Raw genomic sequence first — 57302 nt, forward strand, 5'->3', positions numbered from 1 at the left:
CAGCACCCAGTGCCAGTCAGGCCGCATGCGGGCCGCATCGTGCAGCAGCGCAAAGTCGACCTTGAAGTCCGACAGCACGCCATGATAGACGATGCGCGGTGACGGAATCGCAGCAAGCTCGGCCGGCAGCGGCCCATCGTCCTGCAATGCGGCACCGAAGTGGCTTGCATCGACGACATTGCCAAAGAAATGCGTGTTCGCGTTGTACGGCCGACATTTGTCGAGCAGCGCCGTCGCGGTCGTAAACACCGCGTCGCACCCGGCAAGCAGCTCACGCTGCGCCGATTCGAATGCGTCGACATCGACGCCCGGAATCGCACCGATGTCGTCGACGCAGTGATAGACGAGCGGCCCGTGCGGGAGTCGCGAAATCGCATGGAGCATGTACGGATGGTAAGTCCAGACAACCGGCGCGACGAAGCTGCGGCCGCGCGCGAAACGCGTGACGGTCCAGCGCAGCAGTGTCTGGTTCAGCGCACGCACGAGCGGCCAGTGATGTTTGGCGGGCACCATCAACGGCGACAGCACCCACACGTTTGGTGCGCGGCGCGGCGGTCCGAGCACGAGCGACTGCACGCCCCGCCAGAGCCGCCGCCACAAGCGGGCCCAGTCACGGCCGCTGCCGACCTTCGGCGCACGAAAGCCTACGCTTTCGACGTACAACACGCGCCACCCCCGGCTCGCCAGTATGCTTGCCGTGTGCTGCTTGTTGGTCCAGTACGGTTCGTCCCAATCGGCAGTCGAGAACAGTACGCAGTCGGCGACAACGTCATGTGCGCGATCAGTCACCGAACGCCTCGAATGGCCGGCCGAGCAGACTGTCGACGATGCGACGCGATGCGAAGCCGTCGCCATACGGATTCGGGCGATCGCGCAGCGCGTCGCGTCGCGAGCGGTCGTCGAGCCAGCCGACCACCGCCTGTTCGATACGCTCGGGCGCCTGCCCGGCAAGCGTCGCATAGCCAGCGTCGACACCTTCCCTGCGTTCGGTATGGTTGCGCATGACGACGACCGGCACGCCGAAGGTCGGTGCCTCTTCCTGAATGCCGCCGGAATCGCTAACGACGAGCGCACTGCGGCTGATCAGGTAAAGGCTCGTGGGATAGTCGACGGGCTCGATCAGCGACAGGTTCGGAATGTCGGCCAGCTCGCGCATCACCGGTTCTCGCACCGCCGGATTCAGATGCACCGGGAACACCCAGCGGTAGTCGGCATAGCGCGCGCACAGGTCCCGCAGTACGCGGCAGATGCTGTCGAGCACGTCACCGAAGTTCTCGCGCCGGTGACACGTGACGAGAATATGCTGCTGCTCGGCGCCGTGCCACGGCGGCAACGGATCCGCCGGCAACGTGCTCGACCAGTCGGCGCGCACGCGCGCGATCGCATCGACCACGGTGTTGCCGGTAACGACGATCGATTCGGCCGGCACGCCCTCGTCGAGCAGATGCTGGCGAGCGAGCGACGTCGGGGCGAAATGGCGCGACGCGATTCGTCCGATCAGGGCGCGGTTCGCCTCCTCCGGGAACGGGCTCGTCAGATCGCGCGTGCGCAAGCCGGCTTCGACGTGGCCGACACGCACGCCGCGATGAAAAGCCGCGAGCGCCGCACACATCGCGGTCGTCGTATCGCCCTGCACCAGCACCCAGTCGGGCCGCGCACTCGCAATCGCCTCGTCGAGCTGGGCCAGCAGCCGCGCCGCGAGCGCGTTCAGCGACTGCCCGGGCTGCATCACGTCGAGATTGATGTCAGGCACGATATCGAACGCACCCAACGCCTGCGCGAGCATCTCGCGATGTTGACCCGTCGCGCACACGATCGTCTGCGTGTCAGTGCGCAGTGCGTCGATGAGCGGCGCGAGCTTGATGACCTCGGGACGCGTCCCGACGACAACCATGACTTTCATTGAAACAGCACTCCGCTTTCTATGGCCCGCCGCTCGCCGCGATATTCCGCGACGACCCCATGTGGCGTCGAGCACCAATCCGGCAACTCGATCCGGAATTTGCCGCGCGCGCCCATCACCCGGACGGATGCCTTGAAGCGCAGAAAATCGAGCGCGGCCGCTTCGTGCAGAAACAGCGGACTGGCCGCTTTCGCCCGGATATACGCGACGAACCGTTCGTGCGCGTCGATCCTGGTCGCCTCGTCGGGCCAGCCGTATCGATAACGCGGCGAGAACGGATGATCGAGATAGCCGAACAGCGTGCGTGTCGCGTAAGCGAGATCGAAAGCCTGCTTGAACACCGCGAGCGGATCGCCCTGGCCCAGCATGCATTCGCCGTGCAGCATGCACTGCTGACTATGACCGACGAATCCCTCCGGCAGGCCCGTCAGCATGCCGCCGCGTGCCAGCACGAACTCGGGGTCGTTGCGAATGATCCCGCCGACACAACCGTCGTAGCCCGCATCCGCCAGCGCGCGCAACGCGTACGGCGGCGATTGGTGAAACGGCGACACCGCGTATCGGACCTGCAGCCCCGTCGCTCGCTCGATCATCGCCGCGGAATGCCCGCCTTCGGCGAGCGCTCCCTCGTAGCTGCCTCCCCAGTTCGGCGCATGCGTCGCCGTATGCGACAGCACGGCGCCACCGTCGGCGAGCAGCTCGCGCAGGATTTCATGATGCGCGGGATCGTCGAGATTGCTGGTGTTCACCGCAAGCGAAAACGGAACCCCGAGGCGGCGATAGGCGTCCCATAACGGGCGCGCCGACTCGACGTCCTCGTCACAGTCGAGCCGCGACGTGATCACCGCGTCGCAGCCTGCGGGAATTTCGCTCAATACCGGGCAGCACGGCAGTGCATCGTGCCGATGGTCCGCCACGAATGTCTCGATGAGCCGCCATTCAAACGAATCGAGCGGGCCGACTGCGCGGTTGAACCACAACACGCTCGCATCGCCGAACTCCGTCAGCGAGGCATACGTCCCGACTCTCTCGCCGTCCACAGTCAGCGCGGCCAACTCGGTATCGGCGGGCGCATCGACCGGCTGCTTAAGCGCCCAGATCGATCCGTCGCCGCGAATCGCGCCGTACCCGAGGTTGTTCCATTCGTCGGTGAAATCGAAGCGCTCCAGCGGGCGCCGCCATGCGTCGCCGCCAAGCACCTGTGCACGAGCGCCGTAGCGAATCGCGGCACGGCTTTCACGCGCTTCGTGCGAAGGCGCGGGCTCGCAGCGGCTCGCCGCGGGCCAGCCTACGGGCCACGTACCGTCACGGTGGCCCAGATGGGCGGCGAAGGCGGATGGCAGCCGGCCGAATACGATAAGCTTGCGCGGCCCCGCATGCAGCCATTCGAGCAGCGCGGCGCCCCAGATATCGGGCAAGTCGACCGCAACGGCAATGTCCACCGCGCCGTCGCGCAACGCGTTGCGCGATACCGCCTGCGCCTGCGTGATGCTGACCGAGCGTCGCAGCGCGGCGAGGACGTGCCGCCCGGCTTCGGATGATGCGTCGGTAAAAAGCACGCCGATCATGCGGTCACCACGTGCCGGAACTTGGCGCGATGGCCGACCCGCACGAAATCGTCATGGCCGACGTACGCGATCGTGAAAGCATCCTGCCAGTAATGGCGCAGCTTGTTCGTCGTTTCTTCCGCGTTCGCCCACGGCTCGAGGACGATACGCAACGTCGGCGGTGTCGTGCGCAGGTCGATCTGAAATTCCTGGATCCCGCCGACGCGATGATCGAGCATGTCCTGGATATGATGGGTCGGATGTGCAACGCCGTTGATTGGGACGACGTCGTGGATCCGCCCGACGATGTCGGTCAGGAAGAACCGGTCGCCCTTCTCCTCTACCCGCGCGAGGTCGCCGGTCGCATAACGGATCAACGGCATCAACCGGTTGCGAAAGCCGGTCAGCACCAGCTCATGCGCGCTGTCCACGACCCTGCTTTCGGGCCAGCCTTCCGATTCGAGCACCTGGAACCCGCCTTCGTGCCCGTCGAGCTCGTACGCCATCACGCCAAGCTCGGCAAGACCGTAGCGATCGACGACCCGGCACCTCAACGCCGACGCGATCATCTCGCGAGCATGCGGTTCGAGCAGTTCGCCGCTCGACTCGAACACCTTGAAAGCGTTGCCCCCGCCGTACTTGCGCTGGATGTAGCACGCGAGCGCATACATCGTCGACGGATGCGAATGGGCAAGATAAGGCCGCCGGCGTTTCAGCGTCCGCCACATCTCCTCGAGCCCGTCGTCGTCGATTCGATCGAAGAAAATGTTGCTCCGGTTCATCGCGAAGCACTTGAAATCCTCGCGCGACGGCCATTCCGGAACTGCCTGGTCCGGGAAGCGACACGCGAAATGCAACTCGCTGCGATGACGCAGCTTGCCGATCCGCTCGCGTGCATAGAACGTGACGGCAGACGAATGATCGGCTGCCTCCTGGTCGTAATAGATCGTGCACGACAGTCCGGTCGACCCGCCCGTCTTGCAGGCGTGGTGGCGAATCTGCTCGAGCGGCTTCGACAAAAGCCGTGCGCCCTGCTCGCGAATGATGTCCTTCGTCAGATACGGCAACGCTTCAAGGTAACGCGGATCGCGCCGCACCTTTTCCGCATCGAATTGCCGCTCCGCGAACAGGTCGCGATAGTACGGCACGTGCGTGCCGGCGAACTGCAGGATATCGACGAGCTGATCGAGCGCGATCCGGCGCCGCTCGGCGGCCGGCAAACGGTAATGCCTGCGCAGCGCGTCAATTTTCGGCCGCACGATACGCTGCTCGCGGCTTTCCGCAATCGGGTAAGCAATATAGCCTGCCGCGAGGCCCTTGAGCGTACGCAAGGGCTGGTGCACGAACAGGCTTTCGGAATACCGGAGGAATGGATGATCTGCTTTCATCGGTTTTAATCGTATTGGCCTGGCATCACCGCAGTGGCGTCGCACATCGCGCCGTGCGCCGGTTGCATCGAGGCCGCTATCGGGAGATACCGACGGCCGACGAACGTCATTGCGGAACGTGCTTCGGACGATCGTCCGGCACCAGATCCGCCACGGGCAAGCCCTCGAGCACCGTGTCGCCGGTCGGCTCGGGGCGAATCACCGGCTCGTCGGCGACCATCTGTCCGTGCTCCATCGAAATCTTGCGGGTACACACGCGCGCGACGAGTTCCGGATCGTGCGACGCCAGCACAAGGATCGACGCCTGGCCGACAAGACTTTCGAGCCGCTGCGCGGCCTTCCGGCTGAATTCGGCATCGCCGACGCTCAGCCATTCGTCCATGATCAGGATGTCCGCCTCGATGCTCGTCGAAATCGCGAACGCGAGACGCAGCATCATCCCGCTCGAGTACGTGCGGACCGGCAGGTTCAGATAATCGCCAAGCTCGCTGAAATCGGCAATCTCGTCGATCTTGCCGCGAATCCGCTCCGGCTTCAGGCCGTCGAGGATGCCGCGCAGATAGATGTTCTCGAAGCCGGTGGCATCGGGATCCAGCCCCATCGAGACGTCGAGCAACGAGGCGATCTTGCCCTGGACCTTGAGTTCACCACGCACGGGCGCATAGACGCCCGACAGCGTGCGCAGCAGCGTCGTCTTGCCGGAACCGTTGTGACCGACAAGCCCGATGCGCTCGCCGTGCTCGAAGTTGAAGTTCAGATTGGACAGCGCCTGCACGATCGCGTGGCGCCCGCTGTCCTGGCCGATGCGCCCGCCGGTGGTCAGGTTCAGGACGGTCTTCTTGAGCGACCGGTGCGAATTCTCGTAGATCGGAAATTCGACCGAAATGTCGCGCGCGGTAATCGAGGAACTCACGGTATCAAAGCCAGTAAGGGACACGGTTGCGGAAACGCTTCATCAGGAAATGCGCGAACGCAAAACCGAACACCAGCAGGCCGACGGACCAGGCCCATGACTCCCAATGCGTCGGTCGGCCGGTCAACGGCGCGCGCACGGTCTCGATCAGGTGATAAAGCGGGTTGTATTCGGCGACCCATGCGCGGTCCTTCAGGATTTCCGGCGACCACATCACGGGCGTGAAAAAGAACACGACCTGGATCAGGTTCGTGATGATCGGCGGAATGTCGCGAAAGCGCGCGCAGAGAATCCCGAGCGCGGCCGACAGCCACACGCCGTGCAGGAACAGGATCACCAGCGCGAACGGCACCAGCAGGAACTCCCAGGTCGGCCAGTGCCCAAAGGCCAGCAGCAACACGACGACGACAGGCAGGCTGTGCAACAGGATCACAAAATTGCGCCACGCGATCCGGCACACGTGAACGGTCAGCGGCAGACGGATCTGCTTGATCAGATAGGCCGCGCCGATGAATGCGAGACACCCTTCGTTCGCGACCGCCGCGAGGTACGCCCAGACGACGAGCCCGACCGCGAGATACGGCAGGTAGTCGGCAATCTCCTGGTGCAAGAGCGTCGAGTACAGCGCGCCGAGCACGCCAACCATGATGATCGTGCTAAGCGTAAACCAGAACGGGCCGAGGATGGAGCGGCGATAGCGTTGGCGGATATCGTGCCAGCCGAGCGTGCCCCACACACGCGTCGCACGCATCCCGACCATCAGGTCGTTCTCGCCAGTGTGATTACCGAGATCATCGGTATCGTTCAAGAAAGTCGTTTCCACGTTTTAAGTACGTCCGTAATTGTCCTCGAAGCGAACGATATCGTCTTCGCCGAGGTATTCGCCGCTCTGCACTTCGATCATCACGAGATCGACGATGCCGGGATTCTCCAGCCGATGTTTGTGACCGGCGGGAATATAGGTCGATTCGTCAATGGCGACCAGGAATTCCCGATCGCCATTGACCACCTTGGCCATCCCGCTCACGACCACCCAGTGCTCGCTGCGATGATGATGCATCTGCAGGCTCAGGCTCGCCCCCGGCTTGACGACGATGCGCTTGATCTTGAAGCGCGGGCCTTCCTCGAGCACGGTGTAGGTGCCCCACGGACGATGGACCGTGCGATGCACCTTGTATGCCTCGTGGCCGCGCGCCTTGAGTTCCGCGTAGACATGCTTGACGTGTCCTGCGCGCGGTCGCGATCGGCCACGAGCAATGCGTCCGGCGTATCGATCACGAGCAGGTTGCGTACACCCACGGCGCCGATCAACCGGCTATCGCTGTGCACGAACGTATTGTCGACGTCGACGAGCAGCGCCTCCCCTTCGATCCGGTTGCCGCGTTCGTCCGCCTCCGACAACTCGCTCAGCGACGCCCACGATCCGACATCACTCCAGCCGATGTCGCACGGCACGACGGCAGCGTGGTGACACTTCTCCATCACCGCGTAATCCAGGGAGATATCCGGCACCGCGCCGAAAGTGCCCGGATCAAGGCGAATCTGCACGCCGTGCGGGCTGGCCGACGACGGCGACTGTTCGAGGCTCGCCCTCACCTGCTCCAGCACGTCGGGACAATGCTGTGCCATTTCCTTCAGCATAGTGCCTGCGGTGAAGCAGAACATCCCCGAATTCCACAGGAACCGGCCAGATTCCAGATAGGCCCGCGCGTCGTCAACCTTCGGCTTCTCGACGAATCGCACAACGCTCTCGCCATTCGTCTCGATGTAGCCGTAAGCGGTCTCGGGCGCATCCGGATGCACGCCGAACGTTACGATCTTGCCCTGAAGCGCAAGCGCCTGCGCACGCCGGACGGCATCCGCAAACGCGTCGAATTGCGTGATCACGTGATCGGCGGCCAGCACCAGCATCACGGTTTGCTCACCATGCGCGCTCGCGACATGCAGCGCCGCCGCCGCGACCGCGGGCGCAGTGTTGCGTCCGAATGGTTCGAGGATGAACGACATCGCCAACTGCCGCTGGTTGACTTCGCGAAACTCGTCTTCGGACTTGAAGAACAGCTCGCGATTCGTCACGGTCAGGATTTCGTCGACGCCGTCCAGCGCTGCGGCGCGCACGAATGCCTTCTGAAGCAGGCTCTCGCCGTCGGACAGCCGAATGAACGGCTTCGGATGGGCTTCCCGGGAAACAGGCCAGAGCCTCGACCCGGCACCGCCGCACATGATTACCGGTAGCAAACGCACATGTTCCTCACTTGCGCCAACATTGTCCGTACGACCCGCCGCTGGTATGGCCGAGGCGGCCTCGCGACCGTGCCGTTCCAGATTCATGCGGCGCCACCCGGAGTCGTCAGCATGCCACCCGCCAGACACAACCGCAACGCTTCGCGCCAGTCCGGCGCGGCGACCCCAAATACTTCGTACAGCTTGTCGTTCGACATGCGAGAGTTCGTGGGTCGCTTTGCCGGCGTCGGATAATCGCTCGCCGGAATCGGCAGCACGCGCGGCGCATTCGGCTGACCGGCCAATTCGAAGATCGCCGACGCGAAACCATGCCAGGACGTCGAGCCCGCGGCATTCAGATGATAGACGCCCGCGCGCTTCGCCCACCACTCAGCCGGATCGGCTGCGCCGCGCGATTGGGCGACGACGTGGGCGGTCAGCGTGGCGATGGTGTTGCTCCAGGTCGGCGCTCCGATCTGGTCCGACACCACTTTCAATTCGTCCCGATCCCGGCCGAGACGCAACATCGTCAGCAGGAAGTTGCGGCCGCGTGCGCCGTATACCCAGCTCGTGCGAAAGATCAGATGCGCGGCGCCCGAAGCGGCGATCGCCGCCTCGCCTGCCAGCTTCGATTCTCCATACACGTTTTGCGGACACGTCGGATCGGTTTCCACATATTCACCGTTCTTCGTGCCGTCGAACACGTAGTCGGTCGAATAGTGAATCAGCGGCGCACCCAATTTCCCGGCCTCCTCGGCAAGCACGCCGGGCGCGACGCCGTTGATCGCCATCGCGAGGTCGCGCTCCTGCTCGGCCTTGTCGACTGCGGTGTAGGCGGCCGGATTGACGATCAGCGTCGGCCGGATCTCGCGCACGACCGAGCGGATACGATCCGGATTCGACAGGTCAAGCGCGCCGCGATCGAGCGCGACGACCGTGCCGAGCCCCTGCAGCGTGCGTGCGAGTTCGAACCCGACCTGGCCGTTGACGCCGGTTACCAGAATGCGATGTGCGCTGCGGTTCAAGCTCATGTCGCCCCCTGCACTCACGCGTAGACTTCGGCGTCGCTCAAACGCTTGCCGGCCGCATCCTTCGCCGCCAGCAGCGGTTCGAAATCGATCGGCCACTCGATCCCGATCTCCGGGTCGTTCCACACGATGCTGCGCTCGTGTTCCGGAAACCAGTAGTCGGTCGTCTTGTAAAGGAACTGCGCGGCCTCCGACAGCACGACGAACCCATGCGCGAAACCGGGCGGCACCCACAGTTGCCGGTGGTTGTCGTTCGACAGCACCACACCGACCCACTTGCCAAAATTCGGTGAATTCTTACGAATATCGACAGCGACGTCGAACACCTCGCCCTCGACCACGCGCACGAGCTTGCCCTGCGCATGCTGGATCTGATAATGCAACCCGCGCAGCACGCCTTTCGACGAGCGCGAATGGTTGTCCTGCACGAATTCGATGCCCGGTGCGACCTGCTCGGCGAATTCCTTCCCGTTGAAGCTTTCGTAGAAGAACCCGCGCGCGTCGCCAAACACCTTCGGCTCGATGATCTTGACTTCCGGCAGCGCCGTCGCCGTTACTTGGATGGCCATGCGACTTGATCCGTGAGAATGTTCTTGAGGTACTGCCCGTACGCGTTCTTCGCGAGCGGCTGGGCCAGCTTCAGGACCTGTTCCGCGTCGATCCAGCTCCGGCGGTAGGCGATCTCTTCCGGGCACGCAACCACAAGCCCCTGCCGCTTCTGCAGCGTCGCGATGAAACTGGCCGCCTCGATCAGCGAATCGTGCGTGCCGGTATCGAGCCACGCATAGCCGCGCCCCATGATCTCGACGTTCAGCGCACCGCTTTCGAGATAGCGCGAATTGACATCGGTGATTTCGAGCTCGCCGCGCGGCGACGGCTTGATGTCGGCCGCGATGTCGCATACGCGGTTGTCGTAGAAGTACAGGCCCGTCACCGCGTAGTTCGAACGCGGCTTCGCGGGCTTCTCCTCGATCGACAGCGCGCGGAACGACTTGTCGAATTCGACGACGCCGTAACGTTCCGGATCGTGCACGTGATACGCGAACACGGTCGCGCCCGTTTCCTGCGCATGCGCCCGTTCCAGCTGCTTCGCCAGGTCGTGCCCGTAGAAGATGTTGTCGCCCAGGATCAGCGCCGACGGATCGTTGCCGACGAACTCCTTGCCGATGATGAACGCCTGCGCGAGCCCATCAGGCGACGGCTGCACCGCGTACTGGATGTTCATCCCCCACTGGCTGCCGTCGCCGAGCATCGACTCGAAGCGCGGCGTGTCCTGCGGCGTCGAGATGATCAGTACATCACGAATGCCCGCGACCATCAGCGTCGACAGCGGGTAGTAGATCATCGGCTTGTCGTACACCGGCAGGAGCTGCTTCGATACGACGTGCGTGATCGGATACAGCCGTGTGCCGGAACCGCCGGCGAGAATGATGCCTTTACGTGCCATCGCTTCTCTCCTCAAGTGCGTTTCGCGTAGTTCGTTTCGACCCACTTGCGGTACTCGCCCGATGCGACCTCATCGACCCAGACCTGGTTGTCGAGGTACCAGTCGACGGTCTTCGCCAGACCGGTCTCGAAGGTTTCCGCAGGCTTCCAGCCGAGCTCGCGTTCGAGCTTGCGCGCATCGATCGCGTAGCGGCGATCGTGGCCGGGCCGGTCGGTCACATAGGTGATCTGGTCACGGTACGAACCCGCTGCCTTCGGGCGCGCCTTGTCGAGCAGGTCGCACAGCGTATGCACGACTTCGAGGTTCTTCTTCTCGTTCCAGCCGCCGACGTTGTACGTCTCGCCCGGTACGCCGCGCGCGAGCACTTCGCGGATCGCACTGCAGTGGTCGCCGACGTACAGCCAGTCGCGCACGTTCTGGCCGTCGCCATACACCGGCAGCGGCTTGCCCGCGAGCGCGTTCGCGATCATCAGCGGGATCAGCTTTTCCGGGAACTGGTACGGGCCGTAGTTGTTCGAACAGTTTGTCGTCAGCACCGGCAGGCCATACGTATGATGGTACGCACGCACCAGGTGGTCGGAGCCCGCCTTCGTCGCGGAATACGGGCTGTTCGGCGCGTACGGCGTCGTCTCCGAGAATTGCGGGTCGGTAGCCGACAGCGAACCGAACACCTCGTCGGTCGACACGTGCAGGAAGCGGAACGCGGCCTTGTCGGCGTCGTTCAGGCCGTTCCAGTACTGACGGGTGGCCTCGAGCAGCGTGAACGTGCCGACGACGTTGGTCTGCACGAAGTCCGCGGGACCGTGGATCGAGCGATCGACGTGGCTTTCCGCGGCGAAGTGCAGCACCGCGCGGGGCTTGTGCTCAGCCAGGAGCGCGTCAAGTGCGTCGCGGTCGCAGATGTCCACGCGCGCAAACACGTGCTTCGGGTTTCCGTCCAGCGACTGCAGCGTGCGCAGGTTCCCTGCGTACGTCAGCTTGTCGACGTTGAGCACGGCTTCGTCGGATGCGCGCAGCCAGTCGAGTACAAAATTGGCACCGATAAAACCCGCGCCGCCCGTAACCAGGATCATGAGGCTTCCTCAAATAGTGTGCGGCGGACGCCATCAGGCGCCGGCCACCTCAGATTCGCAAATGCTAGTAGCTTGTGATCGCCACGTCAGACCGGGAATTTTAACCGGTCGACATGGGCTCCAAAGTCATGAAATGCTAATTTTGTTGGGGAAAGCGACAATTATAGGGAGCCGCCCCCTGCAAAAGCCATGCCGCTAACAACTTGATACAGCGCTTCCAACCCTTTCCGAGGGTGAAATTTCTTGCCAAATCAACCCACTATTGCGGAACATAAATTGCGCAACCCTGCATTGATCGGATAATTTTTCCCACCTTCTCGATACCCGCAAAATCCTCCGCCCCATGACCCTCCCCCCCATCGCCATCGGCGACATCCAAGGCTGTCATTCCGCTTTCCAGTCGCTGCTCGACAAGCTTTCAGCCCCCGCCGACACGCCGCTCTGGATCGCCGGCGACGTCGTCAACCGTGGTCCCGGCTCCCTCGCCGCGCTGCGTGCGGTCGTCGACCTCGGCCCGCGCGCGACGGTCGTACTCGGCAACCACGACCTCCACCTGCTCGCAGTCTCGGCCGGCCTGCGCACCGGGCGCCCGGGCGACACCATCGGCGAGATCCTCGACGCGCCGGACGCCGACGCGCTGCTCGACTGGGTTCGCCATCGCCCGTTCGTGCATGTCGAGGATGGAAAGCTGCTCGTCCACGCCGGCGTGCTGCCGCAATGGGACGCCACGCTCGCGCTCGAACTCGCGGACGAACTGCAGCGCGCGCTGCGTGCCCCCGACTGGCACGGCACGCTGCAAGGCTTGTACGGCAACGAGCCGAATCAATGGAACCCGAACCTGAAAAAACGCGACCGGATGCGCGTCGCGTTCAACGCGTTCACGCGCCTGCGCTTCTGCACGCCCGACGGCGCGATGGAATTCAAGGCGAACGGCGGCCCCGACAGCGCGCCGCCCGGTTACCTGCCGTGGTTCGACGTGCCGGGGCGCCGCACCGAGGACGTGACGGTCGTGTTCGGGCACTGGGCCGCACTCGGCCTGATGTTGCGCGAGAACGTGGTCGCGCTCGATTCGGGATGCGTATGGGGGAATCAGCTATCGGCCGTGCGGCTCACGGCCGATCCGGCGCGGCGCACGGTCACGCAGGTACAGTGCGAAGCGTGCCGCTCACCGGGCGGCGAGTGACGGCACGCCGATTCCCGCAACCAGGCGGCGCGTCAGCCTTCGCGCCCCGGCACGGGCGTATCGGTCGTTGCTTCGCCCGCCGCGTCGGCACCGAGCTCGGTCGCCGGATACGCGTGCTTCTGCAACTCCGCGAGCGACTCGGCCGTCGGCTTGCCGACCTTGGCCTGCAGCGTCGCCAGTGCGGCGGCAATCGCGTCGCGCGCCGCCGCGGACGTCGCCCGACGGTCGCCGCCCGGCGCGATCGGCTCGCACACGTACAGATGCGCGACGAGCGGGCCGCCGCGCAGCACCATGTCGAGCGACGTGCCGAGCGACAGGTCGCCCGTATAGGCCGGCGCGACCGACTGGCGCCCGTGCGCGTCCTCGTACATCAGGCATATCGGCTGCACCGCGGCGCCGGCCGATACCGCGGCCTGGAACAGGTTCGCATGGAACGGCAGCAGGTCCAGGCCGTCGGACGTCGTCCCTTCCGGAAACACGCACATCACCCCGCCGTTGCGCAGCCGCTCGGCCATCTCGTGCATGACCCGCATGGCCTCGGTGCGCTTCTCGCGCTGCAGAAACACGGTGTCGAGCTTCTCGGCGAGCCAGCCGACCACCGGCCACTGCCGTACCTCGGCCTTCGACACGAACGGCGTCGGCCGCCACGCGTTGACGGTGTAGATGTCGAGCCACGACACATGGTTGCCGACGACGAGCGCGCCCGCGTCGAGGCGCGCCGCGTCGTTGTGGACGACGACGCGCATCCCGCAGATCCGCAGCATCTTGAGCGACCAGCGTCGTATCAGCTCGGCGCGGCGCGCGGGCGTGACGTGCGAAAAACGCAACGCGACGATCACCATGCCGCGCAGCAGGTGAAAGACGAGACGCAGCTTGCGAATGGCGATCATGGCGAAGGTTCCGCGTGGTTCAGTGGCGCTCGAACGCGACCTGCCCGCCCACGAGCGTCGCGCGCACGGTGGCCGGCAGTTCGTAGCCGAGGAACGGCGAGTTGTGGCCCTGGCTCTTCAGCGCACGCGGCTCGACGCGCCAGTGCGCGCGCGGGTCGAACACGCACAGGTCGGCCGCGCCGCCTTCGGCGAGGCGGCCCGCCGGCAGCTGCAGCACGTCGGCCGGCGCGGAGGTGATGCGGCGCAGCGCCTGCGCGAGCGGCGTGCGCGTCTCGTCCGCCCACTTCAGCGTCAGCGACAGCAGCAGCTCGAGCCCCGTCGCGCCGGGTGTCGCTTCGGCGAACGGCAACAGCTTCTCGTCGTCGTCGACCGGCGTGTGGTCGGAGCAGATCGCGTCGATCGTGCCGTCGGCGAGCGCCGCGCGGATCGCTTCACGGTCGCGCTCGCCGCGCAGCGGCGGGTCGAGCCGGAACTGCGAATCGAAGTAGCCGATGTCGACGTCGATCAGGTGGACGTGGTTCACGCCGACGTCGCAGGTCACGGGCAGCCCTTCCGCCTTCGCCGCGCGCACGAGCGCGAGGCCGGCCGCCGACGACAGCCGCGCGAGGTGCACGCGCGCGCCCGTCACGCGCATCAGTTCGAAAATGGTGTGCAGCGCGATCGTCTCGGCCGCGACCGGCACGCCGGACAACCCGAGCCGCGACGCGAGCGCGCCGCTCGCGGCCACGCCGCCGCGGCCGATGAACGCGTCGAGCGGGCGCAGCCACGTCGTGTAGCCGTACGTGCTCGCGTACTGCAGCGCGCGCAGCAGCACCTGCGTGTCGCGCACCGGCACGTTGGCGTGCGTGAAGCCGACGCAGCCGGATTCCGTCAGCGCGACCATCTCGGTGATGACTTCGCCCTTGAGGCCGACCGTCAGCGCGCCGAGCGGATGCACGTTCGCCTGCCGCAGGTTGCGCGCGCGGAACTTGAGCATTTCGACGAGGCCCGGCTCGTCGAGCACGGGATCGGTATCCGGCGGGCACACGAGCGTCGTGACGCCGCCCGCGACGGCCGCGGCCATCTCGGACGCGAGCGTCGCCTTGTGTTCGTAGCCCGGCTCGCGCAGCCGCGCGCACAGGTCGACGAGGCCGGGCGCGACGATCAGGCCCGACGCGTCGATCGTCTTGTCCGCGTTGAAACCGGCCGGTGCACCGCCAAGCGCGGCGATCTTGCCGTCCGCGACGAATACGTCGGCCTGCCGCTCGGTGCCGGCGACCGGGTCGATCAGCGTGCCGCCTTTGATATGAATCTTCATGCGCTGTCTGTGAATGCGTTGATTGCGTTGAATGCCTGAACGGAAATGCGCGAAAGCGGGCTCAGTCGCTGTTGCCGGCGACGATGCCCATCACCGCCATCCGCACGGCGATGCCGAACGTGACCTGGTTGAGGATCACCGACTGCGGGCCGTCGGCGACCTGCGAATCGATCTCGACGCCGCGGTTCATCGGCCCCGGGTGCATCACGATCGCGTCGGGTGCGGCGAGCGCGAGGCGCTCGGGCGTCAGGCCCCACGTCTTGAAATACTCCTGCGCGGACGGCAGCAGCGCGCCGCTCATCCGTTCGTTCTGCAGGCGCAGCATGATGATCACGTCGACGCCCTTGAGCCCCTCGTCGAGGTTGTGGAACACCTTCACGCCCATCTGCTCGAGGCCGCCCGGCAGCAACGTGCGCGGGCCGATCGCCCGCACTTCCGGCACGCCGAGCGTGGTGAGCGCGTGGATGTCGGAGCGCGCGACGCGCGAGTGCAGGATGTCGCCGACGATCGCCACGCGCAGCTTCGTGAAGTCGCGCTTGTAGTGGCGGATCGTGTACATGTCGAGCAGGCCCTGCGTCGGGTGCGCGTGGCGGCCGTCGCCGGCGTTGATCACGTGCACGTGCGGCGCGCAGTGCTCGGCGATCAGGTACGGCGCGCCGCTCGATGCGTGGCGCACGACGAACAGATCGGCATGCATCGCCGACAGGTTGTTGATCGTGTCGAGCAGCGATTCGCCCTTGCTCGTCGACGACGCATTGATGTTCAGGTTCAGCACGTCGGCCGACAGGCGCGTCGCGGCGATCTCGAAGGTCGTGCGCGTGCGCGTCGAGTTCTCGAAGAACAGGTTGAACACGGACTTGCCGCGCAGCAGCGGCACCTTCTTCACTTCACGGTCCGTCACGCTGACGAACTGCTCGGCCGTATCGAGGATGTGATTGACGATCGAGCGCGGCAGGCCCTCGATCGACAGCAGGTGCTTCAGCTCGCCGTTTTTCGTGAGCTGCGGGTTGCCCTTCAGGAAGCCGTAGCGAAACCGGTCGGGGCTCGCGGCCGCCGCGGGATTGCCGGTGCGGCCAGTGGTGTCGGTGGTCATGGTGTGCGTGATTCCAACTATGCAAACGGGCCGCGGTGCGAACCAGCGGCCCGGGATACGGTTCGCGTGTCGTTCAGGCGCCGTGCGACTCGCCGTGGGCCTCGATACGCAGCGTGAACTGCGCGTCGTCGCGCGCGAGCACGAGCGTCGCGCCGGCCGGCACGTCGAGCGTGCCGCCCGCGAAGCGTGCGGCGACCGGCAATTCGCGACCGCCGCGATCGGCCAGCACCGCGAGCTCGACCGCGGCCGGGCGGCCGTAGTCGTACAGCTCGTTGAGCGCCGCGCGCACGGTGCGCCCGGTGTACAGCACGTCGTCGACGAGCACGATGCGCGCGCCGTCGATCTCGAACGGCAGCGACGTCGGGCTGGCCTGGCTGTGCAGCCCCTTCTTCGCGTAGTCGTCGCGGTGCAGCGCGACGTTGACGACGCCGAACGCCGGTGCGCCGAGATCGCGCGCGAGACGCTCGGCGAGCCACGCGCCGCCGCTGTGAATGCCGGCGAGCCGCGGGCCGCCCGGTTCGGCGAACGCCGTGCCGTACGCGGCGCGGATCTGGTCGAGCAGGACGCGGTAAAGCGCCTCGGCGTCAATGGTGCTCATGGTCGGACAATTGATCGAGATACTGTTGAAGGATGACGCGCGCGGCTTCGGCGTCGAGCATGTCGGCGCGGGCGCGGCCGCGCACGTTGCGCTCGCGCAGCCCGGCCTCGGCCTCGACCGACGAATAGCGCTCGTCGACCCACGTGACGGGCAGCCCGAAGCGGCCGTTCAGCTGGTTGCCGAAACGCTTCGCCTGCTGCGTCATGTCGTGCGGCGTGCCGTCCGGATGCATCGGCAGGCCCACGACGAGCGCGTCCGGCCGCCATTCGGCCAGCAGCTCGCCGACCGCCTTGAAGCGGTGTTCGCGGTTCAAATTCTGGATCACGACGAGCGCACGGGCCGAGCGCGTCAGCGCGTTGCCGATCGCGACGCCGATCCGTTTCTCGCCGTAGTCGAACGCCAGGAGCGTCGCATCGCGCGCGCTCGCGCCACTCATGCGTGCCCTGCTTCGCCGGACAGCATCGACGAGCTGACGCCGAGCAGGCCGAGTGCGGCTTCGAAGCGCTCTTCGGCCGGCGTGTCGAACACGATGCGTGGATCGGCGGCGACCGTCAGCCAGCCGTTGCGGGCGATTTCTTCCTCGAGCTGGCCTGCGCCCCAGCCTGCATGGCCGAGCGTCAGCAGGAAGCGCTTCGGGCCGGTGCCCGTTGCGACCGCCTCGAGCACGTCCTTCGACGTCGTCATCTCGAGCCCGCCGTCGACGGACATCGACGAGTTGTAGCTCGCGCCCTCGACCGGCTCGTGCAGCACGAAGCCGCGCTCGGTCTGGACGGGGCCGCCGAAGTACACGGGAATGTGCAGCAACGGCTCGATGTCGAGCTTCAGGTCGATGCGGTTGAACAGCGATTCGAGGTCGATGTCGGTCGGACGATTGATGACGAGGCCGAGCGCACCGCGCTCGCTGTGATCGCAAAGATAGACCACCGTTCCCGAGAACGTCGGATCGGCCATGTTGGGCATGGCGATCAGGAACTGGTTGGTGAGATTGATGCGATCGGAAGGCTTTGACATGGTTTGAATTTTAGCAAAGACGCCGCGACCTGACCGGGCCGCGATCAACAAGCAACGCCGCGCCACGCTGGCAACGGCGTGCGCGAATCACACGGCACTCTAACACGCGCGCGGGCGCTGTCGGCAGCGTGTTGCAGGCCCGCGCGGCAAGGGCCGCCGTCGCGTGTCCGTCCCCTGGTTCGTCAGGCCCGGCCGAGCGCCGCGCCGAGCGCTTCGGACGCCGCGGTGAGATCCGGCGGCGCGACGCCGGCCGCGATCTTCAGGAGCGCCGCGCGCAGCATGTCGGACGCGTGGCGGTGCGCATCAAGGCCGCCGTCGGCGAGCGGCACGCCGTGCGCCGCACGGCGCCACGCGAGGCCCAGCGTGTCGGCCAGCAGCGCCGCGTGGCCGAGCCCGAGCGCGCAGGCGGCCGTGCCGACCCGGTAGGCGGCGGCGGAGGCACGCCACGCGGCGCCCGGGTCGGCCGCGGCCGGGTTGGCCGCCAGGTCGGCCATCGACGCGTCGGCGGTCTGCAGGAAATCCTCGTAGGCATGCGCGTTGACGGTCACGACGCCGAGCGCGCGGGTCGGTGCGGCGGCGACCGCCTCGTGCTCCGCCCGCGCGGCATCGGCCTCCCACAACGCTTCGGATGCGGGCGTGCCGGCCACGTGCCAGTCGACCGTCAGCCCGTAGTCGTGCAGCACGTCGACGAGCGCGACGTCCTCTGCCGCGGCGCCGAACAGCGCGAAATCGCGCCACAGCAGCGCCACCGTCTCGCGCACCAGTTCGGGCGGCGCGCTGCGCCGGCCCTGCGCGTGTTCGCCGAGCAGCAGATTGGTCCGCGCGAGAAAGCGCTTCAGCTCGGGCGCGCCGCTCGCGCGCAGCGCGCGCACGCACGCGGCCGCGAGCCGCCAGAAATCGTACGGTGCGTCATCGGTGAGCGCGGCCAGCATCGCGTCGAGTTCGTCGAGCGCCGCGCCCGGCGCGCCGTGTTCGGCACGCAGCACGCCGAGCAGCGCCTGCTCGTAGCGGGCGCGGATCCGGGTCGCGAATGCCTCGGGCAGCGCGCGCAGCGTGGCGGGCGGCACCGCGCGGCCGACCAGCGCGAGCGCATCGAGCGGCGCGCTCGCGCGCAGATCGGCGGCGCTTTGCGCGCGCAATGCACGGAAATGCTCGAAGAGAACGGGCGAGCATGCGAGCTCGCGCAGGTTGTGGCGCCCGACGGCCGCACGAAAATCGCGCAGCGCGGCACGCCAGCCGACCGAAGTCGGCTCCGTGGCGACGAGCGGCACGGCGGCCGACAGTTGCCCGGCGAAGCGCGCGGCGGGCAGCCAGCCGGCTTCCGCCAGCACGGCCGCGGCCGCCGAAAGCGGCGCCGCCGCGTCGTCGCGCCGCTCGAATGCATCGGCGGCGGTGGCCAGCCACGCTTCGGCCGCGCGCACGGCCCCGCCACGCGGGTTGGGCAATGCGTCAGGGTGGGGAACGTTCGCCGGATCGGACGTCATGGACACGCGCGCCTGTCATGATCAAGTCGCTCGCGCGAACCGCGGCGCGCGAGCGCCGGGCCGGTGCGAGGCCTGAGCGGAGTGTCCGGCGGCCACAGGTCCGGTCAGATCTGGACCATCTCGAAGTCTTCCTTGCGGGCGCCGCATTCGGGACACGTCCAGTTGATCGGGACGTCTTCCCAGCGCGTGCCCGGGGCGATGCCCTCTTCCGGCAGCCCGGCTTCTTCGTCGTAAATCCAGCCACAAATCAGGCACATCCAGCTCTTGTATTCCATCTTAAGCCGCGTCGGGGAAAAGTCGGTAAATTCGGGAGCCATGATGGTACCGTGTCGGGGCCGGACTGCCTAGCAATCGCGCTGGAGGACGGCAACTACGTTGCGCCGCGCTAAAAAATCCGTCGTACCGGCCGGATTCCACCGCATAATGGTTGAAAAGTGCGGCCTGCCGGGCAACACGGGGCCGAACAAGCCCATCCGCCTCGCCGTCCGCATTTCCGTCGCTTGTCCGTTTTTCTCTTGCCCCATTTTTACATGTCCAGCAACGCCCCTCCGATCGTCCTCACCTTCGGCCTGTCCGATCCCACCGGCGGCTCCGGCCTCCAAGCCGATCTGATGACCCTGGCGAGCATGGGCTGTCACGGCGTGTCCGTCCTGACCGGCTATACCGTGCGCGACTCGGCCGCCTGCGATGAAGTAACGGGCCTCGATCCCGACGTCGTCGCCGCGCAGGCGCGCATGCTGCTCGAGGACATGCCGGTTGCCGCATTCAAGATCGGCGCGGCGACGCGCGCGGAAGTCGTGAGCGCGATCGCCGAAGTCGTCGCCGACTACGACGGCGTGCCGCTCGTGCTCGCGCCGGATTTCACGCTCGACGACGAACACGTGCTCGCCGCCGACGACCTGCGCGAATCGATCGCCGACCTGCTGGCGCCGCAAACGACGTTGCTGGTCGCCGACCACGCGACGCTGATCGCACTCGCCCAGCCCGACGGCGATGCCGAGGCGCCGAATCTCGACGCGGCCGTGTCGCACCTGCTGTCGCAGGGCTGCGAATACATCCTGTCGTCGGAAACGGGCTCGCACCGGCTCGTCAATACGCTGTACGGCGAGGAAGGCCAACTACGCGAAGACATGTGGGATCGCTCGCCGCATCGACTGATGGGCATCACCGATACGCTCGGCGCGGCCATCGCGGCGCTGCTCGCGAACGGGCAGGAACCGCCCGAAGCCGTGCGCGAGGCGCAGGAATACCTGTACCAGGCCGTGCGCGACGCGTTCCGGCCCGGCATGGGCGCGTACCTGCCCGACCGGTTCTTCTGGGCGCGCAGCAACGACGAGTCGGACACGCCGCCGGCCGTGAAGGCCGACCCGGCGCCGCGGACGTCGCATCGGCATTGAGTCGTGATGCGGCGGGCCGGCCCCGCCGCACGCCGCGCCGCTTCAGGCGTGACGTATCCGGCCGGCCCGCGCACGCATCGAACCTCGCGCACATAAAAAAAGACCCGCATCGCTGCGGGTCTTTTCTTTTGGCTGGAACGCGCATCGCTGCGCGCTCCGGACACCGTCGACCGAAGTCGATTACATGTCCATGCCCATGCCGCCCATGCCGCCCGGCATGCCGCCCGGCATCGGTGCGTCTTCCTTCGGCAGTTCTGCGACAGCTGCGTCCGTCGTCAGCAGCAGGCCTGCAACCGACGCTGCGTTCTGCAGTGCGGTGCGCGTGACCTTGGTCGGGTCGACGACGCCGGCTTCGACCATGTCGACGTACTCGCCCGTTGCTGCGTTGTAGCCGTAGTTGCCCTTGCCTGCAGCAACCGCCGCCACCACGACGCTCGCTTCTTCGCCGCCGTTCGTGACGATCTGGCGCAGCGGCTCTTCCATTGCGCGCAGCACGATCTTGATGCCGGCGTTCTGGTCGGCGTTCGCGCCGGTCAGGCCTGCGATCGCGGTGCGTGCGCGGATCAGCGCAACGCCGCCGCCTGCCACGATGCCTTCTTCGACAGCTGCGCGCGTAGCGTGCAGTGCGTCTTCGACACGTGCCTTCTTTTCCTTCATTTCGACTTCGGTCGCCGCACCGACCTTGATCACTGCCACGCCGCCTGCCAGCTTGGCCACGCGCTCTTGCAGCTTTTCACGGTCGTAGTCCGACGTCGCTTCCTCGATTTGCGCGCGCACTTGCTTCACGCGTGCTTCGATGCTTGCCGCTTCGCCTGCGCCGTCGATGATCGTCGTGTTTTCCTTGCCCACTTCGATGCGCTTCGCCTGGCCCAGTTCTGCCAGCGTTGCCTTCTCGAGCGTCAGGCCGGTTTCTTCCGCGATGACTTGACCGCCGGTCAGGATCGCGATGTCTTCCAGCATCGCCTTGCGACGATCGCCGAAGCCCGGCGCCTTGACCGCAACGGTCTTCAGGATGCCGCGGATGTTGTTGACGACCAGCGTCGCGAGCGCTTCGCCTTCGACGTCTTCAGCGATGATCAGCAGCGGACGGCCAGCCTTCGCGACTTGCTCGAGCACCGGCAGCAGATCGCGGATGTTCGACACCTTCTTGTCGTGCAGCAGCACGAACGGGTTGTCGAGGACGGCGACTTGCTTGTCCGGGTTGTTGATGAAGTACGGCGACAGGTAGCCGCGGTCGAATTGCATGCCTTCGACGACGTCGAGTTCGTCGGCGAGCGACTTGCCGTCTTCGACGGTGATGACGCCTTCCTTGCCGACCTTGTCCATCGCTTCAGCGATGCGATCGCCGATCGACGAATCGCTGTTCGCCGAGATCGAGCCGACCTGTGCGATTTCCTTGTTGGTCGTGCACGGCTTGCTGATCTTCTTCAGCTCTTCGACAGCCGCTGCGACTGCCTTGTCGATACCGCGCTTCAGGTCCATCGGGTTCATGCCCGATGCGACGTACTTCATGCCTTCGCGAACGATCGATTGCGCGAGGACGGTTGCCGTCGTCGTGCCGTCGCCTGCGTTGTCGCTGGTCTTGGAAGCGACTTCCTTGACCATTTGCGCGCCCATGTTCTGGAGCTTGTCCTTCAGCTCGATTTCCTTCGCGACCGACACACCGTCCTTGGTGACCGTCGGGCCGCCGAAGCTGCGCTCGAGCACGACGTTGCGGCCCTTCGGACCCAGCGTGACCTTGACTGCGTTGGCGAGAATGTTCACGCCTTCGACCATCTTCGAACGGGCGGAATCGCCGAATACGACGTCTTTAGCTGCCATCTTCTAACTCCTTGAATTCTTGGGAATATGTACCGTCGGAGACGCTTACTTGGCGTTGACCACGGCCATGATGTCTTCTTCGCGCATGACCAGCAGTTCCTGGCCGTCGACCTTCACGGTCTGGCCCGCGTACTTGCCGAACAGAACGCGATCGCCGACCTTCACGTCGAGCGCGATCGGGGCGCCCTTGTCGTCGCGCTTGCCCGGGCCGATGGCCAGGACTTCGCCCTGATCCGGCTTTTCAGCAGCGGCGTCGGGGATCACGATGCCCGAGGCGGTCTTGGTTTCCTGATCCAGGCGCTTGACGATCACGCGATCGTGCAAAGGACGAAGGTTCATATTCACTCCTCTCTTGACTGAGATTGAAGAACGCTTAGGGAATCTGCCCGGCTCATCGCCCGGCAGAGAATTGTTAGCACTCTCGTGCAGCGAGTGCTAATTATATGGACGGGTTTTGACAAATTCAAGAAGGGGAACCGGAGGAATTTTCGGGGCGGCGACGCGGCGGGAAAAATACACGAAAACAACAAAAATTCGTTTTAAAACAATGCTCTACCGAATTCGATCGGCGCGGCGGGCGGGCCGGCGCGGCCCGCGAATCTCATCCAGCCCCGTTTGGACACCGGGTAAGCCCGGAGTTCCTGGGACCGGCGACATCGCGTCGAAAAAACTGCGTGGACACCGATTTCGTCCGCCGCGACGCATTCGGTCGCAGGCGTCGCCGGGCCGCCGTTCACCACCACTCACGCGTCGGCGCAGTCCGCGCCAGACAGCGGCCGGAAGGTCCGCCCCTCCGTCTCGACGGCCGCGCCCAGCCGCCGCGCGAGCCCCTTCGCGCCTTCGCGCATCACGACGTCGTGATTCCATCGGAACAGCGGCCGCGCGAGCGGCTCCAGCCAGTTCATCCAGCCCACGTGCGTGCGGATGTGCCAGTCGTAGCGCACGACGGTGCGCGCGCCGTCGGCGGCGAACGACCAGCGCCCGTCGCCTTCGATCGCGCCGCTCGCATGGCCTTCGAGCGCATGCGGCCGCTCGACGCGCCGCACGCGCATGTCGAAGGTCAGCCGGTACGGCAGCGCGCCCTTCCAGGTATATCGGTGCAACGCGCCAACGCCGCGCGCGTCGCCGGGCTCGAGTTCGACGGTGCGCACGGCGCCCTTCCACCAGTCGGGCCAGCGGTCGACCTGGTAGATCGCGTCCCAGACCGCCGCGAGCGGCGCATCCACCCGCCAGGTCGTCGAAAACCGGTACTCCGCCATGCAGCCTCCGGCATGCGTGTCAGGAACGCAGATCGGCGCCCGTCAGGGCGCGAAGAAACGCTCGGGAAACGCGACGTCGATCTCCACGTCGTCGAGCGTCACGGTTTCGAGCGGCACGTCGTCACCGTCGGCGTAGCTGACGACCTTCAGCGGAAAACCGTCCGCCGCGTCGAGCCACAACCGGTAGCGATGCACGCCGCCGATCGCGTGCGCGGGTGCGCCCGTGACCAGCACGCGCAGCGCGGTGCGGCCGCCGACGGCCTCCTCGCCTTCGGTCACCGTCGAGCCGCCCTCCTGCAGCGCATGCACGTTGCGCAGCAGCTCGCCGACGTCCGAGCGGTCGACCCGGTGGCCGCTGCGGTCGCGCACGAGCGGATTGGACGGCGACAGCGTCAGCGCGGGCGGCGCATGCGTGCCGAACGGGCGCAGCCGCACCTTGCCGTCGCCCGGATCGTACGCGAGCACCGCGCCGCGATGCGGCGACACGAAATCCATCCGGACGAAGCCCGGCTTCAGGTATGCGTAGCGGATTTCGGTGTGCTCGCCGTCGCGCGCCGACGAGCGGATCGTCGCGCGGTACGAGCGGACGTGGTCGAAATGCGCCTGCGCGACGGTCACGGGATCGGCTGTCATGCTCGCTCCTATCAGGCTCGCGGCCAGCAACGCGGCGATCACGGCGCCGCCTCGACATCGAGCACGCCTTCCATCCCGCGCTCGCGATGGCTCCTGAAAAACAGCAGCCGGTGCGTGCAATAGTAGGCGAAGCGCCCCGGCTGCACCGGCGTGAAACGAAACGTCCTCGGCGTCGTGCCGAGCTCGGTGCGTATCGCGATGCCGGCCTGCGGCGCGTCGATCTCGAAGCTGTGCGGCACCACGCCGGGTTCGGCCGACACGGTCAGCTCGACCGGCACCTGCGCGCGCACGATCACGTGATTCGGCCGGAAGAAATAGCTGCCGCCGACGATCGCCACGCGCTGCACGCCGTCCGCGTCGACCGGCACGCGCACGGGCGGGTCGCCCTCCGCATGCGCAAGCGTCGTGCCCGCGGCGAGCGCCGCGAGTATCCACGCGTTGATCGTCACCGTCTTCATCGCCTGCTCCCTGCGGGCGTCGCGCATCATCCCTTCCACGCGTCGGTCGGACCGCCCAGCGCGCCGCATGCATCGATCGCGAGCTCGCGCAGGCGCCGTTCGTCGCCACGGCCGGACAGCGCATAGCCCATGCCGCGATCCGACCAGAAATACGTGTAGCGGCCATCGGCCGACATCGCCTGCGGCGCGAGGCGTCGCGCCTCGTAGGCGGTCATGTACAGCGTCACGCGCGCGCCGTCCGCGCGCTGGTACATGAGCTGCGCGGCCGGCCGACGCGCGCCGACAGCCACGCGGCGAGACGGGCGGGATCGGTCGCATCGACTTCCACCGGATGCTCGCGCTCGGCGGCGTACACGGCGTACGCGACATCGGCGCGCGCGGCGAACGCCGGTTCGCTGCCGAACGCCGACCAGCCCGCATGCAGCGCGACCCCGATCAGCAGCCCGGCCGCCAGCCCCGCGAACGCATGCGCGACGGCACGCCAGCGCGGCGCGCGGCGCTGCACGAACAACGCGGGCGCCGCGGCCGGCAACGGGAACAGCGCCTTCAGCGCATCGCGCTGCGCGCGGTAGTGCGCGAACCGCTCGGCTTCCCCGGGATCGGACTGCAGGCGCTCGAGCATCTCGCGCCGCTCGCGCCCGGACAGCTCGCCGTCCAGCAACGCCGACAGCAATTGCGCCGACGCATCGTCGTCCCGCCGGTTCGAAGGCTTGCGCGGATCGTCCATCATGGCTTCCCGATCACCCGTAACGTCGCCGTGCCGTGCGCCGGCGGCGCATCCGACAGCAATGCGCGCATCTGCGCGCGCCCGCGCGAGCCGCGACATCACCGTGCCCACCGGCACGCCGAGCACCTGCGCGGCATCGCGGTAGCTCAATTCCTCGAGCGCGACCAGCAGCAGTACCTCGCGCTGTTCGACCGGCAGCCGGTACAGCGCGCGCTGCACGTCGCGCAGCTCCAGCCCGCCGACCTCGCCGGCCGGCGCGGCCATCGTCTGCCACGGTGCCGTCGCGTCGTCGACCGCGATCTCGTGCCGCGCGCGCAACTGGTCGATGAAGCGATGCCGCAACAGCGTCAGCAGCCATGCGCGCAGGTTGCCGCCGTCGCGGGGCGGCCGGTTCAGCGCACGCTCGAGCGTGTCCTGCACGAGATCGTCGGCCCACGCGCGCTCGCCCGTCAGCGCACGCGCATAGCGCGTGAGATGCGGAAGCCACACCAGCAGGTCCGATTCATAGCTCATCGGGGCGCCTCGCGCGTCGCCGCGCGGTCACGGCCGCGCGACGTGCCACATGCCGCCGATTCCGTCGCCGCCTGCGTCGCCGGCCTTGTGGTCCATTTTCCAGCGATACAGCGGACGGCCGCGGTATGCCCATTGCTTCTTGCCATCGTCGCGGGCGACGAGGCTCAGCGCGCCCGACGCCTTGTCGTACGCGTCGGCGAGCGCGGGCGGCCAGTTGGCAGCGCACGCGCTGTCGCACATGCTCTTGCCCGGCGCATCGCGATCGAACACGTACAGCGTCATGTGCGCTTCGTCGACCAGTCTCCCGTCGCCGACCCGGGGCGGTTCCGCGGCCGCCGGCCGCACGATCGCCGCCGTCAGCGCGGCAGCGAAGAGCACCCGTTTCATTCCCGTTCTCCTTGACGTCGTGTCGCGACACGGTGCCGCCGGACGGGACGGATCGGCTACGTCGCGATCATTATCCCGCCGGCCGGCCGCGCCGGAACTCGGTATGTAAACGGACGGCGACGGCCGCTTATTCCATGCCCGCCGCGCACCGACGCGCGACGGCGATCATTCGTGCGGAGCAAGAAAACGGGAAGCCCCAAATGACGACGCGGCATGACATCGCTGTCATGCCGCGTCGCGCGACCCGTATTGGGCGACCATCTCGCACGACGGCCGATGCGGCGCCGTCGTGCGTTTTCGGCCGGTTACCTCGGCAGTGCGCCGGTCAGCGACTGGAGCAGCGTCGTCACCGGTGCGAGCGGGTTATTCGGCGAGCCGTTGCCCGAATGCGGCGTCACCGACAGGCTCGGCGCGGAACCGAGCACCGTGCCCGCCGACGTGCCGGCTGCATTGACGACCGTCGCCGTCGCGTTGGCACCCGTCGTCAGCAGCGAACCGACCGCGCCGGCCGTACCGCCGGCGGCATTCGCGCCCGAGCCGAGCAGGCTGCCGCCTGCCGCCGCCGTCGAACCGGCCGCACCCGACAGTGCACCGGCCGCCTGGCCGAGCGCCGCCGGACCGGACGCGAGCGCGCCCGTCACCGAACCGAGCGCACCGGTCAGTGCGCCGGCCGGGTTGCCGCCGCCCGTCAGGCCGCTCACGAGGTTCGTGATCGGCGCGATCGGGCTGTTGCCGGCGGCGCCGGACAGCGTGCCGACCACCTGGTTCACGACACCTTGCACCGGCGCCAGCGGGTTGGAACCGCCGAGGTTGCCGAGGGCGCCCGTCACCGAGTTCAGCGCGCCGGCCGGATTGCCGCCGCCGAGCGTACCGACGACCTGGTTCACGACACCCTGCACCGGCGCCAGCGGGCTCGTGCCGCCCAGTGCGCCGAGCGCGCCCGCGACCGAGCCGACCGCGTTGCCGAGCGCGCCCGTGGCCGTCCCGACCGCGTTGCTCAGCGTGCCGGCGGGGTTGCTGCCGCCGAGCGTGCCGACGACCTGGTTCACGACGCCTTGCACCGGCGCCAGCGGGTTGGAACCGCCGAGGTTGCCGAGGGCGCCCGTCACCGAGCCGAGTGCGCCGGTCAGCGCGCCGGCCGGATTGCCGCCCGGCAGCGCGTTTTGCAAACCGTTGACGAGGTTCGTGATCGGCGTGATCGGGCTGCCGCCGCCTGCGCCCGACAGCGTGCCGACGACCTGGTTCACGACGCCCTGCACCGGGGCCAGCGGGTTCGCGCCGCTGAGCGCGCCCGTCACCGAGTTCAGCGCGTTCGTCAGCGCACCGGCAGGATCGCCGTTGCCGAGCGTGCCGGCGAGTTGCGTGACGGCGCCTTGCACCGGCGCGAGCGGGCTTCCTGCACCGCCGACGTTGCCGAGCGTGCCCGTGATCGTGTTGACTGCGTTGCTCAGTGCGCCGGCCGGGTTGCCGCTGCCGAGCGTGCCCGTGACCTGGTTCACGACGTTCTGGATCGGGGTGATCGGGTTCGCGCCGCCGCCGAGGTTGCCCAAGGCGCCGGTTACGGTGCCGAGGGCGCCGGTCAGGGCGCCTGCGGGGTTGCCGCCGCCGATGCCGCCCAACGCGCCGGTCACCGTGCCGAGCGCGCCGGTCAGGGCGCCGGCCGGGTTACCGCCGCCAACGCCACCCAGTGCGCCCGCCACCGTACCAAGAGCACCGGTCAGGGCGCCTGCCGGATTGCCACCGCCAACGCCGCCCAGCGCACCCGTCACCGTACCAAGCGCGCCGGTCAATGCGCCTGCCGGGTTACCGCCGCCAACACCGCCCAGTGCGCCCGTCACCGTACCAAGAGCGCCGGTCAGTGCGCCTGCTGGATTGCCACCGCCAACGCCACCCAGTGCGCCCGTCACCGTACCAAGAGCACCGGTCAGGGCGCCTGCCGGGTTACCGCCGCCAACACCGCCCAGTGCGCCCGTCACCGTGCCGAGCGCGCCAGTCAGTGCACCTGCCGGGTTGCCACCGCTAACGCCGCCCAGCGCACCCGTCACCGTGCCGAGGGCACCGGTCAGTGCGCCTGCCGGGTTACCGCCGCCAACACCGCCCAGTGCGCCCGTCACCGTACCAAGAGCACCGGTCAATGCGCCTGCCGGATTGCCACCGCCAACGCCGCCCAGAGCGCCCGTCACCGTACCGAGGGCACCGGTCAGTGCGCCTGCCGGGTTACCGCCGCCATCACCGCCCAGTGCGCCCGTCACCGTACCGAGAGCACCGGTCAATGCGCCTGCCGGATTGCCACCGCCAACACCGCCCAGAGCGCCCGTCACCGTACCGAGGGCACCGGTCAGTGCGCCTGCCGGGTTACCGCCGCCAACACCGCCCAGAGCGCCCGTCACCGTACCAAGAGCACCGGTCAATGCGCCTGCCGGATTGCCACCGCCAACACCGCCCAGCGCACCCGTCACCGTGCCGAGGGCACCGGTCAATGCACCTGCCGGGTTACCGCCGCCAACACCGCCCAGCGCACCCGTCACCGTACCAAGAGCACCGGTCAGGGCGCCTGCCGGATTACCACCGCCAACACCGCCCAGCGCACCCGTCACCGTACCGAGCGCGCCGGTCAGGGCGCCGGCCGGGTTGCCACCACCGATACCACCCAGCGCGCCCGTTGCCGTGCCAAGCGCATTGCTCAGCGTGCCGGTTGCCGTATTCAGTGCGCCGGTCAATGCACCTGCCGGATTGCTGCCGCTCAACGCGCCCGTTACTTGATTCACCACGCCCTGCACCGGCGCCAGCGGATTCGCCCCGCCACCGATACCGCCCAGCGCGCCCGTTGCCGTGCCGAGTGCACTGCTCAGCGTGCCGGTTGCCGTGTTCAGCGCGCCGGTCAATGCACCTGCCGGATTGCCGCCGTTCAACGCGCCCGTCACCTGATTCACCACGCCCTGCACCGGCGCCAGCGGATTCGCCCCGCCACCGATACCACCCAGTGCACCCGTTACCGTGCCGAGCGCGCCGGTCAGCGCGCCTGCCGGATTGCCACCACCGACACCGCCCAGTGCGCCCGTTGCCGTGCCGAGCGCGCTGCTCAGCGTGCCGGTTGCCGTATTCAGTGCGCCGGTCAATGCGCCAGCCGGATTGCCACCGCTCAACGCGCCCGTGACTTGATTCACCACGCCCTGAACCGGCGCCAGCGGGCTCGCGCCACCACCGACATTACCCAGTGCACCCGTCACCGTGCCGAGCGCCCCCGTCAACGCACCGGCCGGATTGCCGCCGCCGAGCGCGCCCGTTACCTGATTCACCACACCCTGCACCGGCGCCAGCGGGCTCGCGCCACCGCCGACATTACCCAGTGCGCCCGTCACCGTGCCAACTGCATTGCTCAGCGTCCCCGTCGCCGTATTCAGCGCACCGGTCAACGCGCCGGCCGGGTTGCCGCCACCGAGTGCCCCCGTCACCTGGTTCACCACGCCCTGCACCGGCGCCAGCGGCTGCACCGTGCCGCCGCCACCGCCGAGTGCGCCCGTCACCGCCCCCACGGCGCCGGACAGCACTTGCCCCGGATTGCCCAGCGACGTCTGGATCCCGCCCGAGCCGCCCGCCGTCACGGTGACCGAGCCCAGCGGCGACGTGCCCGTCGCGACCAGCCCGACCGACACGCTGTTCGTCGGCGGGTTGACGATCACTTGCGGAATCGGGAGCGAATCGAGCGCGCCCGCCATCGCGGAACCCGAAGCCAGCACCCCGAACACCGTCGCGACCGACAGCGCTGCACCCGTCAATTTGAAATTCTGTCCCATCTTTATTTTCCCCATCTCGGTTGGCACTACGTTGACAAAGCATGGGGACGGATTGCACGAAGTGTGCCAATTCCAAAAATCGGGCTGATTCGTCTGCCTATCGAGTTGCAATAACGCTTTTTAATTGATTTCAGGCGAAATTCACTGGTGGCGAAACCCGAATCGTCTGATGAAACGTGCTTTCGGAACGCCGATGTAACGTAACGTTTGCGAGCCCCGCGGTAACGTGTTCCGGTACATCCGACGTCGCGCGGAACGCGCGGCCGCGCTGGCGCCCCATCCCGTCAGAACTGCCTGCCCGTTACGCATTTCAGAAATATGAAAATGCATTGATAAATCGCGCATTTGCTGATTTTGTTTATCACGCGACTCTCTTTCTTGTCGATTACGCAGATCATTTCCGATTGCGCGGATTCCGATAACGCCGGCAGCAAAATGAAAAACTGTGAAGTACGCGCATGGCCACCGGCGAATGCCGGCGGCCGAAACCGGACCCGCGCGCGGCCGGTTCAGCCGAAACGTGCGGGCCGGTACGGATGGGGATCGATATAGGTCGGCGCGCCGGTCATCATTTCGGCGAGCAGGCGGCCGGTCGCGGGGCCGAGCGTGAGCCCGTGATGGCAATGGCCGAACGCGAACCACAAATGACGGTGGCGCGGCGCCGGCCCGATCACCGGGCGCATGTCGGGCGTGCACGGCCGCATCCCGAGCCACGGTTGCGGGTCGAGCCGCTCGCCGATGCCGAACGCGTCGCGCGCCAGCGGTTCGGCGCGCGCGAGCTGCACGCCGGTCGGCGGCGCGTCGCGCGGCGCGATCTCGACGCCCGTCGTGAGCCGCAGGCGGCCACCTTCCATCGGCGCGACGACGAAACCTGCCTCGGTATCGCACACGGGCACGTTCAGCGGCGTACGCGTCGGCCGGTAATGCATGTGATAGCCGCGCTTCGCGCGCAGCGGAATCCGGTAGCCGAGCGGCGCGAACACCTGATCGGACCACGGCCCGAGCGCGACCACGGCCGAGCGCGCCGAGATCGGCCCGGGTTCGGACCGCACCTGCCAGCCGCCGTCCACCTGCACGAGCGTCGTCGCGTCGCCGCGCACGAACGTGCCGCCGTCGCGCTCGAACAGCCGCGCATAGGCCTTGGTCAGCCCGCCCGGGCTCGATACGGTCTTCGGGTCCTGCCAGTGGAATGCGCCGCAGAATGCGTCGCCGATACCGGGCTCGCGCGCGCGCAGCGCATGCGCGTCGAGCACGGTCATCCGCAGCCCGTGCGCGGCGGCCACCTGCCGTTGCGCGCGTGCTTCCGCGTCGAACAGCGCGGGCGAACGGAATGCCTCGATCCAGCCGCCGTCGTGCACGAGCGGCTGCGCGTCGGTGCGCGCGAGCAGCGCATCGTGTTCGACGACGCTGGCCGCGACGAGCGGCAGCAGGTCGCGCGCGGCGGCCGCGAGCCGCCGCGGCGACGATTCGCGCCAGAAGCGCGCGAGCCAGCCCGCATACGCGGGCAGCGCGCGGTAGTCCCAATAGAGATCGACCGAGCGGTTGCGCGCATAGCGCAGCAGCGTGCCGAGCCGGCGCGGAAACGCATACGGCACGACCGACGAGCGCTCGATCAGCCCCGCGTTGCCGTGGCTGGTCTCCTCGCCGGGCGCGCGCCGGTCGACGAGCGCGACGCGCAGCCCGCGATCCTGCAGATGCAGCGCCGACGACACGCCGACGATGCCGGCCCCCAGAACGATGACGTCGAAATCCATGGTTCCCCGTGCTGCGTCGAAATGGGATGCGCCGTGCGCCAGCCCCGCGGCCGGCACGCGGCGGCGCTTACTTCGCGATGATGTCGCGCTTGAAGTACTTCTGCGACAACGCGCTCAGCGTGCCGTCCTTCTTCAGCGCGTCGAGCGCGCCGACGATCTTCGCCTGCAGCGCCTTGTCGCCCTTGCGCATGCCGAAGCCCGTGCCTTCGCCGAGCGTCGCCGGATCCTTCAGCGGTTCGCCGACGATCCGGTAGTCGCGCCCGGCCGGCTTGTCGAGGAACCCGTCCTGCGCGGTCTGCGCTTCCTGCACGGCCGCGTCGAGACGCCCCGCGACGAGATCGGCGTAGATCTGGTCCTGATCCTGGTACGACACGACGGCCACGCCCGCATCGGCCCAGTGCGCCTTCAGGAAATCCTCCTGCGACGAGCCCTGCAGCACGCCGACGCGCTTGCCGCGCAGGCTCGCGGCGTCGGGCTTGAGCGGCGAACCGTGCTTCGCGACCATCACGATCGGCACCACGTAGATCGGCGGCGTGAAATCGATGCTTTGCTTGCGCTTCGCGGTGATGTTCATCGCCGAGTTGATCGCGTCGAACTTGCGCGCCTGCAACGCGGGGATCAGCCCGTCGAACGCGTTCTCGACCCACACGCACTTCATGTTCAGCTTCGCGCAGACCGCATTGCCGACGTCGACGTCGAACCCTTGCAACTGACCGGCCGGCGTCTTGCTCTCGAACGGCGGATAGGCGGCTTCGATGCCGAAGCGCAACGTGGTCTGTTCCGCATGGGCCGTGACGGCCGCGCACGCGAGCGCCGCAGCGGCGCAAAGGGAAAGCTTCCAGTTCATGACGGTCCTTCCGTTCTGGATTGAGGCGATGAAGATCGGTCGCCCGGCGCCCTCGATCGGGCACCCGGTCGGCATTCGGGACAGGCGGCCGTCGCATGGCGACGTGTCGTAACCTGCACGCGCAATATAGACTTAAAATCTACTATGGACTATAGGGGATACGAGCAGTCCGGCCCGTTGCGCCACGTCGGCATTTGATCGCCTGCACGAAATATCGTTGATTTCATGGAATTTTTCATCTTCCCGGCACCGACGGAACGTCTCGAAAATAAAAGTTTTTCAGATTCCTCCTGTCTATATTAGACTTTTTAGTCCATAACCAACCCACCGGACGCCGTCTTTCGAGACTTTCTGTCCAGCCCGAACCGGAGATGCCCCGATGACGCAAACCGTCCCCACCCTGCCGTTGACCGTCGACGAAGCCGCGGTGCGCGCGGCGCTGCCGTCGCTCGACGTGCTCGGCACGCTGCGCCGCATGTTCGCGTCGCTTGCCGCGGCACGCGCGGTGCAGCCGCCGCAGACGCTCACGCTGTTTCCCGACCGGGCCGGCGACTTCATCACGTATCTCGGCGCGCTCGCCGATGCGCAGGTATTCGGCGCGAAGCTGTCGCCGTACATCGTGGCGGGCGGCAAGCCCGACGGGAAACCCGTCGTCACCGCGTGGACCGCGCTGATGTCGATGCAGACGGGCCAGCCGCTGATGTGGTGCGACGCCGGGCTGCTGACCGTCGAACGCACGGCCGGCACGACGGCGCTGGCAGTCGACTGCCTCGCACCGCGCGACGCGCGTCATCTGGCGATCGTCGGCGCGGGCGCGGTCGGCCTCGCGCACCTGCGGCACACGGCGGCGCTGCGCGACTGGGACACGATCCGCGTGTACTCGCCCGCGCTGGCGGCCGACGCGGCGCAGCAGGCGACCCTCGCCGGGCTCGACCCGCGCGCACGCGCGGCGGCGAGCGTCGACGCCTGCGTGCGCGACGCGGACGTGGTGATGCTGTGCACGTCGTCGGGCACGCCCGTGCTCGGCGACGGAATGCTCACGCGCCCCGCGCTCGTCACGTCGATCAGCACCAACGTCGCGCGCGCGCACGAAATCCCACCCGCGTGGCTGCCGGACATGGACGTCTACTGCGACTACCGGCACACGACGCCTGCAAGCGCCGGCGAGATGCAGATCGCGGCGGCCGAGCACGGCTGGGATGCCGGCCGGATCGTCGGCGACCTGCCCGCGCTCGTCGCCGGCACCTGCGCGGCGCCGTCGCGCACGCGGCATGCGTTCTTCCGCTCGATCGGCCTCGGGCTCGAGGACATCGCGATCGCGCATGCGCTGTACACGCATCTGACGCGCGCATGAGCGGCACGCGCCCGCGGGGCCGATACAATGGCGCAACCGCCGCGGCGGCCGTGCGCGGGCGCACGGGCATGCCGGCCCACGGCGCGCCGGCACGCCGGCCCGACACGCTGCCCGGCTCCCGCCCACCCGAGATCGCGACACCGATGCGCAAGAACAAATCTCCCGTCAAAGACCTGCTGCTCACCCGCTATGCGCCGATCGCCGACGGTATCGCCGCCCTGTTCTTCCCGTACGCGGAAGTCGTGATCCACGACCTGCACGACCAGACCGTGCTGTATCTCGCGAACAACCTGTCCAAGCGCGAGGTCGGCGACGATGCCGCGCTCGAGGAAATCGATCATTCGGCGCGCGAGCGCGTGATCGGCCCGTACGAGAAGCTGAACTGGGACGGCCGGCGGATGCGCTGCGTCAGCAACGTGCTGTTCGACGACGAAGGCCGGCCGGCCGGGATGATGTGCATCAACTTCAACATCGCGGTGTTCGACGAGGTGCGCACGACGCTCGACCTGTTCATCAAGGGCGCGGGCGTCGTCGCGCAGCCCGACGAACTGTTCCGCGACGATTGGCAGGAGCGCATCAACACGTTCCTGCACGGCTGGCTGCGCGAGCGGCAGGTCGGGCTGAACGGGCTCACGCGCGAGCACCGGCGCGAGCTCGTCGAGGCGCTGTACGCGCAAGGCGCGTTCCGCGGCAAGAGCGCGGCGAACTACGTCGCGAACGTGCTCGGAATGGGGCGCGCGACGGTCTACAAGCACCTCAAGCATCTGAAGGAAACGCAGGGCGACGCGTGAGCGCGGCGCGGCGGGCGCCATGACGGCCATCCCCGGCCGTCGGCACCGGGCGGCCGGTTCCGCGCCCATGCTTCGCGATACGCGGCGCAGCCCCTTCCGCACGGTTTCCGCAAGCGACGAAGCGTCGAAACACAAAGTGATATAGTCTCGGTTACATTTTTCTGCCGCCCGGACCGCCATGACGACCGCTCCCGCCCCCGCCGCCCGCCCGACCCTGACCGTCGAAATCTGGTCCGACCTGATCTGCCCGTGGTGCTGGATCGGCAAGCGCCGCTTCGACGAGGCGCTGGCCGCGTTCGCGCACGCCGAGCGCGTCGACGTCGCGCTGCGCGCGTACCGGCTGATGCCCGGCCAGCCCGTCGAGCCGGTCGAGGCGATGCTGGCATCCAAGTACCGGATGTCGCCCGCGCAGGTCGACCAGATGCTGCGCCAGGTGACCGACGCGGCCGCGAGCGTCGGGCTGCGCTACGACCTGCCCGGCACGCTCGTCGGCGACACGCTCGACGGCCACCGGCTCGTGAAGCTCGCGCAAGCGTCGGGCCGCGCGTACGCGCTGACCGAGCGGCTCTATCGCGCGTATTTCTGCGAGCACGGCTCGCTGTTCGATCATGCCGAGCTGACCGAATTCGCGCTCGAGGCCGGGCTCGAGCGCTCGGCCGTCGAAGCCGTGCTGCGCAGCGACGCGTACCGCGACGAAGTCGAAGCCGACATCGCGCGCGCCGCGCAGATCGGCGGGCGCGGCGTGCCGCTGTTCGTGTTCGGCGGCCGCTACGCGGTGTCGGGCGCGCAGCCGGCCGACACGTTCGCGCAGGCGCTCGATCAGGCGTGGCGCGACGGCATCGTCGAACTCGGCGGCAGCGACGCGGCCGCCTGCGGCCCCGACGGCTGCGAACTGCCGGCCCGGTCGTAAGCCGCCTCGAATACCTCGCGCGCGTGCCGCCCGCACGCGCCACGACGACTACGCGACGCTGTTGCCACAAACCGGCAGGAAGCCCGCGCCGTTGACCTCTACAATGCATCCTTCGAACAACGACCGGAAGGCTGCAGGCCCATGACCCACGGGATTCACGGTGAGAAGCGCTGGTACGCGCTGATCGTGCTCTGTCTCGGCGTGCTGATGATCGTGCTCGACAGCACGATCGTGAACGTCGCACTGCCGTCGATCAGCACCGACCTCCACTTCACCGAAACGGCCCTCGTGTGGGTCGTCAATGCTTACCTGCTGACGTTCGGCGGCTGCCTGCTGCTCGGCGGCCGGCTCGGCGACCTGTACGGCCAGCGGCGCATGTTCCTCGCGGGCCTCGTCGTGTTCACGCTCGCGTCGCTCGCCTGCGGCCTCGCGCAATCGCAGGCGATGCTGATCGCCGCGCGCGCGGTGCAGGGGCTCGGCGGCGCGGTCGTGTCGGCCGTCTCGCTGTCGCTGATCATGAATCTCTTCACCGAACCCGGCGAACGCGCACGCGCGATGGGCGTCTACGGCTTCGTGTGCGCGGGCGGCGGCAGCATCGGCGTGCTGCTCGGCGGGCTGCTGACGAGCTCGCTGTCGTGGCACTGGATCTTCCTCGTCAACCTGCCGATCGGCATCGCGGTCTATGCGATGTGCGTCGCGCTGCTGCCGCGCCTGCGTGCGCCGGCCGGCGCCGCGCGGCTCGACGTCGCCGGCGCGATCACCGTGACCGCGTCGCTGATGCTGGCCGTCTACGGGATCGTCGGCGGCAACGAGGCCGGCTGGCTGTCGACGCAGACCGTCGCGCTGATCGGCGCGGCCATCGTGCTGCTCGCGGTGTTCATCGCGATCGAGTCGCGCGCCGCGCATCCGCTGATGCCGCTCACGCTGTTCGCCGCGCGCAACGTCGCGCTCGCGAACGCGATCGCCGTGCTGTGGGCGGCCGCGATGTTCGCGTGGTTCTTCCTGTCCGCGCTGTACATGCAGCGCGTGCTCGGCTACGGGCCGCTGCAGGTCGGCCTCGCGTTCCTGCCGGCGAACCTGATCATGGCTGCGTTCTCGCTCGGGCTGTCGGCGCGCATCGTGATGCGCTTCGGGATCCGCGGCCCGATCACCGCCGGCTTGCTGATCGCGGCGTGCGGCCTCGCGCTGTTCTCGCGCGCGCCGGTCGACGGCGGTTTCGTATGGCACGTGCTGCCCGGCATGGCGCTGCTCGGCACCGGCGCGGGCGTCGCGTTCAATCCGGTGCTGCTCGCCGCGATGAACGACGTCGATCCGGCCGATTCCGGGCTCGCGTCGGGCATCGTCAACACCGCGTTCATGATGGGCGGCGCACTCGGGCTCGCGGTCCTCGCGAGTCTCGCCGGCGCCCGCACCGACGCGCTCGCGGCGGCGCAGGCCGCGCCGCTCGACGCGCTGAACGGCGGCTACCACGCGGCATTCGCGTTCGGCGCGGCGTTTGCGGCCGTGGCCGCACTGACCGGTTTGGCGCTGCGGATCCGGCCGTCACGTGCGGTCGAGGGCGCCGGCCCCGCGATGCACTGACCGTCGACGGGCAAGCCGGCGACCGGTATCGAATCGAGGGCGCGCAGTGTCGCGCCCTTTTTCGTACACGCTGCGTACACGCCGGATGCGCGGCGTACGCGAGCCGGTTCGCCATACGTTTCGGGGTGGCGGCGATTCCCGGCTTCGGCCCCGGCTCAAACGCCCGTTTCACATCCCGTCCGCCGCCGCCGCGCGAACTTCCCGGTCGATTTTCAACGCAGTCGTCCATTGACGCGCCACTTTTGCGACAATGGCGGACTTTGACGCGCGCGCCACGGGCCGCGCACCGCCGCCGAACGCCGCCTAACCGCCTGCTTCCGATGTCGCTTCCCCATATCGATCTGCTGTACTCCCTGTCCGGCCTGTCCGTCGGCATTCTCGTCGGCCTGACGGGCGTCGGCGGCGGTTCGTTGATGACGCCGATCCTCGTACTGCTGTTCGGCGTCCACCCGGCGACGGCGGTCGGCACCGACCTGCTGTACGCGGCCGCGACCAAGGCGACCGGCACGCTCGTCCACGGCCTGAAAGGCTCGATCGACTGGCGCATCACGGGCCGGCTCGCGGCGGGCAGCGTGCCGGCCGCGGCGCTCACGCTGTGGTGGCTGCACACGCACGGGATGAACACGCCGGGCACCGCGCGGATGATCCAGCTCGTGCTCGGGGTTGCGCTGCTGCTCACGTCGCTCGCGCTGATCTTCCGCCCGCAGCTCACCGCATTCGCCGCGCGCAACCCGCTCGCGCCGAGCCCCGCGCGCACGCTGTGGTCGACCGTGCTGACCGGCGCCGTGCTCGGCGCGCTCGTGTCGATGACGTCGGTCGGCGCCGGCGCGATCGGCGTGACCGTGCTCCTGCTGCTGTATCCGATGCTCGCGACGACCCGCATCGTCGGGTCCGACATCGCCCATGCGGTGCCGCTCACGCTCGTCGCGGGCATGGGCCACTGGCTGCTCGGCTCGGTCGACTGGTCGATGCTGCTGTCGCTGCTGCTCGGTTCGCTGCCCGGCATCGTGATCGGCAGCCTGCTGTCGGCGCGCGCGCCCGAGCGGCTGCTGCGCAACCTGCTCGCGGCGACGCTGGTCGCGGTCGGCGTGCGGCTCGTGCTGGCGTAAGCGGGCGCCCTCCCGCGGCCATCTCCGGCCGGCGCCCCCGATACGCGGCGCCGTCGCCCGCCACCCCGAGCAAAACAGCCCGACCGGCCGGCGCCGATCGGGCTGTCGTCCAACCGGGGCGGCGCACGCCGCCCTCGCCGCTTACTGCCCCTGCTGCTGCAGTTTCTGCTGCTTCATCTGCTGCGTGCGCGCCTGCAGCTTCAGCACGCGCTGCAACGCGGTACGGTTCGCGAGGATGCCGTCGTAGAAGTTGGCGAGATCGCCCTTCAGCGCGGTCCGCGACGCGTCGTTCAGGTAGATCATGTGGCCCGACGGGTAGTTCTTGATCGTCAGGTTCTGCGCCTTGAGCGTCGGGTCGAGCGGCATCTGCGCGAGCGTCAGCTCCGTCTGGTGGAACGGCGTGACGGCGTCGAAATAGCCGTTCGCCGACAGCACCTTCAGGTCCGGATTCACGCTCATCGTCGACGCCAGGTCGCCGGCCGTATACAGCGTATTGCCGCCGCCCTTGTTCGCGCCGGTCGGGTCGGTGTGGCTGAAGTCCCAGTTGTTGAAGACCTGGTCGTTCAGGTCCACGAACGACGACGTCGACGTGTACTTCAGGTCGGTGTTGATGTAGCTGTTCCACAGCACCGTGTACGCGCCGCCGACGTTCGTGATCGACGGATCGTTGCTGCCGGAGTTCGGCAGGATGTACGGCGCGATGCCCTTGCCCGTGAAGTTCGCGCGACCGTCGTACTGGCCGATCTGCGTGCCCGGCACGAGCGTCAGGAAGAACGTGTACGGCGGGTTGTCGTCCGACGACGGCACGTTGCCGAGCGCGGCCGGGTTGCCGAAGGTCTGGATCAGCGACGTCGGGTCCGTGCCGATGTACGCGCCCATCTGCTGCGCGGTCTGCAGGTTCAGCTTCAACCGCACGTTCACGAAGCCGCCGTCCTGCGGGTTCGGCTTCTGCGCGAGCGGCGCGAGCGTGTTGTCCGCGTAGTTGCGGGCCTGCACCATGTACGCGTCGAGATCGGTCGGCGTCGGGTTCAGCGTCGTCTTCTTCCAGTAGAACGCATCGGCCGCGAGCGTCGGGAACGTGCCCGGCGCGGACAGCGCGTTCGCGTAGTCGAGGATCGACGACTGCAGCGTGATCCCGTTCAGGTCGATGCCGTCCTCGTGCAGCACCCACGACACGACCGCGCTGCGCGCGGTGCCGTACGACTCGCCGTACAGGAACTTCGGCGAATTCCAGCGCGAGTACTTGGTCAGGTAGCGCTGGATGAAGCGGTCGATCGAGCGCGCATCCTGGTCGGTGCCCCAGAAGTCCTTGTTCTTCGCCGGGGCGATCGCCGTCGAGTAACCGGTGCCGACCGGGTTGATGAACACGAGGTCGGTGCGGTCGAGCAGGCTGTCCGGGTTGTCGAGCAGCTTGTACGGCGCGGGCGGCGTGAAGTTCGGGAACGACGACTGCAGGCGCTTCGGCCCGTACGAACCGAGCAGCAGGTAGACCGACGACGAGCCGGGGCCGCCGTTGTAGAAGAACGTGACCGGGCGCGGCTTCGACGGATCCGGATTGTCCTGCGTGTACGCGACGTAGAACATCTTCGCGTTCGGCGCCGACGTGATCGGATCGATCGTCGTCAGGTGGCCGGTGGTGGCCGTGTACTTGATCGTCTTGCCGCCGATCGTGACCTGGCGGTGCACGACCGCCGCACCTTCCGTCGAATCGGTGACCGCGTCGTCCGGCCCGGTGCCGTACACGTCGGTGTCGACGTACGGCTGGTCGGCCGCGGTGGCGGCCGTTGCGTCGGTAGTGGCCGACGTACTGCCGCTGGACGTCGCGGCCGCGGTGGCGGCCGACGCGCTCGGGCTCGGCCCGTCGTCGCCGCCGCACCCCGTGACGAGCAGCGCCGCGGCCGCTGCCGCGGCGAGCGGTACGCTCAAGGTCGTTCCGAATAGCGCGAAACCGTCTTTCAAGGACTTCCGTGTCGTCATTATTGCCTCTCGAACAGAACGATAAATATCGCCGGCCGCAAAGGATCATTTGCGGCCGGCGCTCCGCACCGGGAATGCATTCGTTATGCGACGCACTCCGAGTTTTTTACCGGATCGGCGAATACCGATCGGCACGATTTACCCCACCCATGTTTTTTGCAACCGCACAATGGAATCAATTCCATTGCGAACGGCAATTCAACGATTCGCTGCAATACGGATTCATTCCGCGCATTCGCATGTGCAACAAAAGCGACGGACGAACGGATGCCCTGCAAAGCACGCCCGGCAAGGCGTCTTCGCTTCGAATGGACGAACGATTCCCGTCGGCGAGAAGTCGATTAATCTCGAAACCACGATCAATCACGACTCGAGCCGATTTAACAAAATCGAAAGGATCCGCCAATCAAATGGAAAGGATTATTCTCGTATCTGGATTTATTAAATTAAGTGAAAATACCGGCGCATAATAGGTTCCGGATTTATCGCCGTAAAGTAAGAATTTGTTACAGCGCTCGCCATTCGGATAAAAGGCAACGCGGGACCGATTCCAGACGACGCAAACGAAAAAGCCGGACGGCTGTCCGGCTTGTCGGGGGGCGGGGCGCGGTGGGGCGGCCGCCGTCAGAGCGGCACGTCGATCGTGCCGGCGCCGACGGCAATCGCGTTCGCGCCCGGGGCGGCCGAGATCGGCGGCAGGTTGGCGCTCGTCAACGCGGGCGCGGCGCCCGGCGTGCCGCCGCGCGGCACCGTGCGGATCACCTGCGACGGCGGCAGCGGCGCGCCGTTCTTCAGGCGCTTCCACATCAGGTTCAGCGCCTGCACGTTGTAGTAGTGCACCGGCACGAAGCGCGTGTCGAAGCCCGGCACCGACAGAAACGCGTCGAAGTGCTGGCCGTTGGTCACCTCGTAGAACACCAGCTGGCTGCGCCCGGCCTCGCTGATCCCGTTCTGCGCGACGTACGCGCGCGACGCGTGGTTCACCGGCACGAGCGCATCGCTGCGGCCCTGCACGATGATCGCCGGTTTGCCGTGCAGGTTCGCGTTCACGCGTACCGCGTCGACGTTCGCGGGCATCCCGAGCATGCCGTTCGTCCACAGCTGGCGCAGGCACAGCGCGCCCGCGAAGCTCGCATCGGGCGTCGCGAGCCGATGGTCGACGCCCGCGCCGTTGTTGAACACGAGATTGATGCCGGCCGTCGGCGGGATGCCGTTGCCGACGCCGAACACGGCCGGCATCGGCGACGCGGCGGGCGCCGCGACCGCGCCCGTCGCCGCATTCGTCGTCGCGAAGCTGAAGTTGCACAGGTTGTCGGTGACGCGCGAGCGCGTGTACGCGTTCGCATAGGTGACCGCGATCGCCGGAATCGCCTGCGAATCCCACATCGGCGCGTGCAGCAGGTCGGAATCGGCCAGATAGCCGGCCGCGTGGAGCTGCGCGAGCGCGTCGGCCGCCTGGCTTTGCGTGTCGGCGCCCGACACGAGCCCGGCCGCAGCGAGCGTCGCGCAGCGCTGCGCACGGATCGACTGCGTGGTCGCGGCCGGCAGCGCGCTCAGGTAAGGCGCGCCGGCAAGCGACGCCGACGCGGCCGCACACGGTTCCAGCAGGTTCGCGAGCGTCGCGTAATCGGCCAGCGGCCGGCCGAACGACGGCACCGGCTGGCCGCCCGCACGGACCACCGCATTGGGCGCCATCCGCACGTTGATCTGCGGCTCGCCGACCACGACCGCGGTAATCCAGCCGCGGTTGTCCTGCTCGGCCGCCGCGAGTGACGCGCCGCCGCCGTTGCTGACCGACGCGGCGATCGTCGTGATGTCGCCCGCGCGATAGCGCACGCCGTGATGCGTGCCGTCGATCACCGGTCCGAACTGCTCGTTGAGCGCCCAGTACGCGAATTCGACCGCCTGCAGCGTCACGCGCCCCCAGTCCTGCTCCGGGTTCTGCTGCGAATGCGCGTGCTTGAACGCATAGCGGTTCGGGAAGCGGTTGTTGAACGCGGCAAGATCGCCGCTCGTCACGTTCGCGGTGAACAGGCTCGCGGTGCCGGCGAGCACCGCGTTGGCGAGCGTGCCGTCGATCAGCGTGACGGTGTCGGAGCCGAGCTCGTGCGCGCCGTTGCCGCCGCCCTTGTCGTTGTAGGCCACCGCGCAGCCGCGCTTGAGCGCCCACTCGCCGGCGGCGGAAATCGCGCCATATACGCCGCGCGAGCCGGACGACGTCGCGGTGACGATGCAGGGCTGCGCGGGATCGAAGCGGGCGGGCACCTGCACGAGCAGCGTGACGTTCTTGGCGCCGCTGCCGTCATCGGCATACGCGAGGTATTCGGTGCCGGGGATCTTGCCTTCGCCGAGCGTATCGTTGCCGTCGAGATCGACGTTCGGCCCCCAGAAGCGGCCGTAGCCGCCGTTCGCGCTCATGTCGACGAGCGCGCGGTAGTTCGACCAGATGGCGAGGCGGCGCAATTCGGCGCTGGTCGGCCGCGCCGGGTTCGCGAAGCCGGGCGCGCTCGCCGCCGCGAGGCCGGTCTTGCCGAGGCCGGCCGTCAGCAGGTCGTCGCTCGCGCCGTCGTAGGCCGTCGTGCGCACGCTGCCGGACACGAAGCCGGGCAACCGGTTGCGCTCGGCCGACTCGCCGCCGTTGCAGGCGCCGAGCATCGCGACCGCGGCCAGCGCCGCACCCCACACCACCCGCCTGCCCCACCCCAGTTTCGTCATCGCCGCCCCCTCGATATCGTTATCGGTCCGCCGCCGCGTCGCGCGGCTTCCGGCCTCTGAAGCGCAAACGGGCCCCGGCATGCCGGGGCCCGCCTGGAAACGGGCGCACGCGGCGCTCGCGCGCCGCCGCCCGGCGTTACTGCTGCTGAACCGTCAGCTTGTTCGAGACCGACGTCACGCCCTTCACGCTCTTGGCTGCCTCTTCCGCCTTGTCGATCTGTGCCTGGTCGGGCACCGTGCCCTCCAGCGAGATCGCGCCGCCCTTCGAACGCACGACGATGTTCGACACGTCGATGCCGCCTGCCTTCGTAATGGCCTTGCGCACTGCGTAGCCGAGCTTGCGGTTCGCCTTCTTCGCGGTTTTCGCGGCGGCCTTCGGCGCGCTCGTCGCGGCCGCCGGCGCTTCCGTTGCCGCTGCGTCGCTCGACTGCGCATACACGCTGCCCGACAGACAGGCCGCCACGGCGGCGACACCCAACGCTCTCAACACGATCGACTTCATGCTATCTCCTTATCACTCCGGAACGGCCGTGCACAGTACGGCCGGATACCCCCAAAAACAGCCGGCCCGCGCGCGAACGGGCGGGACAGCCGGTGTTTTCCACGGCGATACGAGAGAGGCGTCACGGGCCGGCGGCCGGCGCACGCGAAAGCGGGCCGGCCGGGCCGGACAGCCACCGGCCGGACGCGCCCGGTCTGATGACGTGCCGGGTCGCGCGCGATTCGGGCGCGGCTGCGTCGCACAATGTAATCCAGCGCCCGCCGAAGCGCAAAGCTTTTGACGCGGCGGCGCCCGCCGCCGTCGCCATGCCGCCGTGCAACACCGCTGCGACTCGCGCATGCGCGGCGAAACCGGGTACCATCGCCGCGAGCATCCGCGTCGTCCCGCGACGACCGTCATCGATGCGTCACGCCAGCGTCATCCGCCGATCCCATGAAGCCTGCCCGCCCTCGCCCGCCGCGCCGCATCCTCGCCCGCTTCGTCGCCGTCTCGTGGCGCGACCTCGCGCTGTCGATCGGCCCGACCGTGCTGCTCGCCGGCGCCGCCGTCTGGCTCGCGGTCAAGCTGATCCAGCCGGCGCCGCCGTCCACGCTCGTGATCTCGTCCGGGCCACCCGGCAGCACGTACTGGAACGCCGCGCAGAAATACAAGGCGATCCTCGCGAAAAACGGCGTCACGCTCGACGTTCAATCGTCCGAAGGTTCCGCGCAGAACCTCGCGCGGCTGTCGAACCCGAACGCGCCGGTCGACGTCGGTTTCGTGCAGAGCGGCATCGGTCCGAAGGAGCGCGACGAGCATCTCGTGTCGCTCGGCAGCATCGGCTACGTGCCGCTCGCGATCATGTACCGCGGCCCGGTCGTCGCGCGCCTGTCCGACTTCAAGGGCAAGCGGCTCGCGCTCGGCGCCGAAGGCAGCGGCGCGCGCGAACTGAGCCTCGCGCTGCTGAAGATGAACGGCATCGTGCCGGGCGGCCCGACCGAGCTCCTGCCGACCGCCGGCGAGGACGCCGCGACCGCGCTGCTCGACGGCAAGATCGACGCCGCGTTCCTGTCCGGCGACTCGACGCAGATCCCGGTGATGGCGAAGCTGTTCCGCGCGCCGGGCGTGCACGTGTACTCGTTCACGCAGGCCGAGGCGTATGCGCGGCGCTTTCCGTACCTGACCGCGATCACGCTGCCGATGGGCGTCTACGATCTCGGCCGCAACCTGCCGCCCGCCGACATCCACACGGTCGCGCCGACGATCGAACTCGTCGCGCGCGACTCGCTGCACCCCGCGCTGTCCGACCTGCTGATCGAGGCCGCGCGCGAAGTGCACGGCCATGCGACGATCCTGCAGCACGCGGGCGAATTCCCGTCCGCCGTCACGCGCGGCTTCCCGCTGTCCGACGACGCCGCCCGCTACTACAAGTCGGGCAAGACCTTCCTGTACCGGCGGCTGCCGTTCTGGGTCGCGAGCCTCGTCGACCGGCTGCTGGTCGTGGTCGTGCCGCTGATCGTCGTGCTGATTCCCGGGCTGCGGCTCGTGCCGTCCCTGTACGGCTGGCGCGTGCGCTCACGCATCTACCGCTGGTACGGCGCGCTGATCGCGCTCGAGCGCCGCGCGCTCGGCGAGCATACGGCCGAGGAACGCGTGCAGCTGCTCGACGAGCTCGACGACATCGAGGAAGCCGTGAACCGGATGAAGATGCCGCTCGCGTACGCCGGACAGTTCTACGTGCTGCGCGAGCACATCGGCTTCGTGCGCGAACGGCTCACCGCGCACGATCACGATGCGCCGTCGGCCCCGTCCGGCGCCGGTCACCCGCCGCCCCGCGCGCAAACCGCGCCGCCGCCGGCCGGCGACACCCCCCGGGCGACTCCCGGTTCCGCGTGAGCGGACGATCCGCGATCATTGCTGCATGCGCGCGCCGCCGCGTAACATGGAGGCCGCCGCCAGGCGCCGCACGCCCCACCTTCTGGAGAACGACATGACAACCGGCCTCGATACCGCCCAGCCCGCCTGGTTCTTCGACTTCGTGTCGCCGTTCTCGTATCTGCTGCTGGAGCAGCACGACAAATGGCCGGACGTGCCGTTCGCCCCCGTGGCCGTGTCGCTGTCCGACCTGCAGCGCCACTGGGGCCAGCGCCCGAGCGCCGACGTGCCGGCCAAGCGCGTGTTCACGTACCGTCACGCGCTGTTCCGCGCGGAACAGCTCGGCATCCGCTTCAAGATGCCGCCCGCGCACCCGTTCGACTCCGACAAGGTGCTGCGCCTCGCGATCGCGCTGCGCGCCGATATCGCGACGGTGCTGGAGATGTTCCGGTTCATCTGGCGCGAGGGCAACGATCCGTCGACGCCGCAAGGCTTCGCGGCGCTGTGCGAACGCGTCGGCGTCGGCCACGGCGACGAGCTGATCGAATTCGAGGAAACCGCCGCGCAACTGGCCCGCAACACGGCCGACGCGATCGCGCTCGGCGTGTTCGGCGTACCGACGTTCTGGATGAACCAGCAGCTGTTCTGGGGTGAGGACGCGCTGCCGATGGTGCTGTACTGCGCGCGCACGCCGAACTGGCTCGAATCGCGCGAGGTCAAGCGGATCAGCACGCTGCCGAAGGGCCGCGCGTGATGGCGTGCGTGATGGTCGGTATCACGCACGGCAACGCGCGGCTGCGGTAAGGTTACGCGTCACCGGAATCACCCACAATCGATGGAAGACGACGACCGTACCGCCTCGCTCGACATCTGGCTCGTGCGCGTGTTGCGCACGCTGCTGCTCGAGCGCAGCGTCACGCAGGCCGCGCTGCGGCTGAACCAGACCCAGCCCGCGATCAGCACCGCGCTGCGCAAGCTGCGCGAGACGCTGAACGATCCGATCCTCGTGCGCGGCAAATCCGGCATGGTGCCGACCGAATACGGCGCATCGCTGCTCGAAGCCGCGTCGCGCGCGCTGCGCGAGGTCGACTTCATCGCGACGCCGCACGGCGATTTCGATCCATCCTCGGCGCGGCGCACGTTCCGCGTCGCCGCGCCCGACTACCTGAACGATTTCTTCATGCCGACGCTGATCGAGCGCTTTCGCGACGCGGCGCCGCATGCCCATCTGGAAATCGATTCGCTCAATCCCGCGCTCGACCACGCGGGCGCGCTCGAATCGGGCGCGCTCGATCTCGTGATCGGCAACTGGCCGAAACCCGACCCGCAGTTCGCGCGCCAGGACCTGTTCTCCGACACGATCGTGTGCCTGATGCGCGACGCGCATCCGCTCGCCCGCGAGCCGCTCACGCGCGACGCGTATGCGTCGGCCGCGCACGTCGCGCCCACGCCGTACACCGGCGACAAGCGCAACGCGATCGAGATCGGCCTGGCACGCGCGCGCCTCACGCGGCGCATCGTGACGACGCTGCCGTACTTCGGCATCGTGCCGCAGGTGCTGCTGCAGTCGGACCTGATCTTCACGACGACGCGCCGCTTCGCGACGCACTATGCGCAACTGCTGCCGCTCGTCGTCGTCGCGCCGCCCGTGCCGTTCCCGCGCATCAAGAGCTACCTGCTCACGCATCCGCAACCCGATCGGCCGACCGACATCGCGTGGCTGTGCGCGCTGATGCAGAGCGTGTCCGACGAGCTGACGGTCGCCCGCACGCGCAAGCGCTGACGCGCGGCCGAAGCGGGCGCGACCGGTCAGGCAGCGCGGCCGCTCAGGCCGTGCAGAAGGTTTCCTGCAGATGGGTCCAGCGTACGACGCCCGCCGCGTCGCGCGCGAACACGGCGGTCGCGCGGCGCGCGGGCAGCTCGCCCGCTGCCGCGTGCTGCGCTTCGAGATAGGTGAGCACCGCATGCGAGGCGTCGGCCGCGAGCACGCGGATCTCGGACAGCATGATGCGCAGCCCCGGCTTCGCGCCGGCCAGCTTCGCGAACAGCGCGCGCGTGCCGTCGTGGTCGACCACGCGGCCGTCGGTCAGGATCATCGTGAAGTCCGCGGAAAACGCGGCGAGCAGCGCATCGAGCGCCTCGGGCGCGGTATCGGTGCCGGACAGCCAGCGCTCGATGGCGACGACGCTCGCATCGAGCGCGTCGAGATAGGCGGAGTGATCGGACATGGGTGCGTGCACGGCGAGATGAAGCGCGGCCCGTGCCGCGCATTGTCGTGCAGTGTAGGCAAAAACGCGCGACCGTGCGCCGGCCGCGCGGCACGACCGGGTTACCGCGGTTTTACCGCGCGCAGGACACGTCGTCGCGTGCACGCCCGGCCGCGGCCGCCTTCGCATCGGCCACCGGCATGCCCGAGCGGGCCTGCAGCAGCTCCGCGCAGACGGCCACCGCGATCGCGCCCGGCGCCTTGTCGACGATGCCCGCGACGCCGATCGGGCACACCATCTCGACGAGCCGCGCCGGATCGACGCCGCGCGCGACGAGCCGGCGCTCGAACTTCACGCGCTTGGTGCGCGAGCCGATCATCCCGAAGTACGCATAATCGCGCCGCCGCATGATCTGCGCGGCGAGCGAGAAATCGAGCGCATGGTTGTGCGTCATCACGAGAAAGTACGCGCCGGGCGGCGCCGCGTCGACGACGGCCTCCGGCGTGTCGGTCGGCTCCGGCTGCACGTTCGGCGGGCACTCGTCCGGGAACAGCTCGTCGCGCGTGTCGACCCACTGCACGACGCACGGCAGTGCGCCGAGCAGCGTGACGAGCGCGTGACCGACGTGCCCCGCGCCGAACAGCACGATGTGCATCGGCGCCGGCGCACCGGTCGCGCGGTTGCGCTGGCCGGTGCCTTGCACGAACGCCTGCATCGACGACGGCGCGGCGCCGCATGTGCCTTCGCACCCGGCGACGGGCGCGCGGGACGCGGGATGCGACGGACGAGCGGGCCCGTTCACGTCAACCCGCCCGCGCGGCGCTCGCCGCCCGCACCGCATGCACCGCGCGCAGGATCGACTCGCCGGTGGCCGGCGCGTCGAGCGGCGGGTTCACCCGGTAGTCGCCGACCGCGGCCACGGCGTCGCGCACCGCGAAGAACACCGAGAACGGCAGCAGCAGCGGCGGCTCGCCGACGGCCTTCGAGCGGTGGATGCTGTCTTCGACGTTACGGTTCTCGAACAGCCGCACGTTGAACTCGGGCGGCGTGTCGTTCACCGTCGGAATCTTGTACGTGGAAGGCGCGTGCGTCATCAGCTTGCCGCCCGGGTTCCACCACAGCTCCTCGGTCGTGAGCCAGCCCATCCCCTGGATGAACGCGCCTTCGACCTGGCCGATGTCGAGCGCCGGGTTCAGCGACGCACCCACGTCGTGCAGCGCATCGACGCGCAGCGTGCGCATCTCGCCCGTCAGCGTGTCGATCACGACTTCCGACACGGCCGCGCCGTACGAGTAGTAGTAGAACGGCCGGCCCTGCAGCTTCGATTGATCCCAATGCAGCTTCGGCGTCGCGTAGAAACCGTCGGACCACAGCTGCACGCGCGCGAGATACGCCTTCGCGATCACCTCGCCGAACGGCACGCCATGGCCGCCGACCCACACGACGTCGTTGCCGAACTTCACGTCGGCCGCAGCGACCTTGCCGTCGCCGAACTGCTTCGCCGCGAACGCCGCGAGCCGCTCGCGCAACTGGCGCGCCGCATCCTGCGCGGCCTTGCCGTTCAGGTCCGAGCCCGTCGACGCGGCCGTCGCGGACGTGTTCGCGACCTTGCTCGTGTCGGTCGCCGTCACGCGGATCCGGCCGAAGCGGATGCCGAGCTCGTGCGCGACCACCTGCGCGACCTTCGTGTTGAGCCCCTGCCCCATCTCCGTGCCGCCGTGGTTCACGAGCACCGAGCCGTCGGTGTAGATGTGCACCAGCGCGCCGGCCTGGTTGAAGTGCGTGACGTTGAACGCGATGCCGAACTTCACCGGCGTGAGCGCGATGCCCTTCTTCAACACCGTGTTGCGTGCGTTGAACGCACGCACGCCCGCGCGCCGCGCGCGGTAGTCGCTCGTCGTCTCGAGTTCGCCGAGCAGTTCCTGCAGCACGTTGTCGTCGACCGTCTGCCCGTATGGCGTCACGTTGCGTTCGGTCTTGCCGTACAGGTTCGCGTAGCGCACGTCGAGCGGATCGCGGCCGAGCGCGCGCGCGATGTCGTCGAGGATGTATTCGATCGCGAACGCGCCCTGCGGGCCGCCGAAGCCGCGGAACGCGGTGTTCGACTGCGTGTTGGTCTTGCCGCAGTAACCGGCGATGGCGACGTCGCCGAGCCAGTACGCGTTGTCGAAGTGGCACACCGCGCGCGTCATCACCGGGCCCGACAGGTCGGCCGAGAAGCCGCAGCGCGACGTCATGTCGAGCGCGACGCCGTCGATGCGGCCGTCGTCGTCGTAGCCGACGTCGAAGCGGTAATGGAAGTCGTGCCGCTTGCCGGTGATCATCATGTCGTCGTCGCGGTCCGGGCGCAGCTTCACCGGGCACAGCAGCTTCCACGCGGCGAGCGCCGCGCAGCACGCGAACAGGCCCGACTGCGATTCCTTGCCGCCGAAGCCGCCGCCCATCCGGCGGCATTCGACCAGCACGTTGTGCGACGCGACGCCGAGCACGTGCGCGACGAGGTGCTGCATCTCGCTCGGGTGCTGCGTCGAGCAGTACACGTGCATCCCGTCGTCGTCCTTCGGCACCGCGTACGCGATCTGCCCTTCGAGGTAGAACTGCTCCTGCCCGCCGAGCAGCATCTCGCCCGACTCGCGGTGCGGCGCGGCGGCAAGCCGCGCGGCCGCGTCGCCGCGCGCGAGCTTCAGCGGCGGAATCACGTAGCTTTCGGCCGCGCGTGCTTCCTGCGCGGTCAGGATCGCGGGCAGCTCCTCGTAGTCGACCTGCGCGCGGCGCGCGGCGAGCCGTGCGGTTTCATGCGACGTCGCGACGACGATGAACATCGGCTGGCCGACGTACTGCACGACGCCCTGCGCGAGCACCGGATCGTCGTGGATGATCGGGCCGCAATCGTTGACGCCCGGGATGTCGTCGGCCGTGAACACGGCGACCACGCCCGGCGTCGCGCGCACCGCGTCGAAATTCATCGACACGATCTTCGCGTGCGGCTTCGCGGACAGGCCGAGCGCCGCATGCAGCGTGCCGGCGACGAGCGGAATGTCGTCGGTGTAGGTGGCGCGCCCGCTCACGTGCAGGTGGGCGGATTCGTGTGCGCGCGACACGTGCACCTGCGCGGCGTCGGCCTGCGGGTCGAGGGTGCTCAGGAACGGTTCTGCTTGCTGGTTCATGTTCGGTGTTCTCCCTCGTCAGACGGGCGCCGCGTCGCTGGCCGCTTCAGCGGCGACTTCGGCGGCCACTTCCCGCACGTTCAGCGCCTGCGGCGGCAGCGGGTCGTGCGGGCGCGTCTCCAGCCAGAATCGATACAACAGGTTCTTCGCGGTATCGAGGCGATACGCGCTCGTCGCGCGCATGTCGGTGAGCGGCTGGTAATCGCGCTCGAGCGCCTGCATCGCGGCCTGCGCGGTGGCTTCGTGCCACTGCGCGCCGTCGAGCACGGTTTCCGTATGGGCGGCGCGCTTCGGCGTCGCGGCCATCCCGCCGAACGCGATGCGCGGCTCGCGGATCGTGTCGCCGTCCGCGATGAACGCGAACGCCGCGCACACGGCCGAGATGTCCGAGTCGAACCGCTTCGACAGCTTGTACGTGCGGAACCGCAGCTTCGCGCGCGCGCCGGTGCGGGTCGGCACCTTCAGGCCGACGACGAATTCGTGCGGCGCCATGTCCTTTTGCTGATAACCCGTGTACAGCGCCTCGAGCGGCAGCTCGCGCACCGTGTCGCCGCCGCGCAGCACGACGCGTGCGCCGAGCGCGATCAGGCCGGGCATCGAATCGCCGATCGGCGAGCCGTTCGCGACGTTGCCGCCGAGCGTGCCCGCGTTGCGGATCGGCAGCGACGCGAAGCGCTTCCACATCTCGGTCAGTTCCGGATACGTGCCGGCGAGTGCCGCATAGGCCTTCTCGACCGTCACGCCCGCGCCGATCTCGATCCAGTCGTCGCCGTGCACGACCCGCTGCAGTTCGGCGATCTGGCCGACGTAGATCAGGTCGTCGAGGCGGCGCATCTGTTTCGTGACCCACAGGCCGATGTCGGTGCTGCCGGCGAGAATGCGCGCGTCCGGGCGTTCGGCCTTCAGCGCGGCCAGCGCGTCGAGCGTGCGCGGCGCCGCGAAGCGCGCGCCGTTGGTCGTCGTGTAGTCGAACGTGTCGTCGCGCTTGAGCGAGGCAAGCGTGCGGGCGAGCGCGGCCGTGTCGACCGGCGCCAAGGGTGCCGATGCATCTTCGCCGGCCGCATCTTCGCCGGTCGCACCTTCGCCGGCCGCGTCGAACATCCGCACCGCCGCATCGACGATCGGGCGATAGCCGGTGCAGCGGCACAGGTTGCCCGTCAGCGCATCGGCGATCTCGGTGCGCGTCGGCACGTCCTTCGCCTTCGCGCACGCACTGCCGCACCCTTCGTGGCCGTGCTTCTCGTAGAGCGCCCACATCGACATCACGAAGCCGGGCGTGCAGAACCCGCATTGCGAACCGTGGCAATCGACCATCGCCTGCTGCACCGGGTGCAGCGTGCCGTCCGGCCGGCGCAGGTCCTCGACCGTGAGCAGCGCCTTGCCGTCGAGCGTCGGCAGGAACTGGATGCACGCGTTGACGGCCTTGAACTCGACCGCGCCGGCGTCGGTCAGCTCGCCGACGACGACCGTGCACGCGCCGCAGTCGCCTTCCGCGCAGCCTTCCTTGGTGCCGGTGCAATGCGCGTCCTCGCGCAGGTATTGCAGCACGGTGCGGGTCACGTCCGCGCCGCTCACTTCGCGGATCGCGTGACGATGATAGAAGCGGATCGGCTCACTCATGTCTCGGTGTTTCTTCAAATGGGGGCAAGGCGGCCTGCGCGGAGCGCTCGACCGACGTTTTTCTGACAGTTTGCACGCTATCACCGTCAAATTCCGCAACCCATAGCCCATCACGCATGGGGCGCATATAACTGCCGCGATATGCGCGCCCGGCCGGCCGACACCCTTGCCGCACGGGGCGCTCGGCCCGTTCCGGCCGCCCCGCGACCGTCCGCGGCCCTCGGGAACGGGGCGCGATGAACTAAATGGTACCTGCGGGAAAACCGGTTCCATGGGAAAATCCCGATTCCCTTTTCCGCCGTTTTCCGTTCGTTTCGCCATTCGTTCCGACCCCATGTCAACCGATTCCGCCACACCGCCGCGCAGCGGGTTCGCGGTCACGCTGCAAATCGTGTCCGTCGTCTGCTTCACGTTCATCTGCTACCTGACCATCGGCCTGCCGCTCGCGGTGCTGCCGGGCTTCGTCCATGACGACCTCGGCTTTTCCGCGATCGTCGCGGGCGGCGCGATCAGCGTCCAGTACTTCGCGACGCTCGCGTCGCGGCCGCTCGCCGGACGCCTCGCCGATACGCTCGGGCCGAAGCAGACGGTGCTGCGCGGGCTGGTCGGCTGCGGCGTATCGGGCGTGCTGCTGCTCGTCGCGCTGCTGCTCGCGCACTGGCCGGTCGCGAGCCTCGTGCTGCTGGTCGGGAGCCGGCTCGTGCTCGGCGTCGGCGAAAGCCTGTGCGGCACCGGCGCGATCCTGTGGGGCATCGGCCGGGTCGGCGTCGCGCACAACGCGAAGGTGATCTCGTGGAACGGCATCGCGACCTACGGCGCGCTCGCGCTCGGCGCGCCGGTCGGCGTCGCGATCGCGCATACGCTGAATCCGGCGCTGATCGGCGTGATCGTGATCGCGCTGGCGGCGCTCGGCTTCTACCTCGCGCGCCTGATCGCTCCCGTGCCGCTCGTGCACGGCGAACGGATGTCGTACGCGAGCGTGTTTACGCGCGTGCTGCCGCACGGCCTCGGTCTCGCGCTCGGTTCGGCCGGGTTCGGCTCGATCGCCACCTTCGTCACGCTCTACTACGCGGCGCGCCACTGGCCGAACGCCGCGCTGTCGCTGACCGTGTTCGGCACGCTGTTCATCGGCGCGCGCCTGCTGTTCGCGAACACGATCAAGACCTACGGCGGCTTCCGCGTCGCGATCGTGTCGTTCGCGTTCGAATGCGCGGGCCTCGTGCTGCTGTGGCTCGCGCCGGTGCCGCACGTCGCGCTCGTGGGCGCGGCGCTCACGGGCTTCGGCTTCGCGCTGATCTTCCCGGCGCTCGGCGTCGAGGCCGTCGCGCTCGTGCCGCCCGCGAGCCGCGGCGCGGCGCTGTCCGCGTATTCGGTGTTCCTCGACCTGTCGCTCGGCATCACCGGCCCGCTCGCCGGCTATGTCGCCGGCGCGTTCGGCTATCCGCAGGTGTTCCTGTTCGCGGCGGTGGCGGCCGCGGCGGGCGTCGCGCTGTCGATGGTGCTATACCAACGGCAGGCGCGCGTGGCCGGTAGCGGCGCGGCGGCCTGATTCCGCTTGCGCGGTGCCCGGCGGCCGGTCGCGACCCTCGCGCCGCCGTCGCTCCAAAAGAAAACGCCCGCGCGATGCGGGCGTCTTTTCGTCCGTCGACCGGTACGACCGTGAGCGTCGATCACGCCGGCCGCAGAAACAGCCGCCGCGCGAGGTCGAATGCGACGAGATTGCCGGCCACCACGAGCAGCAGCCCGATCACCGCGAGCGGCGACCACTGGTAGCCCTCGAACACCGTCGACACGGCCAGCGCGACGATCGGGAACAGCACCGTGCAATACGCGGCCCGCTCCGGCCCGATCCGCCCGACGAGCGTCAGGTACGCGGTGAAGCCGATCACCGAGCCCGGCACGGCCAGGTACACGAGCGCGCCGAGATAGCGCGGGCTCATGTCCAGCGTGAACGGCATCCCGGCCACCATGCTGCCGACGGTCAGGATTGCCGCGCCGATCAGCATCGCCCAGCCGTTGGTCGCGAGCGGGTGCAGCCCCATCGACTGCATCCGGCTCGACAGCAGGTTGCCCGCCGAAAAGCACATCGTGCCGGCGAACGCGATCGCGAGCCCCGCCCACGTCGCGTGGTCGTCGAGGTGGCCGGCCATCTGCTGCCAGAACAGGCACGCGATGCCGGTCAGGCCGAGCAGCGCGCCGGCGATCGCCGACGGCCGCAGCGGGCGGCCCATGAACAGCCGGCCGTTGATCGAGTTCAGCAGCGGCGCGGTCGAGAAGATCACCGCGACGAGCCCGCTCGGCACGACCTGCTCCGCGTAGTAGAAGCACAGGAAGTTCAGGCAGAACAGCGCGAAGCCCTGCGCGACGAGAAAGCGCCACGCCTCGCGCGGCGGGCGCACCGGCCGGCGCATCACGCGCAGCAGCGCGAACAGCACGGCCGCCGCGAGCCAGAAGCGCCACGCGATCGACACGGGCGGCGGCACCGAGCCGAGCTGCCATTTGATCGCGATCCAGGTGGTGCCCCAGATCAGCACGGTGACGAAATAAAGCGACAGGTTCATGGCGGCCATCCGGAAAAGCGGGTGAATCGGGATCCCGACTATGCCGCCGCACCGCACGTGCCGATTGTCCGGAATTGCGGTCTTTTTCGGGACGCCGCACGCGGCGCCGTGCGTCCGCTTATACTCGGCGCATCATGAGTCTCTCCCTCTGCGCCCCGCCCGTCGACCGCGCCGCCGCCCTGGCCGGCGGCGATCTGCCGTTCGGCCTGCAGTCGGTCTGCCGCACGCTGGCCGACGCGAACGCGACGCTCGAGCGCTTCGCGTGGCTCGGCGACCATCTCGCGATCGCCGAATGGACGCGGATCACCGACGAAAGCGAGACGGTGTACGAGCAGCCCGGCCACCACACGCTGTCGTGCTATCTCGACGGCGGCTACCGGACCGAGCGCCAGCGCGTGCCGCGCTACGGCGCGCCCAGCCTGCTGTGCGCGTTGCCGGGCGATCATGAATCGCGCTGGTGGGTGCGCGGCGAAATGCATTTCATTCACCTGTATTTCCTGCCCGAGCACTTCACGCAGCGCGCGGTGCGCGAACTCGACCGCGAGCCGCGCGAGCTGAAGCTCGCCGATCGCACCTATTTCGAGGATGCACGCGTCGCCGCGCTGCTGCGCTCGGTCGCGCTCGACGGCTGGGACGATACCGACGAGCGGCTGCGCGTGAACGAGACCGCGCACGAAGTGCTGAGCCTGCTGCTGCGCGGGCAGAGCACGACGCGCACCGACACGTCGTTCCGCGGCGGGCTCGCGCCGGCCGTGCGCCGCCGCGTACGCGACTACATCGACACGTATCTCACGCAACCGCTGACGCTCGGCGAACTCGCCGAGGTCGCCGCGCTGTCCGAATACCACTTCTCGCGGATGTTCCGGCTGTCGTTCGGCCGCGCGCCGCACGCGTGGGTGGCCGAGCAACGGCTCGCGCGGGCCCGCGAGCTGCTGCGCACGACGGCGCTGCCGCTCGCGCAGATCGCGGCCGAGTGCGGCTACGCGAACGCCGGCCACTTCAGCCATCGCTTTCGCGACGCGCACGGCACGACGCCGAATACGTACCGGCGCGCGATGCAGGGCCGCTGAGGCCGGGCGCGGCCGCGTTCCCCGCGCCCGCGGCTCATGCACCGCGCCGCGACAGTTCCTGTTCGAGCGCCGCGACGCCGGCCGGCAGGTCGACCGGCACCTTCAGGTCGACCATCGTGCGGCCGAACGCATGCAGCGTGCGGAACAGGTTGTGTTCGCGGCACTGCTCGCCCATCTGCCCGATCCGGACGATCGGCAAGCCGAACGAACCCGAGATCTCGACCTGGTACTGCTTCGAGATATGGCCGCAGACCATCCCCGGCGTGAGCCCGTCGGGCGTTTCGATCCCGACCACCGAATTGAGCCGGCAGTCCTTCGGCGCATAGAGCTTGAGCCCCATCGCTTCGACACCCGCCTGCAGCGCCAGCGAGCAGCGCAGGTGGCGCGCGAAGCGGCTCTCGAGCGTCTCCGCGCAGACGAGCCGCAGCGCCTCGTGCAGCGCGAGCACACCCGACACGGGCGCCGTGTAGTGATAGCCGGCGTTGTGCCAGAAGTTCTCCGCGAGCGCCATGTCGAGGCACCAGTGCGCATTCGGCTCCGGACGTTGCTTCATGCGCTCCCACGCGGCGTCGGAGAATGCGATCAGCGACACGCCCGGGATCGACGACAGCCCCTTCTGGCCGCCGGTGATCACCGCGTCGATGCCCCACGCGTCCATTTCGAGCGGCATCGTCGACAGCGTACACACCGCGTCGACGACCACCAGCGCGCCAGCCGCCTTCGCGAGCGCCGCGATCTCGCGCAGGTCGCGGTTCCATACCGTATTCGACGTCTCGCCCTGCACGATCGTGACGATCTCGGGCCGCTCGCGCGCGATCGCGTCGGCGATCTCGTCGAGGCTCGCGACCGCGCGGTCGGCCACTTCGAGCGTCGCGACGTCGGCGCCGACGCGCGTGGCCATCTCGGCCATCCGCGCGCTGAAGAAGCCGTTGCGGATCGACAGCACGCGCGTGCCGCGCCAGGCGAGGTTCGAGATCGCCATTTCCATCGCGGCCGAGCCGGGGCCCGCGACGCCGAGCACCCACTTCGTGCGGGTCTGGAACACGTAGCGCGCCATCTCCTTCACCTGCTCGATGATCTTCGCCATCGTCGCGCCGAGGTGGTTGATCACGATCGTGTTCGCCTTGGCCACCGCGGCCGGAATCGGGACCGGGCCGGCGCCCATCATCAGCAGCGGTTCTTCGGGCAGGATCGCGTCGAGCGGCACGACGAC

At 68.3% G+C, this 57302-nt stretch carries 49 protein-coding genes and 3 pseudogenes (2 of these 52 running past the window's edge); 13 read left to right on the top strand and 39 right to left on the bottom strand.

The features are described from left to right. The 11 genes and pseudogenes from HWX62_RS26820 to rfbB all read right to left on the bottom strand — a co-directional run. Positions 1–789: the 5' portion of a glycosyltransferase gene (locus HWX62_RS26820; RefSeq protein ID WP_175930051.1), read on the bottom strand. The gene continues 444 nt to the left of window position 1, outside the view; 789 of the gene's 1233 nt are visible here — the first part of the coding sequence; it begins with the start codon at positions 787–789; its stop codon lies off the left edge, out of view. Next, on the bottom strand, positions 782–1903 hold the full coding sequence (gene wecB / locus HWX62_RS26825; protein WP_175930175.1) for a UDP-N-acetylglucosamine 2-epimerase (non-hydrolyzing): 1122 nt from the start codon (positions 1901–1903) through the stop codon (positions 782–784). The genes HWX62_RS26820 and wecB overlap by 8 nt, the downstream gene beginning before the upstream one ends. Beyond that, entirely contained in the window at positions 1900–3471 is a 1572-nt protein-coding gene (locus HWX62_RS26830) for a polysaccharide deacetylase family protein (protein ID WP_175930050.1), read from the bottom strand. The genes wecB and HWX62_RS26830 overlap by 4 nt, the downstream gene beginning before the upstream one ends. Then, positions 3468–4838 carry a phenylacetate--CoA ligase family protein gene (locus tag HWX62_RS26835; RefSeq protein WP_175930174.1) on the bottom strand — a complete coding sequence of 457 codons (1371 nt, stop codon included), beginning with the start codon at positions 4836–4838 and terminating at the stop codon, positions 3468–3470. The genes HWX62_RS26830 and HWX62_RS26835 overlap by 4 nt, the downstream gene beginning before the upstream one ends. Before the next feature lie 106 nt (positions 4839–4944). Next, positions 4945–5751, bottom strand: a complete 807-nt coding sequence (locus tag HWX62_RS26840) for an ABC transporter ATP-binding protein (RefSeq protein ID WP_175930049.1) — start codon at positions 5749–5751, stop codon at positions 4945–4947. A gap of 4 nt (positions 5752–5755) precedes the next feature. Beyond that, the gene (locus HWX62_RS26845; protein ID WP_006496663.1) at positions 5756–6574 is read right to left on the bottom strand and encodes an ABC transporter permease; all 819 of its coding nucleotides are present in this window, start codon (positions 6572–6574) and stop codon (positions 5756–5758) included. Positions 6575–6577: 3 nt separating this feature from the next. Next, positions 6578–7995, bottom strand: a pseudogene (locus tag HWX62_RS26850) (mannose-1-phosphate guanylyltransferase/mannose-6-phosphate isomerase). A gap of 83 nt (positions 7996–8078) precedes the next feature. Next, positions 8079–9005 (bottom strand): dTDP-4-dehydrorhamnose reductase, encoded by a 927-nt coding sequence (gene rfbD, locus HWX62_RS26855; RefSeq protein ID WP_175930172.1) that lies wholly within the window; start codon positions 9003–9005, stop codon positions 8079–8081. 14 nt (positions 9006–9019) lie between these two features. Further along, a complete protein-coding gene (gene rfbC / locus HWX62_RS26860; protein WP_175930048.1) occupies positions 9020–9571 on the bottom strand; it encodes a dTDP-4-dehydrorhamnose 3,5-epimerase in 552 nt (183 codons plus the stop codon). Continuing rightward, a complete protein-coding gene (gene rfbA, locus HWX62_RS26865) occupies positions 9556–10449 on the bottom strand; it encodes a glucose-1-phosphate thymidylyltransferase RfbA (RefSeq protein WP_175930047.1) in 894 nt (297 codons plus the stop codon). Before rfbA ends, rfbC begins: the two co-directional genes overlap by 16 nt. A gap of 11 nt (positions 10450–10460) precedes the next feature. After that, positions 10461–11522: a dTDP-glucose 4,6-dehydratase gene (gene rfbB / locus HWX62_RS26870; protein ID WP_034187267.1), complete on the bottom strand. Its 1062-nt coding sequence runs from the start codon at positions 11520–11522 to the stop codon at positions 10461–10463. Positions 11523–11865: 343 nt separating this feature from the next. Here rfbB and HWX62_RS26875 point away from each other — a divergent pair, with 343 nt between their 5' ends. Beyond that, positions 11866–12705, top strand: a complete 840-nt coding sequence (locus tag HWX62_RS26875; protein WP_175930046.1) for a symmetrical bis(5'-nucleosyl)-tetraphosphatase — start codon at positions 11866–11868, stop codon at positions 12703–12705. Positions 12706–12737: 32 nt separating this feature from the next. Here HWX62_RS26875 and HWX62_RS26880 read toward each other — a convergent pair whose 3' ends face one another. The 8 genes from HWX62_RS26880 to HWX62_RS26915 all read right to left on the bottom strand — a co-directional run bounded on the left by HWX62_RS26880 (position 12738) and on the right by HWX62_RS26915 (position 19353). Continuing rightward, entirely contained in the window at positions 12738–13595 is an 858-nt protein-coding gene (locus HWX62_RS26880; RefSeq protein WP_175930045.1) for a lysophospholipid acyltransferase family protein, read from the bottom strand. 19 nt (positions 13596–13614) lie between these two features. Then, complete coding sequence (locus tag HWX62_RS26885; protein WP_175930044.1) at positions 13615–14892, bottom strand: dihydroorotase; 1278 nt, start codon at positions 14890–14892, stop codon at positions 13615–13617. A 61-nt stretch (positions 14893–14953) separates the two neighbouring features. After that, positions 14954–15985 (bottom strand): aspartate carbamoyltransferase catalytic subunit, encoded by a 1032-nt coding sequence (locus HWX62_RS26890; protein WP_006476735.1) that lies wholly within the window; start codon positions 15983–15985, stop codon positions 14954–14956. 73 nt (positions 15986–16058) lie between these two features. Then, complete coding sequence (gene pyrR, locus HWX62_RS26895) at positions 16059–16583, bottom strand: bifunctional pyr operon transcriptional regulator/uracil phosphoribosyltransferase PyrR (RefSeq protein ID WP_175930043.1); 525 nt, start codon at positions 16581–16583, stop codon at positions 16059–16061. After that, a complete protein-coding gene (gene ruvX, locus HWX62_RS26900; protein WP_175930042.1) occupies positions 16570–17019 on the bottom strand; it encodes a Holliday junction resolvase RuvX in 450 nt (149 codons plus the stop codon). The genes pyrR and ruvX overlap by 14 nt, the downstream gene beginning before the upstream one ends. Beyond that, on the bottom strand, positions 17016–17594 hold the full coding sequence (locus tag HWX62_RS26905; protein WP_011544736.1) for a YqgE/AlgH family protein: 579 nt from the start codon (positions 17592–17594) through the stop codon (positions 17016–17018). The genes ruvX and HWX62_RS26905 overlap by 4 nt, the downstream gene beginning before the upstream one ends. Before the next feature lie 182 nt (positions 17595–17776). Beyond that, positions 17777–19078: a hypothetical protein gene (locus tag HWX62_RS26910; protein ID WP_175930041.1), complete on the bottom strand. Its 1302-nt coding sequence runs from the start codon at positions 19076–19078 to the stop codon at positions 17777–17779. Positions 19079–19182: 104 nt separating this feature from the next. Next, positions 19183–19353, bottom strand: coding sequence for a rubredoxin (locus HWX62_RS26915; RefSeq protein WP_004186709.1), 171 nt, complete (start codon positions 19351–19353; stop codon positions 19183–19185). A gap of 255 nt (positions 19354–19608) precedes the next feature. Between HWX62_RS26915 and HWX62_RS26920 the strand changes: the two genes are divergently transcribed. Beyond that, positions 19609–20475, top strand: a complete 867-nt coding sequence (locus tag HWX62_RS26920; protein WP_175930040.1) for a hydroxymethylpyrimidine/phosphomethylpyrimidine kinase — start codon at positions 19609–19611, stop codon at positions 20473–20475. Positions 20476–20655: 180 nt separating this feature from the next. On the opposite strand, the gene groL is transcribed toward HWX62_RS26920, so the two are convergent. The 11 genes and pseudogenes from groL to HWX62_RS26975 all read right to left on the bottom strand — a co-directional run bounded on the left by groL (position 20656) and on the right by HWX62_RS26975 (position 32671). Continuing rightward, entirely contained in the window at positions 20656–22296 is a 1641-nt protein-coding gene (gene groL / locus HWX62_RS26925) for a chaperonin GroEL (RefSeq protein WP_006485462.1), read from the bottom strand. A 45-nt stretch (positions 22297–22341) separates the two neighbouring features. After that, positions 22342–22635 (bottom strand): co-chaperone GroES, encoded by a 294-nt coding sequence (gene groES, locus HWX62_RS26930; protein ID WP_004186661.1) that lies wholly within the window; start codon positions 22633–22635, stop codon positions 22342–22344. Positions 22636–23039: 404 nt separating this feature from the next. Beyond that, positions 23040–23555 carry an SRPBCC family protein gene (locus tag HWX62_RS26935; RefSeq protein WP_175930039.1) on the bottom strand — a complete coding sequence of 172 codons (516 nt, stop codon included), beginning with the start codon at positions 23553–23555 and terminating at the stop codon, positions 23040–23042. 42 nt (positions 23556–23597) lie between these two features. Next, entirely contained in the window at positions 23598–24230 is a 633-nt protein-coding gene (locus HWX62_RS26940) for a DUF1571 domain-containing protein (protein WP_175930038.1), read from the bottom strand. After that, positions 24227–24646, bottom strand: coding sequence for a quinol oxidase (locus HWX62_RS26945; protein WP_175930171.1), 420 nt, complete (start codon positions 24644–24646; stop codon positions 24227–24229). The genes HWX62_RS26940 and HWX62_RS26945 overlap by 4 nt, the downstream gene beginning before the upstream one ends. A 26-nt stretch (positions 24647–24672) precedes the next feature. After that, positions 24673–25376: pseudogene (locus tag HWX62_RS26950) on the bottom strand (anti-sigma factor). Continuing rightward, positions 25373–25886: pseudogene (locus tag HWX62_RS26955) on the bottom strand (sigma-70 family RNA polymerase sigma factor). The pseudogenes HWX62_RS26950 and HWX62_RS26955 overlap by 4 nt, the downstream one beginning before the upstream one ends. 27 nt (positions 25887–25913) lie before the next feature. Beyond that, on the bottom strand, positions 25914–26273 hold the full coding sequence (locus tag HWX62_RS26960; RefSeq protein ID WP_175930037.1) for a hypothetical protein: 360 nt from the start codon (positions 26271–26273) through the stop codon (positions 25914–25916). A gap of 305 nt (positions 26274–26578) precedes the next feature. Continuing rightward, complete coding sequence (locus HWX62_RS26965) at positions 26579–30070, bottom strand: hypothetical protein (protein WP_175930036.1); 3492 nt, start codon at positions 30068–30070, stop codon at positions 26579–26581. Positions 30071–30579: 509 nt separating this feature from the next. After that, positions 30580–31824: an FAD-binding oxidoreductase gene (locus HWX62_RS26970; RefSeq protein WP_175985268.1), complete on the bottom strand. Its 1245-nt coding sequence runs from the start codon at positions 31822–31824 to the stop codon at positions 30580–30582. Positions 31825–31891: 67 nt separating this feature from the next. Continuing rightward, positions 31892–32671, bottom strand: a complete 780-nt coding sequence (locus HWX62_RS26975; protein WP_175930034.1) for an ABC transporter substrate-binding protein — start codon at positions 32669–32671, stop codon at positions 31892–31894. 379 nt (positions 32672–33050) lie between these two features. On the opposite strand from HWX62_RS26975, the gene HWX62_RS26980 reads away from it, so the two are divergent. From HWX62_RS26980 to HWX62_RS27000, 5 genes are all read left to right on the top strand, one after another. After that, positions 33051–34025: an ornithine cyclodeaminase family protein gene (locus HWX62_RS26980; protein WP_175930033.1), complete on the top strand. Its 975-nt coding sequence runs from the start codon at positions 33051–33053 to the stop codon at positions 34023–34025. Next, positions 34022–34816 carry a PAS domain-containing protein gene (locus tag HWX62_RS26985; RefSeq protein ID WP_175930032.1) on the top strand — a complete coding sequence of 265 codons (795 nt, stop codon included), beginning with the start codon at positions 34022–34024 and terminating at the stop codon, positions 34814–34816. Before HWX62_RS26980 ends, HWX62_RS26985 begins: the two co-directional genes overlap by 4 nt. Positions 34817–34994: 178 nt before the next feature. Next, positions 34995–35726 (top strand): DsbA family oxidoreductase, encoded by a 732-nt coding sequence (locus tag HWX62_RS26990; RefSeq protein ID WP_175930031.1) that lies wholly within the window; start codon positions 34995–34997, stop codon positions 35724–35726. Between the two features lie 141 nt (positions 35727–35867). Next, positions 35868–37307 (top strand): DHA2 family efflux MFS transporter permease subunit, encoded by a 1440-nt coding sequence (locus HWX62_RS26995; protein ID WP_175930030.1) that lies wholly within the window; start codon positions 35868–35870, stop codon positions 37305–37307. A gap of 320 nt (positions 37308–37627) precedes the next feature. Then, complete coding sequence (locus tag HWX62_RS27000) at positions 37628–38416, top strand: sulfite exporter TauE/SafE family protein (RefSeq protein ID WP_175930029.1); 789 nt, start codon at positions 37628–37630, stop codon at positions 38414–38416. Positions 38417–38557: 141 nt separating this feature from the next. Here HWX62_RS27000 and HWX62_RS27005 read toward each other — a convergent pair whose 3' ends face one another. Beyond that, a complete protein-coding gene (locus HWX62_RS27005) occupies positions 38558–40393 on the bottom strand; it encodes a peptidase S1 (RefSeq protein ID WP_175930028.1) in 1836 nt (611 codons plus the stop codon). 149 nt (positions 40394–40542) lie between these two features. On the opposite strand from HWX62_RS27005, the gene HWX62_RS32925 reads away from it, so the two are divergent. Continuing rightward, complete coding sequence (locus tag HWX62_RS32925) at positions 40543–40863, top strand: hypothetical protein (RefSeq protein ID WP_244136102.1); 321 nt, start codon at positions 40543–40545, stop codon at positions 40861–40863. 154 nt (positions 40864–41017) lie between these two features. Here the strand turns inward: HWX62_RS32925 and HWX62_RS27010 are convergent, their stop codons facing one another. Both HWX62_RS27010 and HWX62_RS27015 read right to left on the bottom strand, forming a co-directional pair. Further along, on the bottom strand, positions 41018–43108 hold the full coding sequence (locus HWX62_RS27010) for a D-(-)-3-hydroxybutyrate oligomer hydrolase (RefSeq protein ID WP_175930027.1): 2091 nt from the start codon (positions 43106–43108) through the stop codon (positions 41018–41020). Positions 43109–43244: 136 nt separating this feature from the next. Continuing rightward, positions 43245–43610 (bottom strand): BON domain-containing protein, encoded by a 366-nt coding sequence (locus tag HWX62_RS27015; RefSeq protein WP_175930026.1) that lies wholly within the window; start codon positions 43608–43610, stop codon positions 43245–43247. Between the two features lie 432 nt (positions 43611–44042). Between HWX62_RS27015 and HWX62_RS27020 the strand changes: the two genes are divergently transcribed. The 3 genes from HWX62_RS27020 to HWX62_RS27030 all read left to right on the top strand — a co-directional run bounded on the left by HWX62_RS27020 (position 44043) and on the right by HWX62_RS27030 (position 47247). Further along, positions 44043–45485, top strand: a complete 1443-nt coding sequence (locus tag HWX62_RS27020) for a TAXI family TRAP transporter solute-binding subunit (protein WP_175930025.1) — start codon at positions 44043–44045, stop codon at positions 45483–45485. A gap of 94 nt (positions 45486–45579) precedes the next feature. After that, a complete protein-coding gene (locus HWX62_RS27025) occupies positions 45580–46218 on the top strand; it encodes a DsbA family protein (protein WP_175930024.1) in 639 nt (212 codons plus the stop codon). An 81-nt stretch (positions 46219–46299) separates the two neighbouring features. Beyond that, positions 46300–47247, top strand: a complete 948-nt coding sequence (locus HWX62_RS27030; RefSeq protein ID WP_175930023.1) for a LysR family transcriptional regulator — start codon at positions 46300–46302, stop codon at positions 47245–47247. A 43-nt stretch (positions 47248–47290) separates the two neighbouring features. Here the strand turns inward: HWX62_RS27030 and HWX62_RS27035 are convergent, their stop codons facing one another. From HWX62_RS27035 to xdhA, 4 genes are all read right to left on the bottom strand, one after another. After that, a complete protein-coding gene (locus tag HWX62_RS27035; protein ID WP_175930022.1) occupies positions 47291–47692 on the bottom strand; it encodes a polyketide cyclase in 402 nt (133 codons plus the stop codon). 112 nt (positions 47693–47804) lie between these two features. Beyond that, entirely contained in the window at positions 47805–48473 is a 669-nt protein-coding gene (xdhC, locus tag HWX62_RS27040) for a xanthine dehydrogenase accessory protein XdhC (protein ID WP_175985270.1), read from the bottom strand. Position 48474: 1 nt separating this feature from the next. Continuing rightward, positions 48475–50838, bottom strand: a complete 2364-nt coding sequence (gene xdhB / locus HWX62_RS27045; protein ID WP_175930020.1) for a xanthine dehydrogenase molybdopterin binding subunit — start codon at positions 50836–50838, stop codon at positions 48475–48477. Positions 50839–50856: 18 nt separating this feature from the next. Next, positions 50857–52458 carry a xanthine dehydrogenase small subunit gene (gene xdhA / locus HWX62_RS27050; protein ID WP_175930019.1) on the bottom strand — a complete coding sequence of 534 codons (1602 nt, stop codon included), beginning with the start codon at positions 52456–52458 and terminating at the stop codon, positions 50857–50859. Between the two features lie 334 nt (positions 52459–52792). On the opposite strand from xdhA, the gene HWX62_RS27055 reads away from it, so the two are divergent. Further along, on the top strand, positions 52793–54007 hold the full coding sequence (locus HWX62_RS27055) for an MFS transporter (RefSeq protein ID WP_175930018.1): 1215 nt from the start codon (positions 52793–52795) through the stop codon (positions 54005–54007). 121 nt (positions 54008–54128) lie between these two features. Here HWX62_RS27055 and HWX62_RS27060 read toward each other — a convergent pair whose 3' ends face one another. Next, a complete protein-coding gene (locus HWX62_RS27060) occupies positions 54129–55019 on the bottom strand; it encodes an EamA family transporter (RefSeq protein WP_175930017.1) in 891 nt (296 codons plus the stop codon). Positions 55020–55153: 134 nt separating this feature from the next. On the opposite strand from HWX62_RS27060, the gene HWX62_RS27065 reads away from it, so the two are divergent. Next, entirely contained in the window at positions 55154–56089 is a 936-nt protein-coding gene (locus HWX62_RS27065) for an AraC family transcriptional regulator (RefSeq protein ID WP_175930016.1), read from the top strand. A gap of 34 nt (positions 56090–56123) precedes the next feature. On the opposite strand, the gene HWX62_RS27070 is transcribed toward HWX62_RS27065, so the two are convergent. Next, positions 56124–57302, bottom strand: partial view of an alanine--glyoxylate aminotransferase family protein gene (locus tag HWX62_RS27070; RefSeq protein WP_175930015.1) — the 3' portion only. Its footprint extends 33 nt past the window's final position; 1179 of the gene's 1212 nt are visible here — the last part of the coding sequence; its start codon lies beyond the right edge, outside the window — the gene reads right to left on this strand; the stop codon is at positions 56124–56126.

It is taken from the genome of Burkholderia sp. BCC0506, from assembly GCF_902833145.1.
Classification (GTDB): domain Bacteria; phylum Pseudomonadota; class Gammaproteobacteria; order Burkholderiales; family Burkholderiaceae; genus Burkholderia.

Bases quoted from the DNA above. Each gene is read 5' to 3' on its own strand.
- wecB (WP_175930175.1), bottom strand. From the start codon at position 1,903: ATGAAAGTCATGGTTGTCGTCGGGACGCGTCCCGAGGTCATCAAGCTC.
- HWX62_RS26830 (WP_175930050.1), bottom strand. From the start codon at position 3,471: ATGATCGGCGTGCTTTTTACCGACGCATCATCCGAAGCCGGGCGGCAC.
- HWX62_RS26835 (WP_175930174.1), bottom strand. From the start codon at position 4,838: ATGAAAGCAGATCATCCATTCCTCCGGTATTCCGAAAGCCTGTTCGTG.
- rfbD (WP_175930172.1), bottom strand. From the start codon at position 9,005: ATGAGCTTGAACCGCAGCGCACATCGCATTCTGGTAACCGGCGTCAAC.
- rfbC (WP_175930048.1), bottom strand. From the start codon at position 9,571: ATGGCCATCCAAGTAACGGCGACGGCGCTGCCGGAAGTCAAGATCATC.
- rfbA (WP_175930047.1), bottom strand. From the start codon at position 10,449: ATGGCACGTAAAGGCATCATTCTCGCCGGCGGTTCCGGCACACGGCTG.
- rfbB (WP_034187267.1), bottom strand. From the start codon at position 11,522: ATGATCCTGGTTACGGGCGGCGCGGGTTTTATCGGTGCCAATTTTGTA.
- HWX62_RS26875 (WP_175930046.1), top strand. From the start codon at position 11,866: ATGACCCTCCCCCCCATCGCCATCGGCGACATCCAAGGCTGTCATTCC.
- HWX62_RS26880 (WP_175930045.1), bottom strand. From the start codon at position 13,595: ATGATCGCCATTCGCAAGCTGCGTCTCGTCTTTCACCTGCTGCGCGGC.
- HWX62_RS26885 (WP_175930044.1), bottom strand. From the start codon at position 14,892: ATGAAGATTCATATCAAAGGCGGCACGCTGATCGACCCGGTCGCCGGC.
- HWX62_RS26890 (WP_006476735.1), bottom strand. From the start codon at position 15,985: ATGACCACCGACACCACTGGCCGCACCGGCAATCCCGCGGCGGCCGCG.
- pyrR (WP_175930043.1), bottom strand. From the start codon at position 16,583: ATGAGCACCATTGACGCCGAGGCGCTTTACCGCGTCCTGCTCGACCAG.
- ruvX (WP_175930042.1), bottom strand. From the start codon at position 17,019: ATGAGTGGCGCGAGCGCGCGCGATGCGACGCTCCTGGCGTTCGACTAC.
- HWX62_RS26905 (WP_011544736.1), bottom strand. From the start codon at position 17,594: ATGTCAAAGCCTTCCGATCGCATCAATCTCACCAACCAGTTCCTGATC.
- HWX62_RS26910 (WP_175930041.1), bottom strand. From the start codon at position 19,078: ATGACGTCCGATCCGGCGAACGTTCCCCACCCTGACGCATTGCCCAAC.
- HWX62_RS26915 (WP_004186709.1), bottom strand. From the start codon at position 19,353: ATGGAATACAAGAGCTGGATGTGCCTGATTTGTGGCTGGATTTACGAC.
- HWX62_RS26920 (WP_175930040.1), top strand. From the start codon at position 19,609: ATGTCCAGCAACGCCCCTCCGATCGTCCTCACCTTCGGCCTGTCCGAT.
- groL (WP_006485462.1), bottom strand. From the start codon at position 22,296: ATGGCAGCTAAAGACGTCGTATTCGGCGATTCCGCCCGTTCGAAGATG.
- groES (WP_004186661.1), bottom strand. From the start codon at position 22,635: ATGAACCTTCGTCCTTTGCACGATCGCGTGATCGTCAAGCGCCTGGAT.
- HWX62_RS26935 (WP_175930039.1), bottom strand. From the start codon at position 23,555: ATGGCGGAGTACCGGTTTTCGACGACCTGGCGGGTGGATGCGCCGCTC.
- HWX62_RS26945 (WP_175930171.1), bottom strand. From the start codon at position 24,646: ATGAAGACGGTGACGATCAACGCGTGGATACTCGCGGCGCTCGCCGCG.
- HWX62_RS26960 (WP_175930037.1), bottom strand. From the start codon at position 26,273: ATGAAACGGGTGCTCTTCGCTGCCGCGCTGACGGCGGCGATCGTGCGG.
- HWX62_RS26965 (WP_175930036.1), bottom strand. From the start codon at position 30,070: ATGGGACAGAATTTCAAATTGACGGGTGCAGCGCTGTCGGTCGCGACG.
- HWX62_RS26970 (WP_175985268.1), bottom strand. From the start codon at position 31,824: ATGGATTTCGACGTCATCGTTCTGGGGGCCGGCATCGTCGGCGTGTCG.
- HWX62_RS26975 (WP_175930034.1), bottom strand. From the start codon at position 32,671: ATGAACTGGAAGCTTTCCCTTTGCGCCGCTGCGGCGCTCGCGTGCGCG.
- HWX62_RS26980 (WP_175930033.1), top strand. From the start codon at position 33,051: ATGACGCAAACCGTCCCCACCCTGCCGTTGACCGTCGACGAAGCCGCG.
- HWX62_RS26985 (WP_175930032.1), top strand. From the start codon at position 34,022: ATGAGCGGCACGCGCCCGCGGGGCCGATACAATGGCGCAACCGCCGCG.
- HWX62_RS26990 (WP_175930031.1), top strand. From the start codon at position 34,995: ATGACGACCGCTCCCGCCCCCGCCGCCCGCCCGACCCTGACCGTCGAA.
- HWX62_RS26995 (WP_175930030.1), top strand. From the start codon at position 35,868: ATGACCCACGGGATTCACGGTGAGAAGCGCTGGTACGCGCTGATCGTG.
- HWX62_RS27000 (WP_175930029.1), top strand. From the start codon at position 37,628: ATGTCGCTTCCCCATATCGATCTGCTGTACTCCCTGTCCGGCCTGTCC.
- HWX62_RS27005 (WP_175930028.1), bottom strand. From the start codon at position 40,393: ATGACGACACGGAAGTCCTTGAAAGACGGTTTCGCGCTATTCGGAACG.
- HWX62_RS32925 (WP_244136102.1), top strand. From the start codon at position 40,543: ATGTTTTTTGCAACCGCACAATGGAATCAATTCCATTGCGAACGGCAA.
- HWX62_RS27010 (WP_175930027.1), bottom strand. From the start codon at position 43,108: ATGACGAAACTGGGGTGGGGCAGGCGGGTGGTGTGGGGTGCGGCGCTG.
- HWX62_RS27015 (WP_175930026.1), bottom strand. From the start codon at position 43,610: ATGAAGTCGATCGTGTTGAGAGCGTTGGGTGTCGCCGCCGTGGCGGCC.
- HWX62_RS27020 (WP_175930025.1), top strand. From the start codon at position 44,043: ATGAAGCCTGCCCGCCCTCGCCCGCCGCGCCGCATCCTCGCCCGCTTC.
- HWX62_RS27025 (WP_175930024.1), top strand. From the start codon at position 45,580: ATGACAACCGGCCTCGATACCGCCCAGCCCGCCTGGTTCTTCGACTTC.
- HWX62_RS27030 (WP_175930023.1), top strand. From the start codon at position 46,300: ATGGAAGACGACGACCGTACCGCCTCGCTCGACATCTGGCTCGTGCGC.
- HWX62_RS27035 (WP_175930022.1), bottom strand. From the start codon at position 47,692: ATGTCCGATCACTCCGCCTATCTCGACGCGCTCGATGCGAGCGTCGTC.
- xdhB (WP_175930020.1), bottom strand. From the start codon at position 50,838: ATGAACCAGCAAGCAGAACCGTTCCTGAGCACCCTCGACCCGCAGGCC.
- xdhA (WP_175930019.1), bottom strand. From the start codon at position 52,458: ATGAGTGAGCCGATCCGCTTCTATCATCGTCACGCGATCCGCGAAGTG.
- HWX62_RS27055 (WP_175930018.1), top strand. From the start codon at position 52,793: ATGTCAACCGATTCCGCCACACCGCCGCGCAGCGGGTTCGCGGTCACG.
- HWX62_RS27060 (WP_175930017.1), bottom strand. From the start codon at position 55,019: ATGAACCTGTCGCTTTATTTCGTCACCGTGCTGATCTGGGGCACCACC.
- HWX62_RS27065 (WP_175930016.1), top strand. From the start codon at position 55,154: ATGAGTCTCTCCCTCTGCGCCCCGCCCGTCGACCGCGCCGCCGCCCTG.